The sequence below is a fragment of the Ruegeria sp. BHSC026 genome (assembly GCF_059613065.1).
In genome coordinates, this window is record NZ_JBXWRV010000006.1 from 1 (window position 1) to 54,541 (window position 54,541).

Genomic DNA, 54,541 nt, shown 5'->3' on the forward strand with positions numbered 1-54,541 from the left:
TGATCCAGCACCACATACGCCCCGGCGATCGCCAGTTCGCACACCCGCGGCGCGGCGCACATGTCGCCCAGATCGATCAGGCCCGAAACCTGCCGGCGCTCCGACAGCTCTCCTTCGACCAAGATGTTGTAGTCATTCACGTCATTGTGGAGGGCTTGCCGGGGCAGCGTCGCCAGCATGTTTGAGACGGCATCGAACTGTGTACAAATCTCGCGCAGAAGGGCTGCACGATCCGGGTCGGCAACCGCATCTAATTTGTCAGCGATCCAGCCAGCCTGGGTCAGGTCCCATTTGAAATCCGGCCGCTCCAGGCCGGGATGCGAAAACCGCTCCAGCGCCCGATCGGTCGCCCCCAATACCCGGCCCAGTTTCAGGATCAGGTCCTCGGTTTTCGGCGCCGCCTTGGCATAGCACCGGCCCGGCAGCCGCTCCAACAGCCACGCCAGCCGAGGCCGTCCCGCGTCGTCGTCGATCTGCGGCAACAAGCTACCGTCCAGACCGGGGATCACCTTGGGAAACGGTAGCCCGGGGGCCTCGGCCGCGATATGCTCCAACGCCGTGATCTGTAGATCCACCAGCTGCGGGTCGCATTCGGCCCGCATGACCTTCAGAACATAGTCCTGCCCATTGGTGGCCTGAACTAGGAAATTCAGGTCATACTCGCCATCCAGCCGCGAGAGCCGGGCGTCCAGCCCCCAGACCCGCCGCAGCGCGACCGCCCAAAAAGCACTGACATCATTCATTCGAAATTCCGCCCCGCGCTCGCCGGAGCCCTTTTCATCTGGCCAATAATATCGTCGGGGGGAATCGCGCCTTGGCGCGATGGGGGGCAGACAGCCCCCCGCGTTACCCCATGGCCCGCAGGCGCTTGATCAACGACGAGGTGTCCCAGCGGCTACCGCCCATCTTCTGCACATCCTTGTAGAACTGATCGACCAGCGCAGTCACCGGCAGCGATGCCCCGGTCTCGTCCGCCGTGTCCAGGCAGATGCCAAGGTCCTTGCGCATCCAGTCCACCGCAAAGCCGTGGTCGAAATGGTCGTCCAGCATGGTCTCGTATCGGTTCGACATCTGCCAGCTTCCGGCGGCACCCTGGCTGATCACCTCAACCACCGCGCGTCCGTCCAGCCCGGCCTTCTCGGCGAAATGCAGCGCTTCGCTCAGGCCCTGCACCAGCCCTGCGATGGCGATCTGGTTGCACATCTTGGTCATCTGGCCCGCGCCGCTGTCCCCGATACGGCGGCAGATCTTCGCATAGACCTGCATCACCGGCTCGGCCCGGTCATAGGCTGCCTGATCGCCGCCGCACATGATCGACAGAACCCCATTCTCGGCCCCGGCCTGGCCGCCCGAGATCGGCGCATCGACAAAGGAGATACCGCGGGCCTTGGCCGCGGCGTACAGCTCGCGTGTGACCTTGGCCGAAACGGTGGTGTGGTCAATGAAAACCGAGCCTTCCGCCATGCCTTCGAACGCGCCGTCCTCGCCGGTGCAGACCATGCGCAGATCGTCGTCGTTGCCGACGCAGGCCATCACGAACTCGGCCCCTTCGGCGGCATCGCGCGGCGTGGTCGCCATCTGGCCACCATGCTGCGACACCCATTGCTCCGCCTTGGCCGCGGTGCGGTTGTAGACGGTCACTTCATGCCCGGCCGCCTGCAGATGCCCGGCCATCGGATAGCCCATGACGCCAAGGCCAAGGAATGCAACTTTTGCCATTTTCGAGATCCTCCCTGTGACCGGTCCGGGGCAGAGAACGCCCGCTGGCCGGATTGTTCGTCAAAGACAAAGCAAAGCCGCGCCCAAAGGGCAACCCCGCACCGGGAAACAGGCCGCAAATAATGGCCGCGCGTCACGCGCCGCTGATATTGCGCTCCATCAGGCGCTGGTACAGGCGTGGGGCCAGCCGGTTCAGCCACCAGGCCAGCCGCGCCACCCGTCCTACCGGGATGACGGGCCGCCCGCGATCCACCCCTTGCAGGATCACGCGAGCGGCCGCCTCGGGGGTCATCTCGTCCATGCCGTCGCTGGCCGATCCGGGGCGTGCGGTGCCGTCCGGCTGTCGCTCGGCCCGGCCCGGGTTGGTCGCCACGAATGAGGGCGCCGCGATATGCACCCGCACGCCATGGGGCCGTTCTTCGGATCGCAGCGATTTGAAGAAACCTTCCAGCGCGTGTTTCGAGGCAGCATAGGCCGTGCGGTGATACAGCGGCGCGAACCCCGCCACCGACGAGATTGCAAGATGCGCCCCGCGCGACTGGCGCAGCGCGGGCAGAAAGGAGCGGGCCATCGAGACGGCTGCGAAATAGTTGATCTCGAACACCTTGCGGTGGCTGGTATCGTCGGACTGATCGAACCCGCAGATCTGAGTGATCCCGGCGTTATAGACGACCAGATCGATGCTGTCGCAGTGCGCAAGCGTATCGTTCACGGCGCGCGCCAACTGGGCCGGATCTGTAAGATCACAGGTAATCGCCATCTGCGTGGCGGTGTCCTGCACCCCATCCACCTTCAGGTCCAACAAGACCACACGCCATCCACGCTCTTGCAGCGCGGCCGAGAGCGCCTGACCCAGGCCGCCGGCCCCGCCCGAGATCACTGCGGTTTTCATAGGCCCACACTCCTTTTCCAAAGGTCGAACACCTCGGCGCTGGTCTTCTGCGGGACATAGCCGAACACGGTTTTCAGCGCCGTATTGTCCAGAACCGGTCGGTATTGCAGGAACCGCACCTGTTCGGGCCCGTATCGCGACAGGCGCAGGGGGCGGGCCACGGCCAGCGCCACCTTCAGCGCCCAGGCCGGCAGGCGCAGCACAGATTTGTCCAGCGCGCGGGCCAGATCGTCGACACTCAGCGCGCCGTCCCCGGCGACGTTGTACACTCCCGGCGGCCCGTCGGTGGTCGCGCGTTTCAGGATGCGGGCCAGATCGTGGGTCCAGATGAACACGAAGGGGCTGTCGCTACCCGCCACCGCCAGCAGGCGGGATTTGCGGAACAGGGCAGTGATCTGGTTGTCGGTGTCGTCGCCCAGCACCGTGCCCACCCGTAGCACTACCTGCTCCAGCTGCGGCGCGGCGGTTCGGGCCTCGGCCAGCAATTCTTCGACCTGCCGCTTGTGGTCGGAATAGGGAAACTCGGGGTTGCCGCGCACCGGATCGGTTTCGCGCAGCGGCACCGGGTTGTCCGCGTGATAGCCATAGGCCGCACCCGAGGAGGTGACGACCAGCCGCCGCACGCCATGGGCCAGCGCGGCATCGATCACCTTACGCGTGCCGCCCACATCCACCGCATGGGCCTCGGCCCGCGACATCCCCGGCGGAGGTGTGACGACCGAGGCCAGATGCACGATCACCTCGGGCTTCACCTTGGCGATCACCCGCGCGGGGTCGCCCGTGGTGACATCCATGCGCAGAAACGGAACCTCGTCCGGCAGCGTGTCGGGGCGGCGCAGGTCGGTGGCAAACACCTCATGGTCGCTCAGCTCGTCCAGCAGGGCGCGGCCAACCAGCCCCGCGGCGCCGGTGATCAGGATGCGGGTCATCGGGCGGCCTCGGTCCGGGCCATCAGTTGCGCCAGCGCCAGCCCCGAGATGGCATGCCAGATTCCCCAGAAGGCGGCCACCACGGCCATGCCGCCCAAGCCGTTGAAAAAGGCGAAGATCAGCACCAGTCCAAGGCCCGAATTCTGGATGCCGGTCTCGATCGTGATTGCACGCCGGTCATAGGGGGACAGCCGGGTCAGAGTGGCCACGACCCAACCGCCCCCCAGTGCCAGTGCGTTGTGAGCGATCACAAGCCCGGCGACCGCCCCCGCGTAGCCCAGGAAGAAACTCCAGTTGGCCGCCAGGGCGAGTACGATGAAGGCCACGAAAATGGCCATGGACAGGATCTGCAGCGGCCCGCGCAGCCGCGCCGTCAGGGCGGGGCGCTTCTGGTTCAGGGTCACGCCCAGAACCAGCGGCAAGATCAGCATCAGCCCGACAATGATGGCGATCTGCACCGGGTCGATCTGGGTCTGCTGCAGAATGGCGCGGGTCGGCGGGTACAGCCCGCCCCACAGCGCGATGTTGAACGGGGTCATCACGATGGCCCCGATGGTGGCGAATGCGGTCATCGACACCGACAGCGCAGCGTTCCCGCCCGCCCGATGGGTGATGAAATTCGAGATATTGCCCCCCGGACAGGCCGCCACCAGGATCAGCCCCAATGCGATCGAGGGGCGCGGCTCGGTCAGCCAGACCAACAGGAAGGTCAGCGCCGGCAGTACCAGGAATTGCGAGGCCAGCCCCACCACCACCGGCTTGGGCGCGCGCCGCAGCCGGTCGAAGTCGCGTGGTGACAGGTCGATGGCGATCGAGAACATCACGATCGCCAAAATCGCGTTCAGCAGGGTCAGCGAGCCGGGGCTGAAATTAAGCGTAATCTCGTCGATGCCGGTCATGCGCGGGCTTTCCGGAACCGCGCGATCCAGTCTGTCACCGCCTTGCGATAGGTCGCCTTGTCCACGTAATAGGCCATTCGGGGCAGGTTCAGGTACTGCATGCCTCCGGTGGCGCGCTTATAGTCTTTTTGTTTTTCCGCCTTCAGCGCCGCGGCCACGGGGCAGCCGGATTGAAGACCCTTGATATAGCGCGCCACCATTTCGGCCTGCTCATGGCGTCCTTGCCAGCCCAGCCCGGTGGCTTCGATCATGCCCAGAACGAACAGATCGTCGCGTTCGGGATGCATGGCGTTCAGATACAAATGTGGCGCGTCGCCCTGCCAGTTCAGCAGGTTCGGGTCGATGAACGGATAGTGCAGCTTGTACCCGGTCGCGGCCAGAATCATGTCATAGTCGCTGGCGCTGCCGTCCTTGAAGTGGACCGTGCGCCCCTCGATCCGGTCGATATCAGGGCGAATGCGCAGGTCGCCGTGGCCTGCGTGGTAAAGGACCAGCGAATTCACCACCGGGTGGCTTTCGTAGAGTTTGTAGTCAGGCTTGGGAAAGCCGTATTTCTGCGGGTCGCCCACGAACCAGCGCAGGATCATCCCGTCGATCCGGCGCTTCAGCCACATGGGCAGGCGGATCATCCCGCCCAGCGTGTCGGCGGGTTTGCCAAAGACGTATTTCGGCACGAAATAATATCCCCGCCGCATCGACAAATCGCACAGCGTGGCGTGATGGATGGCGTCCACCGCAATGTCGCACCCGGAATTGCCCGCACCCACGACCAGCACCCGCTTGCCGTGAAACTGGCTAGGATAGCGGTACTGCGCGGCGTGGATCAACTCGCCGTCAAACCTGCCGGGAAAATCGGGCATGTTGGGCTCGGACAGGGTGCCATTGGCGATCAGCACCCCGGCAAATTCGGCTCTATGAGTCCCTTGGCTGTCCCGCCAGGTTAGCCGCCAGCCATCGCCCGGCGCACCCAGGGGCGATGCTTCGATCACCTCGGCATTGAACCTGTAGTGATCACGCAGGCCGAAATAATCGGCAAAGGCCCGGAAATAATCGCGCATCTGCCGGTGCGACGGGTATTCGGCCACGTCGTCGCCCATCGGAAAATCGGCAAATTCGGTCATCGACTTGGACGAGATCAGATGCGCGGATTCGTACATGGTCGACCGTGGCGCATCGATATCCCACAGCCCGCCCACATCGGAATGCAACTCGAATCCCTGGAACGGGATGCCCTGTTCCTTCAGCACCTTGGCCGCCGCCAGCCCCATCGGACCTGCGCCGATCAAGGCATAAGCCTTGCGCGCCTCTATCATGAACCCTCCCCTGCTCGTGGCGCTTAACTTGAACGATCGTCCAAAATAAGGCAAGATGAAAAACATGAGCGCGAAATACATTGAAAAACAAAGGCAAAGGGCGCCGTCGGCCCGGTCGCTGGAAACCAAGGCGCGGATTTTGGACGCGGCTGAGGCGCTGTTTGCCGAGCGGGGATTCGAGGGCGCCTCGATCCGCGACATCGCCACGCGCGCCGGAGTACAGGTGGGTCTGGTCCACCACCATGGCGGCGGCAAGGAAGAGCTGTTCTTCCAGACCGTCGCGCGCCGCGCTGACGAGCTTGCGCAGATCCGGATGCAGGCGCTGGAGGATCGGCGCGCACAAGGCCCGCTGACCCTGCGGGGTATTCTGGACTGTTTCATCCGCCCCTATGTCAGCCTTGCGGAAACGGGCGGCCCGGGCTGGATGGCCTATGGGCGGCTAGTGGCGCATGTGTCGGTCGATCCGCGCTGGCGCCATATCGCGGCCGAGTGTTTCGACCCCACCGCTGAGCTATTCATCCGCGAAATCGCCGCGCTGTATCCGCAGGCCGACCGGGCGCTGTTGGCTACGGGCCAAGTCTATACGGTTTCAGCGATGCTGGCGCATCTCAACAGCGCCTGGCGGGTGCAGGCGCTGTCACAGGGGGGCGATCTGTCCGGGATCGACCAACTGGTCGAGTTCTGCGCTGCGGGGATCGAGGCAATGGTACACTCGGGCCGCGCACGGCCCTGACCCGGCTCAGTCGATGGCGCGGGTGGTTCCCGAGACGCGCACGCCGTCGCCCTTCGCGGCGCCGATCTGAACGCGCAGAAGGGATCGCGCGCCCATATCCTCGCCTTGCACGATGTTGATTTCGCCGCCATGCGGCCAATCCGGGTCGCGCAGATACCCGGCCAGTGCGGCAGCCGCGGCGCCGGTGGCGGGGTCTTCCAGCACCCCGCCACTGGCAAAGGCGTTGCGGCTGTGAAACAGCCGGGGCGTTTCGGCCCAGATCAGGTTGATCGTGGTGAACCCTTGGGCCTGCATGAACTCGGCCCCGGTTTGCAGGTCATAAGTCATCTGAGCCAGACGATCGCGGGACGTCAGCGCCAGGATAAGGTGGTCGTTGCCTGCATTGGCGATGGCGGGCGCCGGATCGGTGCTCAGGTCACTGGGCGCAAGCCCGAATAGGGTCAGTGCCTGCGCCAGAACATCGTCAGTCACCGCGCGGCTGTGGGGCGGCGGCGACACCAGCGTGGCCGCGACCCTGTCGCCGTCACGCCGACATTCGACCGTGATCTGCGCGTCGTTCAGCTGCAGCGCGTATTCTCCATCGCCGAACCGCTGCGCCAGCTGCGCCCCCAGCGCGATGGTGGCATGGCCGCAAAAGGCGATCTCGCCCACCGGTGCGAAATAGCGCACCCGCCAGCCCGCGCCCTGCGGCGCGGCAAAGGCGGTTTCGGAATAGCCGACAACGGCGGCGATCTTCTGCATTTCGGCATCCGAGGGCAGGGTATCCGCGATCAGAACCCCGGCCGGGTTGCCCCCGGCGGGGCCATTGGAAAAGGCGGCGATACGGTCAACATGCGAGGTCATGGGTCAGTCCTCCGGTATAGGGGGCCCCCGGACAGCCCCGGGGGGCAGGGGGGTCAGTTGATGCGGGCCAGGAAGTCCTGCATCTCGGCGGCGATCTCGGGGCCGAATTCCTCGAGCGCGAAATGCCCGGTGTCGCGGATGTGGAACTCCAGATCGGTCAGGTCGTTTTTGTAGGGATGCGCGCCCGCTTCGGGGAAGATCACGTCATTCTTGCCCCACATCAGCAGCGCGGGTGGCTGGTATTCGCGGAACAGCGCCTGCCATTTGGGGTATTCGCCCACATTGGTGCCCTAATCCAGAAACATCTCCAACTGCACTTCCTGATTGCCGGGACGGTCCAGCAGGTACTGGACGTGCCAGAAATTGTCCGGGCTGATCGCGTCGGGGTTCTGGGTGCCGTGGGTGAACTGCCACTGGGTGGCATCCATGGTCAAGAAGGCGCGCAGGGCATCGCCGTTTTCCTTGGACGGATCGGCCCAATAGGCCTTGATCGGGTCCCAGAACTCGCGCAGGCCCTCGTCATAGGCATTGCCGTTCTGGATGATGAAGCCGGTCACGCGGTCGGGAGCCTCTGCGAACATCCGGAAACCCACCGGCGCGCCGTAGTCCATCAGGGAGACGGCACAGCGATCGACGCCCTTCGCATCCAGCAGCTCGGCCATCATATGCGCGGTTCCGGCAAAGCTTTAGTCATATGTATCCGCCGGGGGCATATCGGACGCGCTAAAACCGGGATAGTCGGGCGCGATCACGAGGTCATCCTGCGCGAGCAGCGGGATCAGGTTGCGGAACAGGCGCGACGAGGGCGGAAAGCCGTACAACAGCAGAACCGTCGGGTTGGCCGGGTCGCCGGCCTTGCGATGGGCGATCTTCATGCCGTCGATGGTCTGCGCGCGGAACTGGGTCTGGAACGGGTCGGGCTCGGCGGCGCGCACGGCTTCGGGCGAGAGGTAGAACCCGACGGTCACGACCGAGACGGCAAAGACCGATCCGGCGATCAGGGTGGCAAGTGTGTTAGTAATCGCGCGTAGCATGGCATTGATACTCCTGTTGCTGGCTTATTCGGGGTCTTGGGGTTTGACTCAGGCCTTTCGGGCCAGGGCCTGCTTCAGTTGGTCGTTTTCGGCCTGCAGCTGGGCCATCTGGCGGCCAAGCTCGTTCAGATGCGGGCGCAGCTCGGCCTCGGTGAAGCGGGGGGTGATGTGGCGCGGGCAGTTCCAGTCCAGCGCCGCGACATGGATGATCGCTGCACGTTCGGCTTCGGCCTCGGCCCAGTCGGGAAACAGATCGCGCGCGGCCTCGGCACCTTCGCGGAAGTCCACACGGCCCAGGATCTTGAGCCTGCGCTGGTTGGCATAATCCATTAGGATCAGCGCGATCCGGTCATTGCCGTCTAGGTTCCCGCGCGAGACATACTGCTTGTTGCCCGAGAAATCGGCATAGCCGATGGTCCGATCGTCCAGCACCTTCAGAAACCCCGCCGGGCCGCCGCGATACTGCACATAGGGCCATCCGGTCTCGGACACGGTGGATTGATAGAACCCGTCGCGCGCCTCGATGAAGGCCTGCTCGGCCGGGCCAATCAGGTGGCCCTGCTGCGGGCCGCCGTCGATGAACCTGGCGTATGAGGCGGCGGACCCCATCCGCTCTTGATGCGCGCGGACGGCGGGGGTGAAGGTCAGTTCGGAAAAGGCGCGGGGCATGGTGGGGGCTTTCAGGCGAGGGTGGCGGCTAGAAGGGCTACGGTCAGAAGGAAGGGAACATAGCTTGCGGGAAATAGGCTGGCGCGGCGTCGCATCGGTCAAATCCTTTGGGTGTACAGATCAGTAAACTGTGCTGATAAGGTGTACAGTTCGGTTAACTTTTTCAACCATTTTTGCGGAATTTATTTTCCTGCGGTGGCCGGAAGAAAAATTTATTGATTAAAAACAGAGAATTCAGATTGGTGATTTGCAGCCGTTCGGCAGAAGGATTATGTACTGATCTGTACACGAAGGAGCCGAATCATGCGTCCGAACAAACGGGATGAGCTGGTCCGCAAGGCACTGCAGGTGTTTTATCGCGACGGGTTTCACGCCACCGGAATGGACCGGCTGGTGGTCGAAACCGGCGTGTCCAAGACCTCAATGTACAAGCACTTCCGCACCAAGGAAGAGCTGATCCTGGCAGTGCTGCGCCTACGGGACGAGAATTTCCGCAACTGGTTCGTGCGCCGGATCGAGGAACTGGCCGACACCCCCGCCGATCAACTCCTGGCCGCGTTCGATGCGCTGGGCGAATGGTTCCGCGAAGACAATTTCCGCGGCTGCATGTTCATCAAGGCCGGGGCCGAATATCAGGCCCCCGACCACCCGATCCATGTGCAGGCGGGCGAGCACAAGCGCCTGCTGCTGGAATATTTCACTGACCTGTGTCGCAAGGCCGGCGCGCAGGACCCGGACAAGCTGGCCTGCCAGCTGCTGCTGCTGAAAGAGGGCGCGATCGTCACCGCCGTTCTGCTGCACAGTTGTGATCCGGCGCGCGATGCGAAAGCGGCCGCGCAGGTCCTTTTGCAGAACGCGCTGGCCTGACCGGCCGAAACCCGCTTTAGTGGCCCAATGGGCAGAGAGCGGGAGTGCCATGGATCAAGCTGCGGATTTCTTTGAGGAATGCCAGGTTCTCGACCATGCCCTTGAGCGTCTTGGTGCCAGCGACTGGCGCACCGTGACCCAATTCAAGGGTTGGACGATCGACGATGTGTTGGTGCACCTGCATTTCTGGAACCAGATGGCCGACCTGTCACAGCGCGATCCGGATGCGTTCGATGCAAGGGTGCAGCGGGTGATGCCGCGCATCCAGGCCGAGGGCTTTCGCGCCACGGAAAACGCCGCGATCTCCCAGCGGGGCCATGACCTGCGGCTGGCCTGGCGCGATCTGTACACCCGCATGGCCTATGACTGGGCCCTTCTGGACCCCAAGGCGCGGGTCAAATGGGTGGGGCCGGACATGTCGGTGCGGTCCTCGATGACCGCGCGTCAGATGGAGACCTGGGCGCATGGGCAGGAGGTGTTCGACATCCTTGGCCTGACCCGACCCGAGACCGACCGGATCCGCAACATCGTCGTGCTGGGGGTGAACACCTTTGGCTGGACCTTCACGGTGCATGGCCGCCCGGTGCCACCGGTGCCTCCCCATCTGCGCCTGACCGCGCCCTCGGGGGAGCTGTGGGAGTTCGGCGCGCCCGGTGCCGACCTGATCGAAGGGCTGGCCGTCGATTTCGCCCGCGTGGTGACCCAGACCCGAAACGTGGCGGACACCGGCCTGTCGGTGCGGGGGGCGGTCGCGCGGGAGTGGATGGACATCGCCCAGTGTTTCGCCGGCGCCCCGGAAACGCCGCCGCCGCCCGGCGCCCGGCACCGCGTAGGGCATTGACGCCAAAGGACGTTGCGTAGCAGCGCAAACCGACGCGGCGTCACCCGGATTGGCGGAATCGGTGGTAAAAGCTACCCTTTTCGCCAACAGAATTCCGGAGAACCAATCATGTCGCTTTTTACCTCGACCGCTTCCTGGGTCACTGACGAACACCGCATGTTTGCCGAAATGGCCGGGCGGTTCATGGATGATGAACTGGTGCCCAACATCGAGGCCTGGGCCGAGCAGGGCGTCGTCGATCGCGACTTCTGGCGGAAGGCCGGGGAAACTGGGCTGATGGCCGGGGCCATCCCCGAGGAATTCGGCGGTGTCGGTGGCGGTATGGGTTTTGATGCGGTCACGATCTATGAACAGACCTCGCGGGGGGATGCGGGCTGGGGCTATGGCATCCAGTCGATCGTGACCCATTACATCACCGCCTATGGCAGCGAGGATCAAAAGCGCAAATGGCTGCCCAAGCTGGCCTCGGGCGAGATGGTCGGTGCGCTGGCCATGACCGAACCGGGCACCGGCTCGGACGTGCAGGCGATCCGCACCACAGCCGAGAAGGATGGCAATTCCTACCGGATGAACGGGTCCAAGATCTTCATCACCAACGGCCAGACCGCGGACCTGATCATCGTGGCTGCCAAGACTGACAAGTCGTTGGGCGCCAAGGGCGTGTCGCTGATCGCGGTCGAGACCGAGGGGGCCGAGGGCTTCCGCCGGGGGCGCAACCTCAAGAAACTTGGCATGAAGGCCAATGACACCGCCGAGCTGTTCTTCGAGGACGTGAAGGTGCCGATGACCAACCTTCTGGGCTCCGAGGAGGGGCAGGGTTTCTATCAGCTGATGAAGCAACTGCCGTGGGAACGTTTGACCATCGGCATCATGGCGCTGGGCGCGATCGACTTTGCCATCGCCGAGACGGTGAAATACGTGCAGGAGCGCAAGGCGTTCGGCCAGCGCGTGATGGACTTCCAGAACACCCGCTTCAAGCTGGCGGAATGCAAGACCAAGGCCGAGGTGCTGCGCAGCTTCGTCAATGACTGCATCGCCAAGCTGGAGGCCGGCCAACTGGATGCGGCCACCGCCTCGATGGTGAAATACTGGGGGTCAGAGGTGCAAAACGAGATCATGCATGAATGCCTGCAGCTGTTCGGCGGCTATGGCTTCATGATGGAATACCCGATCGCGCGGCTTTATGCGGATGCGCGGGTGCAGATGATCTATGGTGGCACCAACGAGGTGATGAAAGAACTCATCGCCCGCTCGATCGACGTCTGACCGGGCGCTCCCTCCCGTCGTCAACGGCCCTTGCGGGCCGCCTTCTCCGGTTGGGCCCGGCCGCGCCCGAGCGATGCTCGGACGCGGCCGAGGCGGATCGGCTAAGTCAGCTGCTCCTGCAGCCATGCGCGGAACGAGACAAGCGGGGCCGGTTCGGTGTGATTTTGCGGCCAGACAAGATAGTAGTCGCCCAGGCTGACCGGCGGAGCTGCGCAGGCCGGAACCAACCGGCCGGCTTCCAGCTCGGCTGAAATCAGGTAGCTGGGCAGCAGTGCTACGCCCAGCCCATGGATCGTGGCCTGGATCATCGTCGAGAACTGGTCGAACAGCATGCCTCGGACGCCCTCGACAGGGGTGCCTTGCGCGGCGAACCAGCGTTCCCACGCATCGGGCCGGGTATCCAGATGCAGCAGTGGTGCGTCGACCAGCCATTCAACCTTCGGGGTTTCGGCTGGCAGCAGGGCTGGCGCGCAGACCGGCAGAACCGCTTCGCGCATGATCGGCAGATAGTTCACCCCGGTCCAGTCGCGCTGGCCGAAATGGATGGCCGCGTCGAAGGGTTCGGTGCCGAAGTCGAATGGCTTTAGCCGCGTGCTGAGGTTCATCGTCACTTCGGGGTGGCGCTGCGCGAAATCCTGAAGCCGTGGCGCTAGCCAGTGCATACCGAAGGCGGGCAGGATCGACAGTTGCAAAGAACCGCCGGAAGGGTTGGCCTTCAGCTTCAGTGAGGCCTGCGCCAGTTGCTGCAGCGCTGTTCTGGCGGTTTCCACGTATTCCTTGCCAGCGGGCGTGAGTTGCAGGCGCATTTGGTCGCGCTGGATCAGCGCGACGCCCAGCTGTTCTTCGACGGCCTTCAACTGCCGACTGACCGCGCTTTGGGTCAGCGAGAGTTCATCGGCAGCTGCTGAGGCGCTGCCCAAGCGGTCGACGGCTTCGAGTGCCAACAGGGAAGAAATAGACGGCAGAAATCGACGCGGCGCCAGCATATGACTTTTCCTCATGGCTTGTGGAGGGAATATCACTGGTGGATCCCCAAATCCAATAGCAAAAAGGCGCAACCTTAGAAAAGTGCAGCGGGAATACCATGACTATTCAGAACAGTTTGAGCGGATTTCGCCGGGCGGGGCGACTCGACGGGATCGAATTGTCCGAGATCGTCCAGATCTCGGAACGGGCCGCGCAGTTGCGGGCGCAGGGCGTGGACGTGATCGCGCTCAGCACCGGCGAGCCCGACTTTCCCACGCCGCCGCACGTGGTCGAGGCCGCCCACAAGGCGGCGCTGGACGGTCAGACCCGATATCCCGCCACCGCCGGAACGCCGGCTCTGCGTGCCGCCATCGCGGAACAGGCCGGGGTCGAGCCGGCGCAGGTCATCGTCTCGACCGGGGCCAAGCAGGTTCTGGCGGGCGCGTTCCTGGCGACACTCGATCCGGGCGATGAAGTCATCACAACCGCCCCTTTCTGGACCAGCTACGCCGACATGGTGAAACTGGCGGGCGGCGTGCCGGTCGTGCTGGACTGCCCGCGCGAACAGGGCTTCAAGCTGACGCCCGAACAGCTCGACGCCGCGATCACTCCGCGCACGCGCTGGCTGCTGCTGAACACTCCGTCGAACCCGACCGGGGCGGTTTACACCGAATCCGAACTTCAGGCGCTGGGCGACGTGCTGGAGCAGCACCCGCAGGTCTGGGTGATCTCGGATGAGATCTATCAGCACCTTGCCTACGTTCCCTTCATGCCTTTCGTTCAGGCGGTTCCGGCGCTGGCAGACCGCACACTGACGGTAAACGGTGTGTCCAAGGCCTATTCGATGACCGGCTGGCGCATCGGCTGGGGGATCGGCCCCGCGCCGCTGATCAAGGCGATGGCTGCGGTGCAGGGGCAGATCACCTCAGGCGCCTGTTCCATCGCGCAGGCGGCAGCTCTGGCCGCGCTGACCCGCCCGCAGGACCTGCTGGCCGAACGCCGCGAGGCCCTGCGCACGCGCCGCGATCTGATCGTGGCGGGCCTGAACGCCGCCGGATTGGACTGCCCGGTGCCCGACGGCGCCTTCTTCGTCTTTCCGCAGACGCCCGCTGCGATGCCCTCGGACCCCGAGTTCTGCCGTAACCTGCTGGATCACGCGGGCGTCGCGGTGGTACCGGGGCGGGCCTTTGGCATGCCGGGGCATTTTCGGCTTTCCTTTGCCTATGACACCGATAGCCTGACCCAAGGCCTGCGCCGGATCTCGGACGCCACGGCCCAACTTTGACCTTACCGGGGAACCCAGATGGATCGCGCCCAGATCGTTCACGAAAACTTCATGACCCGCGTCGCCAATCGCGACCTGCCCGCGGGTGCGCCGCCGCGCCCGGGTCTCAGCGCGCCCGAGGCTGTGTCGCTGTTCCGCGCGCAAGTGCTCAGCCGCGCGCTGGACCGCACCAGCCGGGCGATGCAGAAGGCGGGGCAGGGGTTCTACACCATCGGATCCTCCGGGCACGAGGGCATGGCCGCCGTGGCCCATGCCCTGCGCCCGACCGACATCGCCTTTCTGCACTATCGCGACGCCGCCTTTCAGATCGCCCGGGCCGAGCAGGTGCCCGGCCAGCAGATCGCCTGGGACATGCTGTTGAGTTTCGCGTGTTCCAGAGAGGACCCGACCTCGGGCGGGCGGCACAAAGTGCTGGGCTCCAAGGCGCTGATGATCCCGCCGCAGACCTCGACCATCGCCAGCCACCTGCCCAAGGCGGTGGGCGCGGCTTATAGCTTGGGCGCGGCGCGGCGTCACGACCCCGAACACCGGCAACTGCCCGAGGACGGCATCGCCATGTGTTCCTTCGGGGATGCGTCCGCGAACCATTCCACTGCACAGGGGGCGATCAACACCGCCGGTTGGACCAGTGTCCAGTCGATCCCGCTGCCGCTGCTCTTTGTCTGCGAGGACAACGGCATCGGCATCTCGGTCAAGACGCCGAAGGGCTGGATTCAGGCCTCGATGGAGCATCGACCGGGCATCAAGTATTTTCAGGCCAACGGGCTGGACATCTATGAAACCTTCGCGGTGGCGCAGCAGGCGGCCGACTATGTCCGCACCCGGCGCAAACCGGCCTTCCTGCACCTGAAAACCGTGCGCCTGTATGGTCATGCGGGGGCGGATGTGCCCACCACCTATCTCAGCCGTGCCGAGGTCGAGGCCGACGAGGCCAATGATCCGCTGCTGCATTCGGTGCGCCTGTTGGATCAGGCCGGGGCGCTGTCGCCCGAACAGGCGCTGAAGATCTATGAGCAGACCTGCGCCCGCACCGATCGCATCGCGGCCGAGGCCGCCACCCGCCCGCATCTGGCTACCGCCGCCGAGGTCGCGGCCAGCCTGATCCCACCCAAGCGCCTCTGCAAGCCCACCAACGGCCCCAGCGCCGAGGCCCGCGCCGCCGCCTTCGGCAGCGACCTGCGCGCGATGGACGACCCGCAGCCGATGGCGCGCCTGATCAACTGGGCGCTGACCGACCTGATGCTGGAACATGGCGAGATCGTCTGCATGGGCGAGGACGTGGGACGCAAGGGCGGCGTCTATGGCGTGACGCAGAAGCTGCAGCAGCGCTTTGGCCCCGACCGGGTGATCGACACGCTGCTGGATGAACAGTCCATCCTCGGCCTCGCCATCGGCATGGCCCACAACGGCTTTGTCCCGATCCCCGAGATCCAGTTCCTCGCCTATCTGCACAATGCCGAGGACCAGATCCGGGGCGAGGCCGCCACGCTGCCCTTCTTCTCGAAGGGGCAGTTCACCAACCCGATGGTCGTGCGGATCGCCGGGCTGGGATACCAGAAGGGCTTTGGCGGGCATTTCCACAACGACAACTCGCTGGCGGTTCTGCGCGACATTCCGGGCGTCATCATCGCCTGCCCCTCGACCGGGGCCGATGCGGCGCGGATGCTGCGCGAATGCGTGCGGCTTGCGCGTGAGGAGCAGCGCGTGGTGGTGTTCCTGGAACCCATCGCGCTCTACCCGATGCGCGACCTGCACGAGGGGCAGGACGGCGCGTGGATGACCCGCTATCCCGCGCCCGGCGAACGGATCGCGCTGGGCGAGGTGGGCGTGCATGGCGACGGCACCGATCTGGCCATCGTGACCTACGGCAACGGCCATTATCTGTCGAAACAGGCGCTGCCCGAGCTGCAGGGTGCCGGGCTGAACACCCGCATCATCGACATGCGCTGGCTGGCGCCGCTGCCCGAACAGGCGCTGCTGGAGGCGACCAAAGGCTGCAGGCACGTCCTGATCGTCGATGAATGCCGCCGCACCGGCAGCCAGTCCGAGGCGCTGATGACGCTCTTTGCCGAACAGACCGACCTGCCCGCCGCCCGCGTGGTGGCCGAGGATTGTTTCATCGCCACCGGCCCCGCCTATGCCGCGCCGCTGCCCTCGCGCGAGGGGATCGTGGCCGCCGCCCTGACCCTGACCGGAGCCCAGAAATGACCCGTACCGCCGTCGTGATCTGCCCCGGCCGGGGCACCTACAACAAGCCCGAGCTGGGCTATCTGCACCGCCACCACGCGGGCCGGATGGAGCTGTTCCGCGAATTCGACGCGATCCGCGCCGAAACGGGCCAAGAGGCGGTGACCGCACTGGACGGCGCGTCGCGCTTCTCGGTCAGCAAATATTCGCGCGGCGACGTGGCCTCGCCCCTGATCTACGCCGCATCGCTGGCCGACGCGCAGGCGCTGGCCGAGGATATCGAGGTGGTGGCCGTCACAGGCAACTCGATGGGCTGGTATATCGCGCTGGCCGCCGCTGGTGCGCTGTCGCCCGAAAACGGGTTCCGGGTGGTCAACACCATGGGAACGCTGATGCAGACCCACCTGATCGGCGGGCAGCTGGTCTATCCCTTCACCAGCGACGACTGGCGTGACGACCCCGCCCGGAAGGCCGAGCTTTTCGCCGGGGTGGCGCGCATCAATGCCTTGCCGGAGCATGACCTTGCCCTGTCGATCGACTTGGGCGGGATGCTAGTGCTGGCCGGCAACGAGGCCGGACTCAAGGCCTTCGAGGCCGCGCAGCCCGTGGTGCAGGAGCGGTTCCCGATGCGGCTGGCCAATCACGCGGCCTTTCACACGCGCCTGCAGGCCCCGGTGGCGCAGGAGGGTCGCCGCCAACTGCCCGCCACGCTGTTCGCCCAACCCGATTTGCCAATGATCGACGGGCGCGGCAAGATCTGGTGGCCCGGGGCCACCGACGTGGGCGAACTGTGGGATTACACGCTGGGCCATCAGGTGACCGAGCCCTACGACTTCACCCGTGCGGTGCAGACCGCCGCCCGTGAATTCGCGCCTGATCTGTTCATCGTCACCGGCCCCGGCGCCACGCTGGGCGGCGCGGTGGCGCAGTCGCTGGTGCTGGCCAACTGGCGCGGTATGTCCGACAAGCAGAGCTTTCAGGCCCTGCAGGCGCAGGACCCGTTCCTGATCGCGCTGGGGCGCGAGGATCAAAGACCCCTTGCCATCGGCTGAGCCCTCGGGAAATCTGCGTGCGCATTCAAGGACATCCCGCCATGACCACCGACCCGGAAACCAGCCTGTGGACCAAAACCAGCCGCGAGCGGGTGGACGCCCCGCCCCTGACCGGGTCTGCCACGGTGGACCTCGCCGTGATCGGCGGCGGCTATACGGGCTGCTCGGCGGCGCTGCAGGCGGCGCAGGCGGGGGCGTCGGTCTGCCTGCTCGAGGCACACCGGATCGGCTATGGCGGGTCGGGCCGCAATGTCGGGCTTGCCAATGCCGGGTTGTGGCTGCCCCCGGCCGAAATCCGCGCCCATCTGGGCCGCGAGGCCGGCGACCGTCTGATCGCCCTGCTGGCGCAGGCCCCGGCCGAAGTGTTCCGCCTGATCCGTGATCACGCCATCGATTGCGAGCCGGTGCAGGCCGGAACCCTGCACTTGGCCCATTCGCCAAAAGGTCTGCGCGACCTGCAGACCCGCCACCAACAACTGTCCGCCGATGGCGCGCCGGTCGAGCTGCTGTCCGCTCAGGACACCGCCCGCCGCACCGGCAGCGCGGCCTTTCACGGCGCCATCTTCGACCCGCGCGCCGGGACGATCCAGCCGCTGGCCTATGTGCAGGGCCTCGCCCGCGCGGCGCAGCAGGCCGGGGCGGCGATTCAAGCCAACAGCCCGGTGCAGGCCCTGCGCCACGATGGTGATACTTGGCACCTGGACACCCCGCAAGGCGCGGTGCGGGCCAAGGCGCTGATCCAGGCCACCAACGCCTATCACGCGGGGCTGCCCGACACCCGGCAGGACTATGTGCCGGTCTACTACTTCCAATACGCCACCGACCCGCTGCCCGAGAATATCCGCGCCACTCTGCTGCCGGGGGGCGAGGGGTGCTGGGATACCGGGCTAATCATGACCTCGTTCCGCATGGATCAGGCCGGGCGGCTGGTGATCGGGGCGATGGGCGATCTGGGCCATGCGGGCAGCTTTGCTCATCGCGGTTGGATCACGCGGAAAATGGCGCAGATATACCCCGCGCTGGCCGACCAACCGCTGGAGGACGGCTGGCACGGGCGTATCGCCATGACCTCGGACCATATCCCGAAGCTGGTGCAGATCGGGCCGAACGCGCTGTCGGCGCATGGCTATTCCGGGCGCGGCATCGGGCCGGGCACGGTGTTCGGCCGCATGATGGCCGACAGCCTGCTGTCGGGCGACCCCGCCCGCCTGCCGCTGCCGCCGGTGCCTGCGCACAGCGAAAGCTGGACAGGCCTACGCCGCGCCTTTTTTGAAACCGGCGCGACGCTGACGCATCTGGTTAAGGCGCGGTTCTGACCGATCAGACCGAGCGGGTGATCCCGCCATCCACCCGGATGTTCTGCCCGGTGATATAGCCGCCGCCTTCGGAGGCCAGGAACGCGATGACCGAGGCGATCTCGTCATAGCTGCGCCCATAGCGGCCCATGGGGATCTTGGCCTTGAACTCCTCCTTTTCCGGCAGGCTGTCGATGAAGCCGGGCAGGACGTTGTTCATGCGGATGTTCTCGGCGGCGTACCTGTCGGCGAAAAGCTTGGTGAACGCCGCCAACCCGGCCCGGAACACGCCCGAGGTCGGAAAGACCGGGTCGGGCTCGAAGGCCGCGAAGGTCGAGATGTTGATGATCGACCCACCGTTCTGCGCCTGCATGATCGGGGTCACCAGCCGGGTGGGGCGCACGGCATTCAGGAAATAGACCTCCATGCCGCGATGCCAGTCCTCGTCGGTCAGCTCCAGCACCGGCGCGCGGGGACCGTGCCCGGCCGAGTTCACCAGCACATCGATCCGCCCCCAATGCGCCATCGCCGCATCCACCAGTTTCTGCAGGTCGTCATTCGACTGGTTCGAGCCGGTCATCCCCACGCCGCCCAGCTCAGCCGCCAGCGCCTCGCCCTTGCCGGACGAGGACAGGATGCCCACCTTGAACCCGTCCGCCGCCAGCCGCCGCGCCGCATCCGCGCCCATTCCGCTGCCGCCGGCGGTGATCAGAGCCACTTTGTCCGTCATCTTCGTTCTCCGTTTCCATCTGTCGCCAAGATGAAGCGTGGCCGACCGTTTGACCAATCAGTTCTTCTTCCCTATGGCTGTAGAAAATCTATTGTGTGGACGCTATGGCTGCCCTTCCCCCGCTGAACGCCCTGCGCGCCTTCGAGGCGTCGGCCCGCCACCTGAACTTCAGGCTGGCGGCGCAGGAACTGGGTGTCACCCAAGGGGCAGTGGCACAGCAGGTCCGGGGCCTCGAGGCGCGGCTGGGCACTCCGTTGTTCGACCGCCTGCCGCGCGGCCTGCGGCTGACCGAGGCCGGACGGCGGTTCCACGCGCCCCTGCGCCGCGCTTTCCGTCTGATCGAAGAGGCGGTCGATGATCTGTCCGGCCAGCGCCAGATCACCCTGTCGGTCACGCCCAGCTTTGCCTCGAAATGGCTGGTGCCGCGGCTGGGTGATTTCACCGCGCGGCATCCGGATGTCTTAGTGCAGGTCGATGCGCGCGAGCGGCTGGCTGATTTTCAGACGGACGGGGTGGATATCGCGGTCCGGCAGGGCCGCGCACCGTTTGGTGATGGCCTGGTGGCCGAGCCGCTGTTCCCTACCGAATTCGTCGTGGTCGGCAGCCCCGACCTGGCCGCGCAGGTGACATCGGCGCAAGACCTGCTGGCGCATGTACTGCTGAGCGATTCTCATGGCCTTTGGCCGCTGTTTCTGGATCGCGCCGGTGTGCAGGGGCGCCCGAGGATGATGAATTTCAGTCAGACCAGTCTGGCCATTGACGCCGCCGTGGCCGGGCAGGGCTTTGCGCTGGCCAATGCGCCACTGGTCGCGGCCGAGCTGACGACGGGGCGGTTGGTGCAACCGCTGGCGCAGGTGTTGCTGGACGGTCTGGGGTTCCATATCGTCACCCCGCGCAAGCCTCGGCAGCCGGATCTTGTGGCGCTGATGCGCGACTGGCTGCGGGCTCAGGCCTGAAGCGTGGCGGCAATCGCCGCGATCCGCCCCCGCAGCCAGCGATGGGCGGGATCGTTGGCGAACCGCTGATGCCAGACCATGTAGATCGACACCGGCTGACAATCGAAGGGCAGGGGCGCACAGTCCAGTGCCGCCAAAGGCCCTTGTTGCATCAGCGCTGTGTCGGTCGAGATCAGATCGGTGCCCTTCACGAAGGCCGAGATCGCGTTGAAATGCGGTAGAGTCACGGTGGGCGGGCGGATCTGGCTCTGGTCCACGCCGCGCATCACAGCCCGCGCGTTGCGCCCATCGAGAAACCGCACCTCGACATGGTCCGAGGCGCAATAATCGGCCCAGTCGGCGGGCGGGTCGCGCCGTTCGGCGTCGTAGAACACCATCAAAGGGCTGCTCACCAGCAGTTTCTGAAAGATGTCGGGACCGTCCGGCGGCAGTGGGGTCAGCATCAGCTGGCACCGGTCGCTGCGCAGCAGTTCCGGGTCAGGCACACCCGAGGGCATGAACCCCAGCCGCAGCCGCACCCCATCAACCCGCGCCCCGCGCAGCAACTGCGGAAAGATCAGCTCGCGCGGCATGTCGTTGGTGGCGATCTGGACGGTGATCTCTTCGGACAGCGGGTCAAAGGGCCGCTCGTCGGTCAGGGCGCGCATCCCGTCCAGCACCCTCTGCACCGGGTCTTTCAGCGCCAGCGCCCGCTCGGTTGCGCGCAGCCCTTGGCCGGACCGCACGAACAGCGGATCGCCAAGCACCTGCCGCAGCTTGGCCAACGTGTGGCTGATGGCCGATTGCGTGACACCCAGCCGGTCAGCGGCCTTCGAGACCGAGTTTTCCTCGAGGATCGTCAGGAAGGTGCGCAGGACCTTGCCGTCTAGGTCCATGAAATCGATTTTCTTCATACCGTTTATTATCTGTCATGAATGGTATTGCTGTTCATGCCGCGCTAGGGGAAGCTTGGCAACAGGAGGCACGCGATGGGGATCCGCTTTTTCTCGGACAAAAACCGACCCGTTCACATGGGTCCTTATCCGCTCGAGCGGCTGCGGCGACAGGATACGCTGCCCGATCTGTCGGCGCTGGCCCCGATGTCGGTGCTGAGTTTTGACCGCCCCGAGCAGCCCCACAGCATCGTCAACGCGATGGGCGAGTTTCAAGCGATGCTGGACACCATCCGAGATGGCTTCGTCAATCCGGCCCGAGCCGAGATGCCCCATGACCCGGTCGAGCGCGCCAACCACCTGAAGGCATTCGGTTATTTCAACGATGCCTCGATGATGGGCTGCGGGCCTCTGCCGCCGCAGGCGCTGCTGGATCGGCCCCGGCGCAACCCCGATATCGAACGGCTGGCCCATGCGCTGCAGACCCGGCAGACGAAGACCCTGGCCTCGGGGATCGACGTGATCATGGCCGACCTGCGCGACAGCGTGGCAGCCCAGCCCGGGCCAATCACCGCCCATCGCCATGCGATCGTGTTCCTGTACGAACATCACCGCGACCCGGACCCGGCCGAGCCCGGTGCCGAATGGATCTTGGATGCGCAGGACCACCGCGCCTGCCTGCTGGCCACCGAAAACGCGGTGGTGATCGCCAATTACATCCGTCTGTTGGGGTATGACGCGCGGGCGCATTCGGTGATGTCCTCGGACGTGGACCTGCCGCGCCTTGCCGCCGCAGCCGGGTTGGTCTGGGCCGAGGGTGGCACCGCCGTGGCCCCTTGGCTGGGGCATCGGTTTGGCTTGGCCGCTGTGACCACCGAGATGGAAATCGCCCATGATCGCCCGCTGGCCCCGCGCGACCGGCAGCCGTGGTTCAGAACCCAAGGCCCCGCGTGGTGGCTGGGCGCGGGCTTCGCCAAAAACGCGCTGAACCGCGACCCTTTCGCCCGCCGCCGCTATGCCGATGGCGCGCACCCGTTCGAGACGCTCATACGCGTGGACAGCCCGACCACCTATATCGACGAGGCAAACGTGGCCCGCGTGCCCAAACGCGCCGATATGTTCGCGCGGGCGCAGTTCGGCGATATGGGCAAACCGCTGCAGGATGCGGCCAAAGGCGGGCATTACGTCCGAAAATCCGCGCCCAGCTTTGCGCAAAGGCGTGCGCTGGGGGCTTTCGTCCTGCTGCAGGACGGCGACAGCGCCGATGGCCCCAAACCCAATGACGCAGATCGCAACGCCGCCAACCTGAAGGCGGCCAGCTATTTCCTTGGCGTCGATGCCGTGGGCCTCAGCCGGTGCCCCGATTGGGCGTGGTATTCCCACGACGCCACCGGCGAGGAAATCGTGCCGCCCCACGATCAGGCCGTCAGCATGATCATCGATCAGGGCTATGAGACGATGGAGGGCGCCTCGGGCGATGACTGGATCAGCGTCGCCCAGTCGATGCGTGCCTATCTGCGGTTCTCGCTGCTGGGCGGGGTATTGGCCCGTCAGATCCGCAATCTGGGCTACAAGGCCAAGGCGCATACGGTGATGGATGGCGAAGTGCTACAGCCGCCGCTGTTGCTGCTGTCGGGGCTGGGCGAGGTCAGCCGCATCGGCGAGGTCATTCTGAACCCGTTCCTCGGCCCGCGCCTGAAATCGGGCGTGGTGACCACCGACATGCCGATGGCGCATGACAAGCCCATCGACTTTGGCCTGCAGCGGTTCTGCGAGAGTTGCAACAAATGTGCCCGCGAATGCCCGTCGGGGGCAATCACCGCCGGGCCCAAGCTGATGTTCAACGGCTACGAGATCTGGAAATCCGACAGCCAGAAATGCGCCACCTACCGGATCACCACGCCCGGCGGCGCGATGTGCGGGCGCTGCATGAAGACCTGCCCGTGGAACCTCGAAGGCATCTTTGCCGAACGCCCCTTCCGCTGGGCCGCGATGAACATCCCCGCTGCAGCGCCCGCGCTGGCACGGCTGGATGACGCGCTGGGCAATGGCGGGCTGAACGACACCAAGAAGTGGTGGTGGGATCTGGAGCTTCAGTCCGACGGCGCTTATCGCCCCACGAAACACCCGTTGAACCGGCGCGGCCTGCAAAAGGATCTGGACCTGAAATACGAGGACCAGACCCTGGCCGTCTATCCCGCCCCGCTTGCGCCGCATCCCTGGCCCTACCCCTTTGCGATGGATCGCGAGGCCGGGATCGCCGCCTATCAGGCCATGGTCACGGCCGAGGAATACAAGGCCCGGCTGGCCGCCGGGGACATCTCGGTGGTGCATCGCTACACGATTGCCGGAGATGCTCCGGTCATGCGGGTCGAGGTGACGAAGGTCGAGAAAATGACACCGGATGTCAGCAAATACGAATTCTCGGCCCTGGATGGCGCGCCCTTGCCGGAATGGACGGCGGGCGCGCATCTGGACGTGCTGGTGGCCCCCGAGTTCCTGCGCCAGTATTCCATGTCGGGCGACCCCGCGGACCGGTCGAAATACCAGATCGGCGTGCTGCGCGAGAATGAAGGCCGCGGCGGATCGGCCCTGCTGCACCGGATCTTCACGCCGGGCCGCAAGGTGTTCGTGTCAAAACCGATCAACCATTTCGAACTGGACGAAACCGCCACCCGCACCCTGCTGATGGGCGGCGGCATCGGGATTACCCCAATGATCGCCTTCGCCCATCGCCTGCACGCGCTGGGGCGCGATTTCGATCTGCACTATTCCGTCCCCTCACGGGAAAAGGCCGGGTATCTGGCCGATCTGGCCGCCGCGCCCTGGGCGGACCACGTGCATCTGCATGTCTCGGACGAAGGCACCCGCGCCGATCTGGACTCGATCCTGGCGGGCTATCGCGACGGCTGGCATGTCTATACCTGCGGCCCCGACCGGTACATGGAGGCGGTGATGCAGGCTGCCGAACGTCAGGGCTGGCCCGAGGTGGCCCGGCATCTGGAGTATTTCTCGGTGCCCGAGCAGCCCGACTATGAAAACCACCCGTTCACCCTGCGGTTGGCACGGTCAGGGCGTGACCTTGAGGTGCCCGCCGACAAGGACGCGGCGCAGGTGCTGAACGAGGCCGGCATCCATGTCGACGTGAAATGCGCCGACGGCATCTGCGGCGTGTGCAAATGCGGGCTGATCGGGGGCGAGGTCGAGCATCGCGATTTCGTCCTGTCGAACAAGCAGCGGGAATCGGCGCTGATTCTGTGCCAGAGCCGCGCGGCCGAGCCGGGCGGGGTGGTCGAGATCGACCTCTGACCCCGGTCGGAAAGCGACATTTGCAGGCAAAAAAATAGGTCGCGCGGGCCATGGACGCCGCCGCGCGGCTGCTCTAACGTCGCCCCAAACCCAGTGAACCCTGACCAACAGGCGCGAGGTACAATCATGCAATATCACCGCCCCGCCAGCTTTGCCGAAGCTTCGGATCTGGCTGCCCATGCAACGGGCATCACGCGGTTTCTGGCCGGCGGCACCGACGTCTTGGTGCAACTGCGGTCCGAGATCGTGACCCCCGACACCCTGATCGACATCAAGACCATCGACGGGGTGCGCGACATCACCCGCCACGCCGACGGAAGTTGGACGCTGGGCGTGGCCGTCACGGGTGCCGAGATGAACGAACACCCCCAACTGGGCCGAGAGTGGCCTGGTGTGGTCGAGGCGATGGACCTGATCGGCTCGACCCAGATTCAGGGCCGTGCCACGCCGGTTGGCAACCTGTGCAATGGCTCGCCCGCCGCCGATTCCGTTCCGGCCATGGTTGCTGGGGGGGCGAGCGTGACGGTGACCGGCCCCGCGGGCGATCGGGTCGTGGCGGTCGAGGACATCCCGACCGGCCCCGGCAAGACCTCGCTGGCGCAGGGCGAACTGATCTCGGCCCTGCACATCCCGGCGCGGGGCGAGAACGGCGGTGACGCCTATCTGCGCTTCATTCCGCGCACCGAGATGGACATCGCCGTGGTCGGAGTGGGCGTGAACCTGCGCATCGATGGCGACACCATCACCGAGGCCCGTGTTGCGCTGGGCGCCGTGGCACCTACCGTCCTGCTTGTCGAAGACTGCGCCCGGGCGCTGATCGGCACCACGCTGGATGATGCCGCGTTGGCGGCGCTGGCCGCCGCCGCCTCGGCCGCCTGCAAACCCATCGACGACAAACGCGGCACGATCGAATTCCGCACCGAAGTGGCCGGCGTTCTGGCAAAACGCGCCGCGAAAATCGCCTATGCCCGCGCCAAGGGAGAGACCGCATGACCAAGCATCACGTCACCACCACCGTCAACGGCGACACGGTCGAATACCTGTGCGACGCGCGCGAAACCCTACTGGACTGTCTGCGCGACAAGTTGAACCTGACCGGCGCCAAGGAAGGCTGCGGCACCGGCGATTGCGGGGCCTGCTCGGTCACGCTGGACGGGCGGCTGGTCTGTTCCTGCCTGGTGCTGGGGGTCGAGGCCGAAGGCAAGCAAATCGAAACCATCGAAGGCATGGCCGAGGGCGAAACCCTGCACCCGCTGCAGCGCAAGTTCATCGAACATGCCGCGCTGCAATGCGGGGTCTGCACGCCGGGCGTTCTGGTCGCCGCCAAGGCGCTGCTGGAAAAGAACCCCGACCCGACCGAGGAAGAGGCCCGCTATTGGCTGGCCGGCAACCTGTGCCGCTGCACGGGTTATGACAAGATCATCCGCGCCGTTCTGGACACGGCCGCCGAGCTGCGGGAGGCTTCGTAATGGCACTCGACGATCGCAAGTCGCACTTCACCTTCGTGGGCACCCGCCCGAACCGCCCCGACGGGCTGGACAAGGTCACGGGCCGCGCCCGGTTCGGGGCCGACGTGACCGCGCCGGGCATGCTGTTCGGCGCCATCCTGCGCTCGCCCCACGCCCATGCGCGGATCGTCCGGATCGACACCTCGAAGGCCGAGGCGCATCGGGACGTGAAGGCCGTGGTCACCCGCGCCGATTTCGCCGATGTCCCGTTCAAGCCGGGGCTTGAGGGCGAATTTTGGAACGTTCTGGAAAACGTCATGGCCGGGGAAAAGGCGCTCTATGACGGGCATGCCGTGGCGGCGGTTGCGGCCAGTTCGGCGCTGGCGGCGCGGGATGCGCTCAAGCTGATCGAGGTCGAATACGAGGTGCTGCCCCATGTCACCGACGTGGACAAGGCTATGGCGCCCGACGCACCGGTGATCCGCGAAGGCGCGGCCGATTATTCGGTGCCCGAGGGCATGCATCCCAACGTGGTGCGCTATCACGAAAGCGGGCACGGCGATGTCGAGGCGGGCTTTGCCGAGGCCGATCTGGTGATCGAGGATCACTTCGTCACCGAGGCCACCCACCAGGGCTATATCGAACCGCACGCCTGCCTTGCCTCGCTGGGCGCTGACGGCAAGGGCGAGCTGTGGTGCTGTACGCAGGGCCACTGGATCGTGCAGAAGACCTGTGCCGCGCTGCTGGGGATCGAAACCGCGCAGCTGCGCGTGACCGCATCGGAAATCGGCGGCGGGTTCGGCGGCAAGACCACCGTATTCATCGAACCGGTGGCGCTGGCGCTGTCGCGCAAGGCCAACCGTCCGGTCAAGATCGTGATGTCCCGGTCCGAGGTTCTGCGGGCCACGGGGCCGACTGCCTCGGCCTCGATGGACGTCAAGATCGGCATGAAAAAGGATGGCACCATTACTGCCGCCCAGGGCGTGTTCCGCCTGCAAGGCGGTGCTTTTCCGGGCGCGCCAGGCGACATGACCGCGATGTGCGCCTTTGCCCCCTACAACCTGACCAACGTGCGCCAGGTGGGGTATGACGTGATGTCCAACCGCCCGAAACAGGCCGCCTATCGCGCGCCGGGCGCGCCGATGGGGGCGTTTGCGGTAGAATCGGTCATCGACGAGCTGTGCAAGAAACTGGGTCTCGACCCGGTCGATGTGCGCCTGAAGAACGCCGCGCGCGAGGGCACCAAGGCCAGCTATGGCCCCACCTATGACCGGATCGGCCTGGTCGAGACGCTCGAAGCCGCCAAAGCTCACCCGCATTATTCCGCGCCGTTGAAGCCGGGGCAGGGGCGGGGCATCGCCTGCGGGTTCTGGTTCAACCACGGGGGCGAGACCTCGGTGTCGCTGGCCCTGTCCGAGGACGGCTCGGCGCAGCTGATGGTCGGTACGCCCGATATCGGCGGCTCGCGCGCGTCGATGGCGCTGATGGCGGCCGAAGTGCTGGGCATTCCGTACGAGAACATCCGCGTGACCATCGCCGACACCGCCACGCTGGGTTACAACGACGTCAGCCACGGCTCGCGCGTGACCTATGCCAGCGGTCTGGCCACGATAAAGGCGGCGCAGCACGCGGTCGAGAAACTGTGCGAACGCGCGGCGGCCAAATGGGGCATCCCCGTGGACGCGGTGAAATGGGAAAACGGCTGCGCGGTGCCATCCGGCCCCAACGCGGGCGACTTCGACCCGCTGCCGCTGGCCGAGATCACCGCTGACATGGGGCGCACCGGCGGCCCGATCTCGGGCCATTTCGAGGCGACCCCCGAAGGCGCAGGCGTGTCCTTTGGCACCCATATCGTCGATGCCGAGGTCGATCCCGAAACCGGCAAGACCACTATCACCCGCTACACTGTCATCCAGGACGCAGGCAAGGCGATCCACCCCGCTTATGTCGAGGGCCAGTACCAGGGCGGCGCGGCGCAGGGCATCGGCTGGGCGCTGAACGAGGAATACATCTATGGAGAGGATGGCCGGCTGCAGAACGCGGTTTTCCTCGACTACCGCATTCCCGTCGCCAGCGACCTGCCGATGATCGACACGGTGATCGTCGAAGTGCCCAACCCCGGCCACCCGTTCGGCGTGCGCGGTGTGGGTGAAACCGGCATCGTGCCGCCGCTGGCGGCCATCGCGAATGCGGTTTCGAACGCGGCGGGCGTGCGGATGCGGCAACTGCCGATGTCGCCGCCGCGCATTCTGGCCGCGCTCAAGGACAATGGTTGAGGTCCATCTCTGGTCCGGCCTCCGGTCTCTGACCGGGGGTCAGGAGGTGGTCGAGGTTGAGGCCGAGACAACCGGCGAGCTGCTGCGCGAACTGGTGCGTCTCCATCCGCAATTGCAGGCGCCGATCGATGCGGGCGTGTCCATTGCCGTCAATGGTAGGATCATTGCAGCGGGTCTGTCCGAACCCATTCCCGACGGGGCCGAGGTCTATCTGATGCAGAGGTTGCGGGGCGGCTAGGCGGGGAAAGACACGGTCATTTCGGCGACAGGGCCTGATGATCGGTCCTTCCCCTGACCCTGCCGAAGTACCCCCTCGTTAAAAAAACACCATAAAACAGATCAGCAGGGGTGAGTTCCACCTGTATCCGAATATGGGCATATGTGGTGCCGAAAGGTGTCATAATTTTGTGATTTTGCCCGTTTGCATCCTGACGTCGCGTCAACATGACGGTTCGGTTCGTCATGGCCAGCGCGCTGCTTGAATCTGGAGGATGCAGAGGCAAACCGTGCGATTTTGGCGCGGAAATTGGTCAGTCTGCGGCCCGTTTTCCAAAGATCCGTGTAAACCAGCCTCTATTTTTCTGCGGAGGTGCAGCAATCGGTTCGGGGCTGGTTGCCGGCTGGTAGTCCTTGAAGATTTCAAAACCCTGCTGGGCAGTGTTCAAGGCGCTTTCCAGAAGCCTTTCTTCTTCGGGGTCAAATATACCTCGGGCGGCATTCTGGAATGCCTGGGCAAAAGGCTGGTCAATATTCAGATGGTCAGGTGCAGGTTTCTGTTTCGTGGTCGCCTGCAGCGAGACGTTGAACCTTGCCTCGATCAGGGGGCGTTCTTCGTCCCATTTTGCAAGCACATCGTCGAAAACCTTGGCGGGAAGAAAGGTCTTCTTCGAATCGTCGACTTCGTCCCCGACGCTGAAGAACCGGGACTGGCTTTCATCGTTGCGCTTCTTGTTGAACACGCCCAGTTCTTTTCGGCAGCCCATCAGCACAAGTCCGGTCTTGTAGCCGAATGATTTGGTGTTGGCGTATTGTTCCGGCCCGTCTTCCAGGTGCGGGATGTTCAGAGCCTGACAGAAGTCGCGCACGACTCCGGTCCGGGCCGCCTGTTCGTAGGAGCGAACCAGCGTCGTTCCGTGCCGAGCATATTCTGTGAGCGAGTCTATATATCCATACTGAACATATCGTCTGGCAAATCCCGGCAGAGACTTCAAAAAAACCGGGAATACGGGTCATCGCTTCCGGTGATGCTTTGCAATACTCTGGAGTTGATGAAGTCAACGGGGTGGCGCAGGTAGGCCAGAAAAATGACTTCGATGTTTTTGGGCAGGCCGGAAAATACTTCGGTACGAAGGCCTTGCACAGAATTGAAGAGGGTCTCATCCGAGATCAGAAAAGAGTGCAAGTGTTCGGACACGGCAAACTCGCGAAGTTCCCGTGCCCAATCGATCGATGTGGCCGGGACGTCCCGCCTGGGCGTTTTGAAAAAATACTCTGACCCGTCAATTTGGGGGACGCCAATCGGGTTTCCATTTGCACCTTTCGGGCGCCTGGACAGATCGAACGGAAAGGCGATGCCTGCCTCCCGCAGCCGCGGAGCATGTCTGACAAGGTACTTTTGAATGGATGTCGTGCCCGTTTTGGGCAGCCCCACATGAAAAACAAGACGTTTCGGAGTCATGGAAATACCTCTGCTGCGGGCTGGGTACAGCACCACACCGAGCCGCGCAAGCTACGCCGCAACACGTCTAAATCCTGCAATTTCAAGAGAGATGGTGCTGCTGGAGAGAATTGAACTCTCGACCTCTCCCTTACCAAGGGAGTGCTCTACCTCTGAGCTACAGCAGCGCTGTGGGCGGGTGATTAGACTCAAACGAAACGGGGCGCAAGGGTCTCTGGACGGTTTTTTTCACCTCCTGTAGAGAAAGATCATGTCAGACAAAAATTCACCCAAAAAACACGGCAAATCCGGCGATACGCGCGAGGATCGGCTCAAGGCCGCTCTCAAGGCGAATCTCGCGCGGCGCAAGGCGCAGGCCAAGGCGCGGGCGGGCTCGGACGGCAAGGCCGGTCAGGACAAGGGCTAGAGCAGATGGATTCGATTCTTGTAACGGGCAACGGGCCGCTTCATGGCCGAATCCCGATCGCGGGGGCAAAGAATGCCTGCCTCACACTGATGCCGGCCACGCTGCTCAGCGAAGAACCGCTCACGCTGACCAACGCGCCGCGTCTGAGCGACATCAAGACCATGACCGCGCTGCTGCAGTCGCTGGGGGCCGAGGTGTCGGCCCTGCAGGACGGGCAGGTTCTGGCGATGTCCAGCCACGACCTGACCAGCCACACCGCCGATTACGAGATCGTGCGCAAGATGCGTGCCTCGAACCTCGTTCTGGGGCCGCTCTTGGCGCGATTCGGTCAGGCAGTGGTTTCGCTGCCGGGCGGCTGCGCCATCGGGGCGCGGCCGATGGACCTGCATGTCGAAGGGCTGGAAGCCCTGGGCGCTGAGATTGAGCTGAAGGACGGCTACTTGCACGCCAAGGCGCCGAACGGGCTGAAGGGCGCGGTGCATGAAATGCGCTTTGCGTCGGTGGGGGCCACCGAAAACATCGTGATGGCCGCGACGCTGGCCAAGGGCACGACGGTTCTGAAAAACGCCGCGCGCGAACCCGAGATCGTCGATCTGGTGCAATGCCTGCGCAAGATGGGCGCGCAGATTCAGGGCGAGGGGACCTCGACCATCGAGATTCAGGGCGTCGACCGGCTGCATGGCGCGACGCACCAGGTGGTGACCGACCGGATCGAACTGGGCACCTACATGCTGGCCCCCGCCATCTGCGGCGGCGAAGTCGAGCTGCTGGGTGGCCGCCTGTCGCTGGTCGAATCCTTCGTGGAAAAGCTGACTGCCGCCGGGGTCGATGTCGAGGAAACCGAACAGGGCCTGAAGGTCTCGCGCAGGAATGGCCGGGTGCGTGCGGTCGACGTGGTGACCGAGCCGTTCCCCGGCTTTCCCACCGATCTGCAGGCGCAGATGATGGCGCTGATGTGCACGGCCGATGGGGTTTCGGTGCTGGAGGAGCGGATTTTCGAGAACCGCTTCATGCACGCCCCCGAACTGGTGCGGATGGGCGCGCAGATCGAGGTGCATGGCGGCACCGCGACGGTGACCGGGGTCGAGCGCCTGAAGGGCGCGCCGGTGATGGCCACCGATCTGCGGGCCTCGGTCTCGCTGATCCTGGCCGGTCTGGCGGCCGAGGGCGAAACACTTGTCAGCCGGGTCTATCATCTTGACCGCGGATATGAGCATGTGGTCCGCAAGCTGGAAGGCGTGGGCGCCAAAATCGAACGGATCAAGGGCTGATGGCAGACGCAACATTCGAAGACGGGCGCGAGGCGCCGCTGAACCTGGGCGCGTTGGACGCCGACGACCTGCGGGTGATCGCGGCGCTGGGGCAGGATGCCGTCTTTCCGGCCAGCGAGATGACCTGGCAACCGGCCCGCCGCCGCTTCGCCCTGCTGCTCAACCGGTTCCGGTGGGAAGACAAGGAGGCCGCCGAGCGCCGCGACCGCCCCTACGAGCGGGTGCAGTCGGTGCTGGTGTTCGATTCGGTCCTGGCGGTGGCCAGCCAGGGCATCGACCGGTCCGACAAGGACCTGATCCTGTCGCTGCTGGATATCGAGTTCCACCCGGCCGAAGACGGTGCTGGCGAGGTGCTGCTGACGCTGGCCGGAGATGGCGCGATTCGTCTGACTGTCGAGGCGCTGGAGTGCACGCTCAAGGACGTCACGCGGCCCTATCAGGCGCCGTCCAGACACGCGCCGAACCACCCGGTCTAGGTGAAGAACAAGCGCGGGATATCACAGGTATTCTCCGCCGCGCCGAAGGGCGAAGAGATTCGCCGCGCCACCCTGTTCGAGATGAGCCGGGTTCTGACCCGCTCGATCGAGAGGCTCTGCGTGGACGACCACGGCAACGATGCGGACGTGATCGCCCGCTGGACGGCGAACAAGACACCGAAGGCTCTGCGGAACTACCTGTCGAACTCGGATGACGAGGTCTGGTTGTTGCTGAGGGAAGGCAGGCTTGCCTCGGTCGGGGCGCTGGGCGAGGTCGAGCAGGGGCAGGGCACCGGGCGCATCACCCTCAACTACGTGGACCCGGATTACCGGGGGCAGGGCGCAAGCTCCACCATGCTTTCCCATCTCGAATCGCGCCTCTCGGCCCTCGGCGTGACCGAGGCGCGTGTCACCAGCACCGCCACCGCGCGCCGGTTCTACTTGTCGCGCGGGCGGGTGGACGCAGGACCGCCGGGCGCTGGATCGTCGGATACCCGATGCGCAAATCGCTGCACCCCTGATCTAAGCCCTTGAGGCGCGGGCCGCCCCCGGATATTCCCCGCAGGACTGCCGGAGACACCATCATGCCCGTTTTCCTTGATACCACTGCGCCCGACTTCGAAACCGCCTTCGCCGACCTGCTCTCGGCCAAGCGCGAGGACAGCCCGGACGTGGACGCGGTCGTCGCGCAGATCATAGCGGACGTTCGGTCGCGCGGTGATGCCGCCGTGATCGAGCTGACCGCGAAATTCGACCGGCTGGAGCTGACGCCGGACACGCTGGCCTTCACGGCCGGGGAAATCGATGCCGCGATCGAAGGCGTCTCGGCCGAGGACCGCGCGGCGCTGGAACTGGCCGCCGAGCGTGTCCGCGCGTATCACGAGCGCCAGATGCCGCAGGATCTGGAATGGACCGACGAGGCGGGTGCGACCCTTGGCTGGCGCTGGTCGGCGGTGTCCGCCGCGGGGCTTTACGTGCCGGGCGGGCTGGCCTCTTACCCCTCGTCGGTGCTGATGAACGCGATCCCGGCCAAGGTTGCGGGGGTCGAACGTCTGGCCATCGTGGTGCCCACGCCGGACGGACAGGTCAATCCGCTGGTCCTGCTGGCCGCGCGCCTGTCGGGCGTTGACGAGATCTACCGCATCGGCGGCGCGCAAGCGATTGCGGCGCTGGCCTATGGCACCAAAACCATCGCGCCGGTGGACAAGATCACCGGGCCGGGCAACGCTTTTGTCGCGGCGGCCAAGCGGCGGGTGTTCGGCAAGGTCGGCATCGACATGATCGCGGGCCCCTCCGAGATCTTGGTGATCGCAGACAAGGACAACGATCCCGACTGGATCGCGCTGGACCTGCTCAGCCAGGCCGAGCATGACGAAAGCGCCCAGTCCATCCTGATCACCGACGACGCCGCTTTCGGCCGCGCGGTGGCCGAGGCGGTGGACAAGCGGCTGGAAACGCTCGAGCGCCGCGCGATCGCCGGGGCCAGCTGGCGCGACTATGGCGCCATCATCACCGTGCGCGATCTGGACGAGGCCGCGGCCCTGTCGAACCGCATCGCGCCGGAACACCTGGAACTGTGCGTGGCTGATCCGGTGGCGCTCAGCCAAAAGACGATCCACGCCGGCGCCATTTTCCTGGGCCAGTACACGCCCGAGGCCATCGGCGACTATGTCGGCGGCCCGAACCATGTGCTGCCCACCGCGCGTTCGGCGCGGTTCTCGTCGGGCCTTTCGGTTATGGATTTCCTCAAGCGAACCACGCTCAGCCGCATGACGCCCGAGGCTCTGCGTGCCATTGGCCCGGCGGCCGAGCAGCTTGCGCAGTCGGAAAGCCTTGAGGCGCACGGGCTATCGGTGGGGGCGCGGCTCAAGCGGCTGAACGGCTGATCTAGGGACAATTGCGGTGGGGTCACATCCGGCCCGGGACTGCCGCGGCCGGCGCAAAACCACTTGCGGTGGTCGTCCGACCCGTGCGTTTTTTACCGGTGATGTCTTAGGACAAACCCGGAGCCGAAATTGGAACGTGTCGCAACCCTCTGGATCGGAGAGCGCTTCAGCTTTATGGAGCATCTGTGCCTGAAGTCCTTTGCCGATCTCGGCCAGACTCCGATCGTCTATCATTATGGCGAGTTGCAGGACATTCCGAGTTACGTCGAGGCCCGCGACGCACGCGAGATTTTCGATACGCCCGAGATCTATCGCGATCCGATCACGCGGTCGGTCGCCGTGCACGCGGACCTGTTCCGCCTGAAACTGCTGCAGCAGACCGACCAGATATGGGTCGATGCCGACGCCTATGCGGTCAAACCTTTCCAGACCGATCAGGGCTATTTGTTTCCAGCGGCCAACCGCAGGCGGCAACGCATCATGAATGGCGTTCTTGCCCTGCCGATCGACAGCCCGGCCCTGGCCGAAATGTGCGCCTTTGCCTTTGACGGCGATCTGGTGCCGCCCTGGTGGCCCGAGGAACAGCAGCGCGCCTATCTTCAGATCTTCGGGCGCTCGACCTACTGGAGCCTGCCGATCTTCAGCTTTGGCCCGCCGATGTTGTTTCACTACCTTTTCCCGACGCCGGAACATGCCAAGGCCGTCTCGCGGAAATCGCTGTATGCGATTCCGCTGCGCCACCGGGCACTGTGGAACGAGCCGGATCAGGACAACCTTGAGTTCCTGGACTGGCAGAACCAAACTTCGATCCATTTCTACGGGTCCTGGTTCCGCAAGATATTCAAGGACCGCGACATCAATCCCGGCTCGCTGGTTGACACCTTGCTGCGCAAGCACGGCATCGACCCCAACGATCACCCCATCTAACCTTGCGTCCGGCCGGTTTCGCGCGTTGTCCCGCGGGCATAGGTGCGCTAGGTCTGGCCTGACCTGAACGGAAGTCGATGACCATGACCCGCATTTCGCATATCGAACTGGACGATCGAAACCTGCCGCCGCCCACACCGGAAATCGAGCAGGAGCGCAAGGTCGCCATCTATGATCTGCTCGAGGAAAACTCGTTCACGCTGCCCAAGCGCGACGACCGAGTGGTGCCCGATGGCCCCTATCACCTGCAGCTGTCGATCCGCGACAAGCGGCTGGTGTTCGACGTCAGCACCGAAGATAGCCAGAAAGCCGCCGAGTTCCACCTGTCGCTGGGCCCGTTCCGGCAGGTGGTCAAGGACTACTTCCAGATCTGCGAAAGCTACTTCGATGCGGTAAAGACCCTGCCGCCCAGCCAGATCGAAACCATCGACATGGCCCGGCGCGGCATCCACAACGAAGGCAGTCGGGTCCTGCAGGAACGGCTGGAGGGCAAGGCCGAGATCGACGCCGATACCGCCCGCCGCCTGTTCACGCTGATCTGCGTGCTGCATTTCGGAGGTTGACGGGTGAAGCCTCTGCCGCATTCGGTCCTCTTCTGCTGCGACCACAACGCGGTGCGCTCGCCCATGGCCGAAGGTATCATGAAGAAATTCTATGGCACGGGCACCTACGTGCAGTCGGCCGGTGTGCGCAACGACTTGGAAATCGACGGGTTCAGCATCGCCGTCTGCCAAGAGATCGACGTGGAACTGTCACGCCACCGGTCGCGGTCGTTCGACGAGATGCAGGAATGGGGCGACGATCTCAGCTCCTTCGATCTGATCGTGGCCCTGTCGCCAGCCAGCCAGCGCAAGGCGCTGGAACTGACGCGGGTTTTTCACCTGGATGTCGAATACTGGCCAATAATGGACCCTACCGGACTGGGCGAGACGCGCGAAGAAAAGCTACACCACTACCGTCAGACCCGCGATCAGATCATCAAGCACCTGAAGGATCGCTGGGGGGAACCTACGGAGATCGCATGACCCAGACTGTCCAAGCCTATTTCGATGCCTTCAACGCCGGGGATGTGGCCGGCATGCTGGCCTGCCTGTCCGACGACGTGGCCCATCACGTGAACGAAGGCCAGATCCGCGTCGGCAAAGACAAATTCGCCGAATTCTGCGCGCATATGAACCGCTGCTATCGCGAGACCCTGACCGACATTGTGATCTTCGAGGCCGAGGGCGGCACCCGCGCCGCCGCCGAATACATCGTTAACGGCACCTATCTAGAAACCGATGCCGGCCTGCCTGCGGCCTCGGGTCAGACCTATCGCCTGCCCGCCGGGTCGTTCTTTGACCTCGAGGACGGCAAGATCACCCGCGTGACCACCTATTACAACCTGGCTGACTGGGTGAAGCAGGTGTCGGGTGGCTGAGGTCACTGCCGTCCGCCCCCTGACCGGCGAGGCGTTGTCGGCGGCATTGGACGACGTGGCGCGGCTGCGCATCTCGGTGTTCCGCGATTGGCCCTATCTCTATGACGGCGATCTGGACTATGAGCGCAGATACCTGCAATCCTACCGCGACAGCGACCGGGCGATCGTCGTCGGCGCCTTTGACGGCGACCGGCTTGTGGGGGCCGCGACCGGCGCGCCGCTTGCCGACCATGCCGAGGATTTCGCAGCTGCTTTCGACGGCACCGGGCTGGAGTTGTCGCAGATCTTCTACTGCGCCGAATCCGTACTGCTACCCGAGTATAGGGGGCAGGGCGTCGGACATGCGTTCTTTGATATGCGCGAGGGTCACGCGCGGGGCTTGGGCTTCGCCAAGTCTGCCTTCTGCGGCGTGCAGCGTCCGGACGACCACCCGATGCGGCCCGCAACCTACCGCCCGCTGGACGATTTCTGGCGCGCGCGGGGGTATGAGCCTCTGCCCGGCGTGATCGCCCAGTTCTCGTGGAAGGATCTGGGCGAGGCATCGGAAACCCAAAAGCCTTTGCAGTTCTGGATCAGGGATTTGTGAGGCGGCTCTGCACAAGCTTTCAGGTGTTTCGATCAAGCATGGATCTTGGAGTTCGGATGAACGACCGCTGTGCAGGCGTTTCGTTCATTCGGCGATGACCACATTCGGCCTGCGCAACGTCAAATTCACCGTTTCCATTCCAGCCTATGAAGCAAATGCCTTCCTTCAAAACCTTTGAAAAACACAGATACGGGCTCTGAAAACTTCATGTCCGGAGCGTTCTCAGCCATGGTGCATGTGGCGTTGGATACCAAGATCTGACCAGCAGAGGCCATGGTTGTTATCCTGGCAGCCTTGTTTACCACAGCACCAAAGAAGTCACCGCGATTCTGAACGACTTCTCCGGTGTGGATGCCGATGCGCAAACCAAGTTGCGGGTCCTGATTTTGGGAAACAACGGCCTTCTGCATTTCAACGGCAGCTTTCAAGGCTTGCTGTGCCGAAGGGAAGCTCGACAACGTGCCATCTCCAAGGGATTTCACGAACTGACCGCCCTGCGCCTCCACGATGTCTGCAATATCGCGAAAGTGGTCATTGATCAGGCTCGACCAGCGTGCATCGCCCAACGCAGCCGCCAATTCCGTGCTGGCTTCCAGATCGGTGAACAGGATCGAAGCCAATCCCTCAGATTGTTCCAGCTTCGGACCTTCGTCTCTCGCCGCATCGACCAGCCGCTGTATGGCTGTTTGTTCCGTGCCCATATGAACAGCGTTCGGTACTGGTGCAGAACCATGTCGCTGAACTATTTTCCACCGGGCCCCATCCAAAACAAACACGTATGTTTCGCGTTGAAGGCTGGGTTCGGGCAAACCTGAAAAGTGGACCCGATAAACGAAAGACGCCCAGCCGGTTTCGCCGTTCTCGAACGCCTCGGCCTCGATTTCTTCCACGGCAAGTATGTCAGGCACTTCGCTGAAAAAGTCGGCAACCCCTTCGCTTACAACCGAACCGTTCCAATATTCGTTCTCGGCCGTGCCAATGAAGCGCATTTCTTCGGCGGTAGAGAAAAAGCCCGGCAGAATTTCGGTGTTGCGGGTGAGGATGGCCTGATGCATCCGGCGCGAAATCGCAAGCAACTCTGGAGACGGCCGTATCATCTTGCTGTGTACGGCGGTCTGAGCAGATTTGTGGCTTCGCGTTCTGGCACAATCAACTCCGATGGGGTTACCCAGACTATGCTGATGGTCGGCGTTTCACCAATCAAGGTTTATTTGTTCCGGAGAATCGATGGTGTCGGCTTCGATCTCACATCAGCATTGGCGCTTTCTTCGTATCGATCAGGGCAATTCATCTATACACTTCTCGCCTGTAGCCCATAGCTTTGCCGGACCTGTTTCTGCGGTGGGGCCGGCAGGGTCCAGTCGAAATCTGCGATCGAGAACGCCCTTTAAGGGTTCGAGGAAGGGCCCCTAAATGACAAAACAAAGCGTCTTGGCAAAGCCGATCCTGGCATGGGGCGGATCCAGACGCTGGCTCAAGCGAGCGTTGTGAAGCCGATCGTCGACTACATAACATGTGACCCTGAGGCGGAGCGCAACAAACGCGACAAAGTTATCTTCGGTATCCGAATCCGAAAGCACGTGACGCCGTGCGCAGTTTTATCTCGGAGATCGTTGTCTCTCCGGCCGACGAAGACGGCGTGCCGGTCGAGGTCAAGGGCTGCCTCGGCGCCTTGGTTTCTAACCGTTCGGAAAAGGTGGGGGTTTGGTGGTAGCGGAGGAGGGACTTGAACCCCCGACACGCGGATTATGATTCCGCTGCTCTAACCAACTGAGCTACTCCGCCAAGGTGAGTGGCGATTTACGGGAGGTGCCCGAGAGGGTCAAGAGGGAAAAATACTCAATCCACCAGATTTCTTTCTGGTCAGGCCTGTCTTGGTTTGGAAGGCGTCGGGTCGGTTCGCGGAGCATTGTTTGCGACGCGACGGACGAAATCTGCGCAGTCATCGGGCGCCGTCATCGGAATCATGTGGCCCCGCCTTGCAAGCCGCTCGTACACGAGACCGAAGTCAGCCATGGATGCGCCTTGGCATTCCGGCGACAGGATCGGGTCGTCGGCGCCGAACAGGATCCCGCCGGGAACCCGCAAGTCGCCATAGCGCGCGACCTGCGAGTCAATGCTCGCGTCCACACCGGCCAAATCTTGCGATCCGGTCACATAGGCCGACGGCCGCAAGCCCAGGGCGCCCCCGGCGCGGTCCAGAAAGTCATCCGGCGCCGGCTCGGGGGCGAAGGCCTGGTCGATGACATGCGGCGCCGTGAGTCTGGCCAGCGGCACCGCGATCGTGTTGGCGATCAGATGGCGCACCCTTTCGCTGCGGATCTCCAGAGCCTTGAAGATGGCAGGGGTCTCGGGCACCCGATGCGTCAACGGCGCCAGCAAGGCCAGACCGCGGACGTGGTTGGGGTAGTCCAGCGCCATGGCCAACGAAACCGCTCCGCCAAGGGAGTGTCCGACCAGAAGCGGGTCTTTGACGTGGATCGCCTGCAGGAACTCGTGGATCATGCGGGCTTGTTCGGGCAGGGTCGCCAGCCGCGCGCAATCTCGGGTCGAATACCCGCAGCCGGGACGGTCCAGCGCGATCACGTAAAACCTGTCGGTCAGCCGGTCGGCCATTTCATAGGTGAAGTGCTGCAACTGCCCGGTCAGCCCGTGGATCATCACAAGGGTCGGTCTGGACGGGTCGCCCGCGGCGACATAGTGGATACTGCCACCGTCAACCGGCACGATCCGCCCCGCCTGCGGCACGCGTCTGGTGCCTGTCTTCGTCAGGTAGCGTGTCCACAGGTGCAGCCCGATGAGCAGCAGGCAGACTGCGGTCACGGCGATCGGCAGCAGGGTCATCGGCAGGGCCTCGTGTCAGGGCGTGTCGCCCATGAGGATAGGCCAAGAGCGGCACCAAGAGGAACCCGCCGCCGGATCAGTCGTCATTCAGGTCGTCGGGCCGGGGGCGCGGCAGTTGGTCCAGCAGGCGGAACACCTGCGCCCGACAGGCCGGGCCGGTCCAGTCCGGCGGGCAGAAACCGTCGGGCAGGTCGGGCAGACGCAGAACGACGCGCCGCCACCGGTGCACGATCAACGTGCGCAGGGTGCCGATCTGACAGGGCGTGGGCTCCCAACTGGCCGGGCGGTCCTGAGACACGTGGCGCACGGTCTCGTGCAAGGATCGGCAAGCCGCGCGCAGATCCGACGGGAACAGCTTTTCATGCACCCATTGCGGAACCGAGCGGGCAGTAACCTCAAGGATCAGTAGCTCGTCCTGGTCCTCGGGCGGTGCCCCCGATCCCAACGCGGCGTTGCGCGCGATCGGCGTGTAATCGTGGCTGAGCAGAATGTCCTCGAGCAGCCGGGTGCCGGTGCCATCCTCGGCGATCAGCAGGTGCAACGGCGCATCTGGCGCAGGATCGCGGGCATAGATGCGCGGGGTGACCCGGGCCGACTGCGTGCGGCCATATTCGGTCAGGAAATGCATCGAGACGCGCCCGATCCGGTCGCTTTCGATCCAGCCATCCTTTCGCAGACGGTGCAGGGCGACGCGGATCGCCTCGGGCTTGATGCCCATCGGTTCGATGATGCGGCCCAGCGCCCCACCCGATATCTTGGCGCCGCGCTCCTGCGCCATGTCGCCGAACAGCGACACGATGATCGACCAGACCCGCTGATTCTGCGGGTCGGCCAATTCGGCCACGGCCTTGGTGAACCACGGATGCGCGTTGGTCATACACTCAGTCTATCCGGCCTGGCGGTGCAAGAAAAACACTTTGCCCTGCGCTCAGTAGGCGTTCATGGTCAGCAGTTCGTATTCGGCGACCTTCTCGTCATCCTGATTGGTCAGGGTCACGTGCCAGCGCACCTCGCCATAGTCGTCGGTGCGGCGGGTCTTTTGCTTGACCGTCAGGCGGACGTTGATGCTGTCGCCGGCCACGACCGGCTTCATGAAGCGCAGGCCGTCCAGCCCTGTATTGGCCAGCACCGGCCCCTCGTTCGGTTCGACGAACAGGCCGGCGGCAAAACTCAGCAGCAGATAGCCATGCGCCACCCGGCCCGGAAAGAACGGGTTTCTGGCCGCCGCGTCCTCGTCCATGTGGGCATAGAAGGTGTCGCCTGTGAAATGGGCGAAATGTTCGATGTCGTCCAGCGTGATGGTCCGAGGCGCCGTGTGCAGCGTCTCACCGATCTGCAGTTCCCCGAACTTGCGGGTGAAGGGATGCGCCGGGCCTTGGATCTCGGGCGCGCCGGGGATCCATTTCGCGCCGATCGTCGCCAGCATCCGGGGCGAGCCCTGCAAGGCCGTGCGCTGCATGTAGTGTTTCACGCCGCGCACGCCGCCCATCTCTTCACCGCCGCCGGCGCGACCGGGGCCGCCATGGACCATGTGCGGCAGGGGCGAGCCATGGCCGGTGGATTCCTGCATCGAGTCGCGGTCATTGATGTAGATTCGCCCGTTGAAGGCAGCCGCGCCCATCACCACCTCGCGGGCGACCTCGGGGTCATGAGTGATCAGCGAGGTGACCAGCGACCCCTGGCCGCGATTGGCCAGCGCGATGGCGTGGTCCAGATCGCGGTAGCCCATGATGGTCGAGACCGGGCCGAACGCCTCGGTGTCATGCACATGCTTGGCGGCGTCGGGATCGGCGCAGTGAAACAGCATCGGCGGTACGAAGGCGCCTTTTGTGGCGTCGGCGCCGATCACCTCGAAGGCATCCGGGTCGCCGAATACGCGTTCGGCTTCTTGCCCGATGAGGCTGGCCTTGGCCAGAACGTCGGCCTTCTGCCCGTTCGACACCAGCGCGCCCATGCGCGTGCCGTCCAGCCGCGGATCGCCGATCGTGGTCTGCTCCAGCTTGGCTGAGATCGCGGCGATCAGCGGCTCGACCTGCGCCTTGGGTGCGATGATGCGGCGGATGGCGGTGCATTTCTGCCCGGCTTTCGTCGTCATCTCGCGTACGACTTCCTTGACGAACAGGTCGAATTCGGGCGTGCTGGGTGCCGCGTCGGGGCCAAGGATCGAGGCGTTCAGGCTGTCCTGCTCAGCCACGAACCGCACCGAGTTGGTCAAGATCACCGGGTTCTGCCGCAGCTTCATCGCGGTGTCGGCCGAGCCGGTAAAGCTGACCACGTCCTGACAGGTCAAATGATCCAGCATGTCGCCCAGCCCGCCCGAGACCAGCTGCAGTGCGCCGTCGGGCAGGATGCCGCTGTCGAGCATGATCCGCACGGCCAGTTCGGTGACGTAGCAGCTGTTGGTGGCCGGCTTGACGATCGCCGGAACCCCGGCCAGCAGGGTGGGGGCCAGTTTCTCAAGCATCCCCCAGACCGGGAAGTTGAAGGCGTTGATATGCACCGCGACCCCTTGCAACGGGGTGCAGACGTGCTGGCCCAAGAAGGTGCCGTTCCGCGACAGCTGCTCGACATCGCCATCCAGATAGACATGGCCGTCGGGCATCTCGCGCCGCCCTTTCGAGGCAAAGACGAACATGGTGCCGATGCCGCCGTCGATGTCGATCAGATGATCCTTCTGCGTGGCGCCGGTTTCAAAGCTGAGGTCATAGAGCGCCTGTTTCTGTTCCGACAGCGCCTGCGCCAGCGCCTTGAGCATCTTGGCGCGTTCATGGAAAGTCAGCCGGCGCAGAGCAGGCCCGCCCACGTCGCGGGCATGTGCCAGCATCGCCTGCACGTCCAGCGCGTCGTTTCCGGCGGTGGCAAAGGGCTCTCCGGTGATCGCCGAGGCGATGGTGCGGGCCCCGGCTCCGGGCGCAACCCACTGGCCCGCGGCGAAACTGGAAATCTGTTTCAGAGACATGAAATGCTCCTGTATTGGGGCCGCTTTGCGCGGCGAAATGTGCTCAGTGACCCAGCGCGCCCATCTGTTGCGGCAGGTACAGAACCACGATCGGAACCAGAACGATCAGCGCCAGGCGGAAGATGTCGGCCACCCAGAACGGGGTCACGCCGCGAAAGATCGTGCCGGTCGAGACATCCCCCACCACGCCTTTCAGGATGAACACGTTAAGGCCCACCGGCGGGGTGATCAGCGAAATCTCGGTTACCACCACCACGACGATGCCGAACCAGATCGGGTCATAGCCCAGCGAGGTCACCAGCGGGAAAAATATCGGAACAGTCAGCAGCAGCATCGACAAGGATTCGAATACGCAGCCCAAGATGATGTAGATGCCGAGGATCATGAGGATCACCACGAACGGCGCCACGTCATAAGCGGTGACCATGGCGATCAGCGCCTCGGGCAGACCGGCCAGGTTGATGAAGTTCGAAAAGATCTGCGCACCGATCAGCACCGCGAACAGCGCGGCTGCGGTAAAGCAGGTTTCCTTCAGCACCTCAAAGGTCGATCCCACGGTCAGCCCACCGCGGAACAGTGCGATCAGAAAGGCGCCGGCGGCGCCCATGCCAGCGGCCTCGGTCGGCGAAAAGGTCAGGTTCAGCGGTTCGAAATCGAACACGCCATACAGCCCGCCGATCACCAGGAAGAACAGCAGAAGCACCGCCCAGACGGACCCCAGCGCGCTGATGCGCTCGCCCCAGCTGGCGCGTGCACCGGCCGGGCCGGCCTCCGGGTTGCGCCAGACGGTCCAGCGCACGGCGAACAGATAGAACAGGATGCCCAGAGCGCCGGGAATGATGCCGGCCATGAACAGCTTGCCGATCGAGGTTTCGGTCAGCAGCCCATAGATGACCAGGATGACCGAGGGCGGGATCAGGATGCCCAGCGTTCCGCCGGCTGCGATCGAGGCGGTCGAGAGCTCGTCGGAATAACCGTAACGGCGCATCTGCGGCATGGCGACTTTGGACATGGTCGCAGCGGTGGCCAGCGACGATCCGCAGATCGCCGAGAACCCGCCGCAGGCCGCCACGGTCGCCATGGCGATACCGCCGCGCATGTGGCCCAGAAAAGCGTTGGAAACCGCATAAAGTTCGCGCGCCATGCCACCCTTGTTGACGAACAGGCCCATCAGGATGAACAGCGGCACGACCGACAGGCCGTAATCCTGCGCGGTATCGGTGATCTGGCGGCCAACCATCGACATCGCGGCCTTCAGCCCGCGCTCGTCAAAGATCGAGCCGCCGCGTTCATACGCGAAGCCCAGCGTACCGACCAGCCCCATGGCAAAGACAATGGGCAGGCGCATTAGCACCAGGATCAGGACAAGGGCAAATCCAATCAGTGCAGCGGTCATTGGGAGGTTTCCGTCAGGGTTTTGGGTGCGAAAAGGTGCAGCAGGCCGGTGATGATCATCACCACGGCGGTGATCGCCACCGATGCAGTGATGAACCAGCCAACGAGGTAGGTCGGGATGCTGAGATATTCGGTAACATCGCCGTAATCGCGGGCGCGCTCGGCCAAGACCCAGACGCGCTGGACCGGCCAGTACAGCATGACGCCGCTGAGAATATAGATCACCGCGTCGCGAAGGCGGCTGAGCCGCAGGCGGTGGAAGATACCGTCGGTCAGGTCCACGGCGATATGCCCGTTGGTGACCGAGATGATGGGCAGCACCGAGAACACCAGAATCGCCATCAGGATGCGCGTCAGTTCGGTGGCGGCCTCGATCGGCGCGTTGAAGACCGACCGCAAGATCACGTCGCAGAAGGTCATCACCATCAGGATGAACAGGGCCGTGCAGGCGACAATCACCGGCAGGACGCTGGCGCGCCGTACAAGCTGGATGAGAGGGGTCATCGGGTGGCTCCGGAAGGGGCTGGATGGGGGCGGCCAGTGCCGCCCCGCATCAAAGATCAGTTCGAGGACATTTCTGACTTGATCATGTCATAGGCGGCTTGCGCATCGACGCCGGCTTCGTTGACCTCGGCAATGACCTTGGCGCGGACGCCCTCGGCGATCGTCGCGAACTTCTCCATGTCCTCGGCGCTGGCCTCTTGGATGGCGTTGCCTTCGGTGGCTTGGGTCTCATCCCGGCCGATGGCGTCGATCTCGTCCCAGATCTTGCCGATTTCGCGGCTCAGCGGCTCGCCGAACACGTTTTCCTCCAGTGCTTGCTGGATGTCTTCCGGCAGGTCGGCAAACGTGTCTTCGTTCATGATAAAGGCAAACGACCCGCGATACAGGCCGCCCGGCATTTCATAGACGTTCGGGGCAACCTCGGTCAGCTTGAAGCCCTTGCGCGATTCGAACGGCATGACCACGCCATCGGCGGCCTTTGAGGCCAGCGTTTCATAGACTTTGGGGGCCGGAACCTGGATGCCGGTCGCACCCAGTGCGGTGCCTACGTCGCCACCGACACCACCGGGGATACGAACCTTGAGGCCCGAAATCTGGTCCATCGAGGTCACCGGGCTGCTGGTGTGCAGCTGGGCCGGGCCGTGGGTGTGCAGTGCGATGACCTTGACGCCGCGATGTTCGTCGGCCGCCTTCAGATACTTGTCATAGGCCCGCCAGTACGCGACCGAGGCGGCCTCGGCCGAACCCTCATAACCCGGCAGTTCGATCAGCTTGGTCGTCACGAAACGGCCCGGCTGATAACCGTGGAAGATGATCGACGCATCCGCCGCACCATCCATGATCAGGTCCATCTGGGCCGGGGGCGGGGCGATGCCCAGCTTCAGCTCGGCGGTCACCTTGCCGTCGGTGGCCTCTTCAACCATCTCGACGAATTTGGGCCACATCTTGGCGTTGATTCCGTGGGTGGGCGGCGCCCAGCTGGAAATCGTCAGGGTGTAGTCCGCTGCAAATGCCACGCTGCCCGATACTGCCAGGGCAGCAGTCGCCAACAGCGTTTTGATCCCGTTGAGTTTCATGACTGGTTTCCTCCTCCAAAACATGAGTCATTAATGCGTTAATGGTCACTTTTGTAACCATCAACCGGCCGAAAGCCGGATTCGGCACTTCGTCGGAGAAATTTATTGACCAACCGTTCGGTTAATGCAAGAAGAATATCGAAACGAATGCAAAGCGAGCGGCCCATGAGCGATACGATTCTTGCGCAGTGGCATGGAAATTATGTGGAAATCACTCTCAACCGCCCTGATCGCCTGAACAGTTTCACCGAAGAAATGCATCATGCCCTGCGCCGCGCCATCGAAAGCGCGCGCGATGAGGGCGCGCGGGCGATCCTGCTGACCGGGGCCGGGCGTGGGTTCTGCGCCGGGCAGGATCTGGCCGATCGCGACCCGTCGAAAATGGACGGTCCGCCGGATCTGGGCCACACGGTTCGCACTTTTTATGCGCCGCTGGTGCGGTTGATCCGGTCGCTGAACTTTCCGGTGATCTGCGCGGTCAATGGCGTGGCCGCGGGCGCGGGCGCCAATCTTGCGCTGGCCTGCGATATCGTGCTGGCCGCCGAGTCCGCGAAATTCATCCAATCCTTCGCCAAGGTCGGGCTGATCCCCGATACCGGAGGCAGCTGGCACCTGCCGCATCTGCTGGGCGAGGCGCGTGCCAAGGGGCTGGCTCTGACCGGCGAGCCTTTGGCGGCGAAAACGGCCGAGGACTGGGGCCTGATCTGGAAAGCCCTGCCTGATGCCGATCTGATGAGCGAGGCGCGCGCGCTGGCCGAACGCTTGTCGAACGGTCCGACGCTCGGCCTGGGCCTGACCAAGCAGACCATCCAGGCCGCCGCGACCAACAGTCTGACCGATCATCTTGAGATCGAGGCCGACGCCATGAAGACCTGCGGTGAATCCGCCGACTATGCCGAAGGCGTCGCGGCCTTTCTGGAAAAGCGCAGCCCGGAGTTTCGGGGCAAATGAGCATGACACCGAAAGAACGCGCCGAAAAAGCCGCCGCCGCGATGTGGGCGCAGGACCATGCCTCGAAATGGGCGGGGATGGAACTGGTCGAGGTCGACGAGGGCACCGCGACGCTGGCGCTGACCGTGCAGCAGCACCATTGCAACGGGCACGGAATCTGCCATGGCGGCGTGACCTTCATGCTGGCCGACAGCGCCTTTGCCTTTGCCTGCAACAGCCGCAACCAGTCGACCGTGGCACAGCACAACGTGATCAGCTATGTCGCGCCGGGCCGGCTGGGCGACCGTCTGACCGCCCGCGCGACCGAGCAGAGCCTGACCGGCCGCAGCGGCATCTATGACGTGACAGTGACCAACCAGGATGGCCACAAGATCGCCGAGTTCCGGGGCTTTTCCCGGGCGATCAAAGGGACCCTGTTTCCAGAATCTTGAGGTGAGGAGGACATCATGAAGGATCTGACCCCGAACAAAGCGGATCTTGACCCGATCGAGATCGCGTCGATCGATGAAATCCGCAGCTTGCAGCTGGACCGCCTGAAATGGTCGCTGCGTCATGCCTATGACAATGTGCCGATGTACAAACAGCGGTTCGACGAGGCAGGGGTGCATCCCGACGATCTGAAAACCCTGGACGATCTGGCCAAGTTCCCCTTCACCTACAAGAATGACCTGCGCGGCCACTATCCGTTCGGCCTGTTTGCCGTGCCGCGCGAACAGATCATCCGCCTGCATGCGTCGTCCGGCACCACGGGCAAGCCGACCGTGGTGGGCTATACAAAGAACGACATCGACAACTGGGCCGATCTGGTGGCCCGCAGCCTACGCGCCAGCGGTCTGCGCAAGGGCGACATGATACACAACGCCTACGGCTACGGCCTGTTTACTGGCGGTCTGGGCGCGCATTACGGAATCGAGCGACTGGGCGCTACGGTCGTTCCCATGTCCGGCGGTCAGACCGAGAAACAGGTAGCCCTGATCACCGATTTCAAACCCGACGGCATCATGGTCACGCCGTCCTACATGCTCAACATCCTCGAGCAGTATCACAAGATCGGGATGGACCCGCGCGAAAGCTCGCTGTCGGTGGGCGTGTTCGGGGCTGAACCCTGGACCGACGCGATGCGGAGAGAGGTCGAGCAGGCCTTTGACATGCATGCCGTCGACATTTACGGCCTGTCCGAGATCATGGGGCCGGGCGTCGCCAACGAATGCGTGGAAACCAAGGACGGCCCGGTCATCTGGGAGGATCATTTCTATCCCGAGATCATCGACCCTCAGACCGGCGAGGTTCTGCCCGACGGCGAAATGGGTGAGCTGGTCTTTACCACGCTGACCAAAGAAGGCCTGCCGATGATCCGCTACCGCACCCGCGACCTGACGCGGTTGCTGCCGGGCACCGCGCGCTCGATGCGACGGATGGAGAAGATCACCGGCCGCAGCGACGACATGATCATCCTGCGCGGGGTCAACGTCTTCCCCAGCCAGATCGAGGAACAGGTCATGGCCACCGGCGGCCTTGCCGCGCATTACCAGATCGAGCTGTACAAATCCGGCCGCATGGACGCGATGCGCGTCTATGTCGAGGCGATGCCCGACGCGGCCGATGAACTCAGCAAGACCGCCGCCGCCCGCATGCTGACCAAGCGGATCAAGGACATCGTTGGCGTTTCCACCGAGATCGTTGTAGGGGACCCCGGCGATGTCGAGCGTAGCCAGGGCAAGGCCAAGCGCGTCGTCGACAACCGAGACAAGGAGTGAGGTTTGGCCCGTACGATTGCAAAAGATCACGACCAGAAACGCGCGCAGATCCTTAAATCGGCGGCGCGGGTCTTTGCCCGCGAAGGCTTCGACCGCGCCTCGATGACCCAGCTTGCGCGCGAATGCGGGATCTCGAAGGCCAACATCTATCACTATTATGACAGCAAGGACGCGATCCTGTTCGACATTCTCGAGACCTATCTGCGGGAATTGCGCGACCTGATATGCGGGCTCGAGATTGAAGGCCTCAGCCCGCCCGACAAGCTTCACCGCGTGGTGGCTGAAATCCTGTTGGCCTACCAGGGCGTGGATGACGAACACCGGGTTCAGACCAGCGGCATGTCGGCCCTGCCCGAGGAGCAGCAGCGCCTGCTGCGCGGGTATCAGCGCGACATGGTGAATTTCCTCAGTTCCATCATTGCCGAAGTCGCTCCTGACGTGTTTCGCGGCAACAGGTCCAAGCTGCGCTCGGCCACTATGTCGGTCTTCGGCATGCTGAACTGGTACTACATGTGGAATTCCGGTGCCGATGCACAGGCGCGCCGGGACTATGCCGCGCTGGTCAGCAACCTGACCCTGTCGGGCGTCAAGGCGCTGTAGCACCGGCCCTGCCGGCATTGTGATTTGGCTTTTGAGCCAAACCGGCGTCTACTTGCGGTCGGAGGGCGCCATGCAAAAACCCGAACGGTTCGACGAATTCTATTTCGCCAAGGTCGGGATGGGCGAGGCCTGCGGCTGCGCCGAGCGCATCATCGACGTCTATGAGTTCAACCGCAAGGCCGGTGCGGTTGACGCGGGCACGGGCAAGGTGGCTCGGCCACGGCGTCGCGGCCTGCGATCGCTTGCCCTTAAATACGGCCTGATCAGCCGCCCCAGCGGGCGGTGATCACGGGGTGCGCAAGCCAAGCCGCGTTACGACCTCGGCGGCCTCGGCCAGCCAGCGGTTTTTCAGTTCGACCCCCGAGGCGCGGCGCAGGCCCATCTGGCGCAGCTTTTCCATCCGCTCGGGGTCGCCCGCGCCGAAACTTGCGGCCACGCGGGGCCACCAGTAATCGACCGAGTCCTGCATGGCCGGCGCCGCGCCCTGTTCCAACAGCTTGACCGCGCCTTCCAGGGCCAATTCACCGTGATGTGCCTCGATCGGGGCAATGGCGCGGAACGCCTCGGCCAGCGGCTGATAGGACACCAGCGCGAACTCGGCCAGTTGCACGCCCACGGCGCGGCTCATCAGCAGGTTCATCACCACCGCATCGGTCCAGCCTTCGATCGGATAGTTGAAGACCGCAAGGCGCATGTCATGTTCGCTGCGCGTGGCCCCGATATCGGCGGAACGGTCCAGCCGTGCGGTCCACGGGTGATGCGTGGCGTATCGGTCGGTATCCGCGCCGAACTCGCCCATGATCTTCAGGACGCGGTCGGCATTGTCGGTTTTTTCCAGAACGATCTTCGCCGCCGCGATGCGTTCCTTGATGCCCGGTCCCTGGTTGATGATGTCGGCAAACCCAGCCGCACCGGCCAGTTCGCTGTCGACGAAGGTCGCCATCAGCTTCATCAACTCCGCGCGGTATCGGGGCGGCACGTTGGTCGGGTTGGTCAGAACGCCGCCCGCGGCCAGGTACCTTTCGATGCTCATGTCTTCGGCCATGGTCCCTCTCCCTTTATTGGTCGTAATCGACGACGACATTGTCGGTCAGCGGGTAGGCCTGGCAGCTGAGCACATAGCCTTTCTCGACCTCGTAATCCTCGAGCGCGTGGTTGGCGACCATCTCGACCTCGCCTTCGATCACCTTGCAGCGGCAGGTCGAACAGACCCCGGCCTTGCAGGCATAGGGGGCGTCCATCGCGTTTTCCAGCGCCGCGTCCAGAATGGTCTGGTCCTTGGGCATGGTGATGGTCTGGGTGGCGCCGTCCAGCGTGACCCGCGCCTGGGTCTGGTTGGCCTGCGCGGCGCTGGCGGCATCGCCCTGCTTGCGTTTGGCGCGGCCCGGTTGGGCGCTGGCAAACAGCTCGAACTTGATCTGGCTGTCATCCAGCCCGTGTTCGCGCAAAGCCTCGGCAATGCCCAGCATCATCGGCTCGGGGCCGCAGATGAAGGCGGTGTCGGTGTTTTCGACGTCGATCCAATGCTGGAACAGTTCGGCGCATTTCTCTTTGGTCACCAACCCGGTGAACAGGTCGATCTCCTGCGCGTCGGTTTCCAGGATATGGATCACGTTCAGGCGGCCCATGTACTGGTTCTTCAGGTCTTCCAGCTCTTCGCGGAACATGATCGTGTTCACGCCCTTGTTGGCATAGACCAGCGTGAAGCGCGAATGCGGTTCGCGTGCCAGCGTGGTCTTTAGGATCGACAGAACCGGCGTGATGCCCGACCCGCCGGCAAAGCCCAGGTGCTGCCGGTGCGCGGACGGGTCCAGCGGCGTGTGGAAGGCCCCCATCGGCGGCATCGCCTGCAACCTGTCGCCCACTTTCAGCTCGGTGTTGGCCCAGGTCGAAAAAGCGCCGCCCTCGACCCGTTTGATGCCCACCTGCAACACCCCGTCATCCTTGCCGGCGCAGATCGAGTAGGATCGGCGCAGCTCTTCCCCGTCAAATTCGCGGCGGAAGGTCAGGTACTGGCCCTGGACAAAGTCGAACGCCTCGGGCGCGCCGTTCACCGGCTTCAGAGTGACCACGACCGCGTCGCGGATGGTCTTGTGGATGTCGGTGACTTCCAGATCGTGAAAACGTGCCATCCGGTCCTCCTCAGATGCACTTGAAATAGTCGAAAGGTTCCAGGCATTCGGTGCAGCGCCAGTGCGCCTTGCACGGGGTCGAGCCGAACTGGCTGACCTTTTCCACTGCCGTGCTGCCGCAATGCGGGCAGCGGTCGGGTCCGCCTGCGGGCTGGGGCGGTGCGATGCCGTATTCTTCGAGCTTCGCGCGGCCCTTGTCGCTGAGCCAATCGGTCGTCCAGGCCGGAGAGATTCGGGTCTCCAGCTTGATCTTGTCGATGCCGTGGTCGCGCAGGGCGGTTTCGATGTCCATAGCAATGACCGAGGTCGCCGGGCAGCCGGAATAGGTGGGCGTCACGGCAACCTTCAGCGTGTCGCCCTCCCATGTCACATCGCGCACGATGCCCAGATCGACGACCGAGATCACGGGGATCTCGGGGTCGGGCACGGCGTCGAGCCATTCCCAGACCTGCTCTACGGTGGCGCGATCCATCGGCCTTTACCAGGTTGCGCCCGGATAGGCCCGCTGCAGCCATTGCATCTGGGTCAACAGGTGGCCCAGATGTTCGGTATGCATGCGCCCGTCGCGGCCGCCCTTGTGGGAAAAGCGGCTGTCGGGAATGGTCAGGGTGGCTTCGGTCAGTACGCGCTGAACCAGCGCGTCGTATTCCTCGCGTAGGCCGGCCGGGTCGGGTGCGATACCCGCGGCGGCCATCTCGGCATCAACCTCGTCGCTGGCGAACATCTCGCCGACATAGGGCCAGAGGTAATCCAGCGCCTCTTGCATGCGCCTGTGGCTTTCCTCGGTCCCGTCGCCCAGTCCGACCACCGTGTCGCTTGACCTTTCCAGGTGATAGGCGACCTCTTTGCTGGCCTTCTCGGCAATCGCCGCGACCCGGTCGTCAGACGATTTCATCAGCCGGCCCAGCATGATCGAGTGCCACGCATCAAACAGGAACTGGCGCATCAGGGTGCGGCCGAAATCGCCGTTGGGCACCTCGACCAGCAGCAAGTTGCGGAAATCCCAGGCGTCGCGCAGAAAGGCCAGATCGTCGGCAGACTTGCCTTCGCCCTGAACCTCTCCGGCCAGGCCCAGCCACATCTGCGTCTGGCCGATCAGGTCCAGTGCGGTGTTGGCCAGCGCGATGTCTTCCTCCAGCACCGGCGCGTGGCCGCACCATTCGCTGACGCGATGGCCCAGGATCAGCGTGTTGTCGCCCATCCGCAGCAGGAATTGCAGGAATGCCTCGTCGCGTGTCATCACATCGCCCCCACTTCTTCGGGGATGTCGAAAAAGGTCGGGTGACGATAGACCTTGCTTTCGCTGGGCTCGTACAGCGGACCCTTATCGCTGGGCGAACTGGCGGTGATGTTGTTGGCCTCGACCACCCAGATCGAGACGCCCTCGTTGCGGCGGGTATAGACGTCGCGGGCGTTCTTGATCGCCATTTCGGCGTCGGGCGCGTGCAGCGAGCCGACATGGCGATGGCTCATGCCGTGCTGGCCGCGGATGAAGATTTCCCACAGGGGCCATTCGTTTTTCATCAGGTGTCCTCCTATCGGGTGGGTTATTCGGCTGCGAACTTGCGGGCGCGTTTCTTGCGGGAATGTTCCAGCAGACCGTCACGCACCCATTTGCCGTCGTCCCAGGCCTTGTTGCGGGCGGCCAGGCGGTCGGTGTTGCAGGGGCCGTTGCCCTTGATCACGTCGAAGAATTCCGACCAGTCGGGCTGAGTGAAATCGTAATGCCCGCGCTCTTCGTTCCATTTCAGGTTCGGGTCGGGGATGGTCAGGCCCAGATACTCGGCCTGCGGCACGGTTTGATCGACGAATTTCTGGCGCAGTTCGTCATTGGTGTTGATCTTGATCTTCCACGCCATCGACTGGGCCGAATGCACCGAGTCCTTGTCGGACGGGCCGAACATCATCAGCGACGGGTACCAGAACCGGTTCAGCGCGTCCTGCGCCATCTTGCGCTGTTCGGGCGTGCCCTCGGCCATCTTGCGGATCGCGTCATAGCCCTGGCGCTGGTGAAAGCTTTCTTCCTTGCAGATGCGGATCATCGCGCGCGAATAAGGCCCGTACGAGGTGCGCTGCAGCGGCACCTGGTTCATGATAGCCGCCCCGTCGACCAGCCAGCCCACCGCGCCGATATCGGCCCAGTTCAGCGTGGGATAGTTGAAGATCGAGCTGTATTTCATCCGCCCGTCCAGCAGCATTTCGGTCAGTTCGTCGCGGCTGACGCCCAAAGTTTCGGCGGCGCAGTACAGGTACAGGCCGTGCCCGGCCTCGTCCTGCACCTTGGCCAGCAGGATCGCCTTGCGTTCCAGCGTGGGCGCGCGGGTGATCCAGTTGCCTTCGGGCAGCTGGCCGACGATCTCGGAATGGGCGTGTTGCCCGATCTGGCGGATCAGCGTCGCGCGATAGTCGTCGGGCATCCAGTCCTTGGGTTCGATCTTGATGTCGGCGTCGATCTTGTCCTGAAAGGCGCGTTCCTGCTCGGTCATTTCCTCGCGGGATTTGACGCCTGTTCCTGCCGTCTTGATCATCTGAGCATACATGTCGGGTCTCCTCCCTTACACGCGTTCGAGAATTAGCGCGGCGCCCTGGCCTACGCCCACGCACATGGTGCACAAGGCATAGCGTCCGCCGGTGCGGCGCAGTTGAAAGGCCGCCGTCATGACCAGCCGAGCGCCGGACATGCCCAGCGGATGGCCGATGGCGATGGCGCCGCCACTGGGATTCACATGGGGTGCGTCATCGGCCACGCCAAGTTCACGCAGGGTGGCCAGACCCTGAGCTGCGAAGGCCTCGTTCAATTCTATCACATCCATCTGTTCGATGCTGAGCCCTGTGCGGGCCAGCACTTTGCGGGTGGCCGGGACCGGACCGATTCCCATGACCCGAGGCTCGACCCCCGCGACCGCCATGCCCACGACACGCGCCATCGGGGTCAGGCCGTTCTTCTGCGCGGCGGCCTCGTTGGCCAGCAGAATGGCCGCGGCGCCGTCATTGACGCCCGAGGCATTGCCCGCGGTCACGGTCTTGTGCGGGCCGTTGACGCCGTGCAGGCTGGCCAGCTTCTCGACGGTCGTGCCGGGGCGTGGGTGTTCGTCCGTATCGACGACGATGGCGTCGCCCTTGCGCTGCGGGATGGTGACCGGGGTGATCTCCTCCGCAAACACCCCGGCCTGGTGCGCCGCGGCCCAGCGGGCCTGGCTGCGTGCCGCGAATGCGTCCTGATCAGCGCGGCTGATGTTGTATTCCTCGGCCACGTTGTCGGCCGTCTGCGGCATCGAGTCGGTGCCGTACA

The 54,541-nt window shown here is 64.2% G+C and carries 59 protein-coding genes and 2 tRNA genes (1 of these 61 cut by a window edge); 29 read left to right on the forward strand and 32 right to left on the reverse strand.

The features are described 5' to 3' along the window. The 6 genes from AC2FME_RS09285 to AC2FME_RS09310 form a co-directional block, all read right to left on the reverse strand. Nucleotides 1-743, reverse strand: a 743-nt coding sequence (locus AC2FME_RS09285) for a phosphotransferase (RefSeq protein ID WP_496800266.1), incomplete at its 3' end; no start/stop codon positions are given. A gap of 103 nt (nt 744-846) precedes the next feature. Further along, nucleotides 847-1,719, reverse strand: a complete 873-nt coding sequence (locus AC2FME_RS09290) for an NAD(P)-dependent oxidoreductase (protein WP_496686737.1) — start codon at nt 1,717-1,719, stop codon at nt 847-849. Between the two features lie 133 nt (nt 1,720-1,852). Next, on the reverse strand, nt 1,853-2,611 hold the full coding sequence (locus tag AC2FME_RS09295; RefSeq protein ID WP_496800267.1) for an SDR family NAD(P)-dependent oxidoreductase: 759 nt from the start codon (nt 2,609-2,611) through the stop codon (nt 1,853-1,855). Next, nucleotides 2,608-3,540, reverse strand: a complete 933-nt coding sequence (locus AC2FME_RS09300; protein WP_496800268.1) for an SDR family oxidoreductase — start codon at nt 3,538-3,540, stop codon at nt 2,608-2,610. Before AC2FME_RS09300 ends, AC2FME_RS09295 begins: the two co-directional genes overlap by 4 nt. Beyond that, complete coding sequence (locus AC2FME_RS09305) at nt 3,537-4,439, reverse strand: bile acid:sodium symporter family protein (protein ID WP_496679096.1); 903 nt, start codon at nt 4,437-4,439, stop codon at nt 3,537-3,539. The genes AC2FME_RS09300 and AC2FME_RS09305 overlap by 4 nt, the downstream gene beginning before the upstream one ends. Further along, a complete protein-coding gene (locus tag AC2FME_RS09310; protein ID WP_496800269.1) occupies nt 4,436-5,752 on the reverse strand; it encodes a flavin-containing monooxygenase in 1,317 nt (438 codons plus the stop codon). Before AC2FME_RS09310 ends, AC2FME_RS09305 begins: the two co-directional genes overlap by 4 nt. A 64-nt stretch (nt 5,753-5,816) precedes the next feature. On the opposite strand from AC2FME_RS09310, the gene AC2FME_RS09315 reads away from it, so the two are divergent. After that, nucleotides 5,817-6,485 carry a TetR/AcrR family transcriptional regulator gene (locus AC2FME_RS09315; RefSeq protein WP_496800270.1) on the forward strand — a complete coding sequence of 223 codons (669 nt, stop codon included), beginning with the start codon at nt 5,817-5,819 and terminating at the stop codon, nt 6,483-6,485. A gap of 6 nt (nt 6,486-6,491) precedes the next feature. Here the strand turns inward: AC2FME_RS09315 and AC2FME_RS09320 are convergent, their stop codons facing one another. Genes AC2FME_RS09320 through AC2FME_RS09340 form a run of 5 tightly spaced genes read right to left on the reverse strand, consistent with a single transcriptional unit; the run spans nt 6,492 to nt 9,031 of the window. Next, nucleotides 6,492-7,328, reverse strand: coding sequence for a PhzF family phenazine biosynthesis protein (locus AC2FME_RS09320; protein ID WP_496800271.1), 837 nt, complete (start codon nt 7,326-7,328; stop codon nt 6,492-6,494). A gap of 53 nt (nt 7,329-7,381) precedes the next feature. Next, complete coding sequence (locus AC2FME_RS09325) at nt 7,382-7,609, reverse strand: alpha/beta fold hydrolase (RefSeq protein WP_496679092.1); 228 nt, start codon at nt 7,607-7,609, stop codon at nt 7,382-7,384. A gap of 9 nt (nt 7,610-7,618) precedes the next feature. After that, nucleotides 7,619-7,990 (reverse strand): alpha/beta hydrolase family protein, encoded by a 372-nt coding sequence (locus tag AC2FME_RS09330; protein ID WP_496800272.1) that lies wholly within the window; start codon nt 7,988-7,990, stop codon nt 7,619-7,621. Between the two features lie 24 nt (nt 7,991-8,014). Further along, complete coding sequence (locus tag AC2FME_RS09335) at nt 8,015-8,362, reverse strand: alpha/beta fold hydrolase (protein WP_496800273.1); 348 nt, start codon at nt 8,360-8,362, stop codon at nt 8,015-8,017. A gap of 48 nt (nt 8,363-8,410) precedes the next feature. Next, nucleotides 8,411-9,031: a pyridoxamine 5'-phosphate oxidase family protein gene (locus AC2FME_RS09340; RefSeq protein WP_496800274.1), complete on the reverse strand. Its 621-nt coding sequence runs from the start codon at nt 9,029-9,031 to the stop codon at nt 8,411-8,413. 303 nt (nt 9,032-9,334) lie between these two features. Between AC2FME_RS09340 and AC2FME_RS09345 the strand changes: the two genes are divergently transcribed. From AC2FME_RS09345 to AC2FME_RS09355, 3 genes are all read left to right on the forward strand, one after another. Beyond that, nucleotides 9,335-9,898, forward strand: coding sequence for a TetR/AcrR family transcriptional regulator (locus AC2FME_RS09345; RefSeq protein ID WP_496800275.1), 564 nt, complete (start codon nt 9,335-9,337; stop codon nt 9,896-9,898). A gap of 49 nt (nt 9,899-9,947) precedes the next feature. After that, a complete protein-coding gene (locus AC2FME_RS09350) occupies nt 9,948-10,739 on the forward strand; it encodes a TIGR03084 family metal-binding protein (protein ID WP_496794637.1) in 792 nt (263 codons plus the stop codon). 108 nt (nt 10,740-10,847) lie between these two features. After that, on the forward strand, nt 10,848-12,005 hold the full coding sequence (locus AC2FME_RS09355; protein ID WP_496711537.1) for an acyl-CoA dehydrogenase family protein: 1,158 nt from the start codon (nt 10,848-10,850) through the stop codon (nt 12,003-12,005). Between the two features lie 101 nt (nt 12,006-12,106). Here AC2FME_RS09355 and AC2FME_RS09360 read toward each other — a convergent pair whose 3' ends face one another. Beyond that, entirely contained in the window at nt 12,107-12,991 is an 885-nt protein-coding gene (locus tag AC2FME_RS09360; protein ID WP_496711566.1) for a LysR substrate-binding domain-containing protein, read from the reverse strand. 98 nt (nt 12,992-13,089) lie between these two features. On the opposite strand from AC2FME_RS09360, the gene AC2FME_RS09365 reads away from it, so the two are divergent. The 4 genes from AC2FME_RS09365 to AC2FME_RS09380 are packed head-to-tail and all read left to right on the forward strand — an operon-like array spanning nt 13,090 to nt 18,811. Next, a complete protein-coding gene (locus AC2FME_RS09365) occupies nt 13,090-14,256 on the forward strand; it encodes a pyridoxal phosphate-dependent aminotransferase (protein ID WP_496800276.1) in 1,167 nt (388 codons plus the stop codon). 18 nt (nt 14,257-14,274) lie between these two features. Then, the gene (locus tag AC2FME_RS09370) at nt 14,275-16,464 is read left to right on the forward strand and encodes a dehydrogenase E1 component subunit alpha/beta (protein ID WP_496800277.1); all 2,190 of its coding nucleotides are present in this window, start codon (nt 14,275-14,277) and stop codon (nt 16,462-16,464) included. Next, on the forward strand, nt 16,461-17,495 hold the full coding sequence (locus AC2FME_RS09375) for an ACP S-malonyltransferase (protein WP_496800278.1): 1,035 nt from the start codon (nt 16,461-16,463) through the stop codon (nt 17,493-17,495). Before AC2FME_RS09370 ends, AC2FME_RS09375 begins: the two co-directional genes overlap by 4 nt. Nucleotides 17,496-17,536: 41 nt before the next feature. Next, nucleotides 17,537-18,811, forward strand: coding sequence for an NAD(P)/FAD-dependent oxidoreductase (locus AC2FME_RS09380; RefSeq protein WP_496800279.1), 1,275 nt, complete (start codon nt 17,537-17,539; stop codon nt 18,809-18,811). A 4-nt stretch (nt 18,812-18,815) separates the two neighbouring features. Here the strand turns inward: AC2FME_RS09380 and AC2FME_RS09385 are convergent, their stop codons facing one another. Beyond that, on the reverse strand, nt 18,816-19,520 hold the full coding sequence (locus AC2FME_RS09385; protein WP_496800280.1) for an SDR family oxidoreductase: 705 nt from the start codon (nt 19,518-19,520) through the stop codon (nt 18,816-18,818). 104 nt (nt 19,521-19,624) lie between these two features. Here AC2FME_RS09385 and AC2FME_RS09390 point away from each other — a divergent pair, with 104 nt between their 5' ends. Continuing rightward, nucleotides 19,625-20,476 (forward strand): LysR substrate-binding domain-containing protein, encoded by an 852-nt coding sequence (locus tag AC2FME_RS09390; protein ID WP_496800281.1) that lies wholly within the window; start codon nt 19,625-19,627, stop codon nt 20,474-20,476. Here AC2FME_RS09390 and AC2FME_RS09395 read toward each other — a convergent pair. Further along, a complete protein-coding gene (locus tag AC2FME_RS09395) occupies nt 20,467-21,369 on the reverse strand; it encodes a LysR family transcriptional regulator (protein ID WP_496800282.1) in 903 nt (300 codons plus the stop codon). The genes AC2FME_RS09390 and AC2FME_RS09395 overlap by 10 nt on opposite strands. 75 nt (nt 21,370-21,444) lie before the next feature. Between AC2FME_RS09395 and AC2FME_RS09400 the strand changes: the two genes are divergently transcribed. The 5 genes from AC2FME_RS09400 (at nt 21,445) to AC2FME_RS09420 (ending at nt 28,619) form a co-directional block, all read left to right on the forward strand. Next, entirely contained in the window at nt 21,445-24,657 is a 3,213-nt protein-coding gene (locus AC2FME_RS09400) for a reductive dehalogenase (protein WP_496800283.1), read from the forward strand. 126 nt (nt 24,658-24,783) lie between these two features. Continuing rightward, complete coding sequence (locus AC2FME_RS09405; protein ID WP_496711528.1) at nt 24,784-25,650, forward strand: FAD binding domain-containing protein; 867 nt, start codon at nt 24,784-24,786, stop codon at nt 25,648-25,650. After that, a complete protein-coding gene (locus tag AC2FME_RS09410; RefSeq protein ID WP_170435415.1) occupies nt 25,647-26,126 on the forward strand; it encodes a (2Fe-2S)-binding protein in 480 nt (159 codons plus the stop codon). Before AC2FME_RS09405 ends, AC2FME_RS09410 begins: the two co-directional genes overlap by 4 nt. After that, entirely contained in the window at nt 26,126-28,381 is a 2,256-nt protein-coding gene (locus AC2FME_RS09415; protein ID WP_496800284.1) for a xanthine dehydrogenase family protein molybdopterin-binding subunit, read from the forward strand. The genes AC2FME_RS09410 and AC2FME_RS09415 overlap by 1 nt, the downstream gene beginning before the upstream one ends. Continuing rightward, on the forward strand, nt 28,374-28,619 hold the full coding sequence (locus AC2FME_RS09420; protein WP_496679068.1) for a MoaD/ThiS family protein: 246 nt from the start codon (nt 28,374-28,376) through the stop codon (nt 28,617-28,619). Before AC2FME_RS09415 ends, AC2FME_RS09420 begins: the two co-directional genes overlap by 8 nt. 292 nt (nt 28,620-28,911) lie before the next feature. On the opposite strand, the gene AC2FME_RS09425 is transcribed toward AC2FME_RS09420, so the two are convergent. From AC2FME_RS09425 to AC2FME_RS09435, 3 genes are all read right to left on the reverse strand, one after another. Continuing rightward, the gene (locus AC2FME_RS09425; RefSeq protein WP_496800285.1) at nt 28,912-29,592 is read right to left on the reverse strand and encodes a hypothetical protein; all 681 of its coding nucleotides are present in this window, start codon (nt 29,590-29,592) and stop codon (nt 28,912-28,914) included. Beyond that, on the reverse strand, nt 29,589-30,059 hold the full coding sequence (locus tag AC2FME_RS09430) for a hypothetical protein (protein ID WP_496800286.1): 471 nt from the start codon (nt 30,057-30,059) through the stop codon (nt 29,589-29,591). The genes AC2FME_RS09425 and AC2FME_RS09430 overlap by 4 nt, the downstream gene beginning before the upstream one ends. Before the next feature lie 92 nt (nt 30,060-30,151). Further along, nucleotides 30,152-30,226 (reverse strand) — tRNA-Thr (locus tag AC2FME_RS09435). A gap of 83 nt (nt 30,227-30,309) precedes the next feature. Here AC2FME_RS09435 and AC2FME_RS09440 point away from each other — a divergent pair. From AC2FME_RS09440 to AC2FME_RS09485, 10 genes are all read left to right on the forward strand, one after another. Beyond that, nucleotides 30,310-30,465: a hypothetical protein gene (locus tag AC2FME_RS09440; protein WP_496711525.1), complete on the forward strand. Its 156-nt coding sequence runs from the start codon at nt 30,310-30,312 to the stop codon at nt 30,463-30,465. A gap of 5 nt (nt 30,466-30,470) precedes the next feature. Beyond that, nucleotides 30,471-31,736, forward strand: a complete 1,266-nt coding sequence (gene murA / locus AC2FME_RS09445) for a UDP-N-acetylglucosamine 1-carboxyvinyltransferase (RefSeq protein WP_496679064.1) — start codon at nt 30,471-30,473, stop codon at nt 31,734-31,736. Beyond that, complete coding sequence (locus tag AC2FME_RS09450; RefSeq protein ID WP_496800287.1) at nt 31,736-32,212, forward strand: DUF2948 family protein; 477 nt, start codon at nt 31,736-31,738, stop codon at nt 32,210-32,212. The genes murA and AC2FME_RS09450 overlap by 1 nt, the downstream gene beginning before the upstream one ends. Further along, a complete protein-coding gene (locus AC2FME_RS09455; RefSeq protein ID WP_496800288.1) occupies nt 32,213-32,746 on the forward strand; it encodes a GNAT family N-acetyltransferase in 534 nt (177 codons plus the stop codon). 50 nt (nt 32,747-32,796) lie between these two features. Beyond that, the gene (hisD, locus tag AC2FME_RS09460) at nt 32,797-34,098 is read left to right on the forward strand and encodes a histidinol dehydrogenase (protein ID WP_496800289.1); all 1,302 of its coding nucleotides are present in this window, start codon (nt 32,797-32,799) and stop codon (nt 34,096-34,098) included. Between the two features lie 129 nt (nt 34,099-34,227). Beyond that, a complete protein-coding gene (locus AC2FME_RS09465; RefSeq protein WP_496800290.1) occupies nt 34,228-35,025 on the forward strand; it encodes a hypothetical protein in 798 nt (265 codons plus the stop codon). Nucleotides 35,026-35,108: 83 nt separating this feature from the next. Continuing rightward, on the forward strand, nt 35,109-35,588 hold the full coding sequence (locus AC2FME_RS09470; RefSeq protein WP_496679056.1) for a UPF0262 family protein: 480 nt from the start codon (nt 35,109-35,111) through the stop codon (nt 35,586-35,588). A 3-nt stretch (nt 35,589-35,591) separates the two neighbouring features. Continuing rightward, nucleotides 35,592-36,050, forward strand: coding sequence for an arsenate-mycothiol transferase ArsC (locus tag AC2FME_RS09475; RefSeq protein WP_496686785.1), 459 nt, complete (start codon nt 35,592-35,594; stop codon nt 36,048-36,050). After that, the gene (locus AC2FME_RS09480; protein WP_496800291.1) at nt 36,047-36,445 is read left to right on the forward strand and encodes a ketosteroid isomerase-related protein; all 399 of its coding nucleotides are present in this window, start codon (nt 36,047-36,049) and stop codon (nt 36,443-36,445) included. The genes AC2FME_RS09475 and AC2FME_RS09480 overlap by 4 nt, the downstream gene beginning before the upstream one ends. After that, entirely contained in the window at nt 36,438-37,031 is a 594-nt protein-coding gene (locus tag AC2FME_RS09485) for a GNAT family N-acetyltransferase (protein ID WP_496800292.1), read from the forward strand. The genes AC2FME_RS09480 and AC2FME_RS09485 overlap by 8 nt, the downstream gene beginning before the upstream one ends. A 125-nt stretch (nt 37,032-37,156) precedes the next feature. On the opposite strand, the gene AC2FME_RS09490 is transcribed toward AC2FME_RS09485, so the two are convergent. The 8 genes from AC2FME_RS09490 to AC2FME_RS09525 all read right to left on the reverse strand — a co-directional run bounded on the left by AC2FME_RS09490 (nt 37,157) and on the right by AC2FME_RS09525 (nt 45,809). Next, a complete protein-coding gene (locus tag AC2FME_RS09490; protein ID WP_496686788.1) occupies nt 37,157-38,128 on the reverse strand; it encodes an adenylate/guanylate cyclase domain-containing protein in 972 nt (323 codons plus the stop codon). 611 nt (nt 38,129-38,739) lie between these two features. Next, nucleotides 38,740-38,816, reverse strand: a tRNA-Met gene (locus AC2FME_RS09495). 78 nt (nt 38,817-38,894) lie between these two features. Beyond that, nucleotides 38,895-39,875, reverse strand: a complete 981-nt coding sequence (locus tag AC2FME_RS09500; protein WP_496800293.1) for an alpha/beta fold hydrolase — start codon at nt 39,873-39,875, stop codon at nt 38,895-38,897. 76 nt (nt 39,876-39,951) lie between these two features. Further along, complete coding sequence (locus AC2FME_RS09505; protein ID WP_496800294.1) at nt 39,952-40,752, reverse strand: PaaX family transcriptional regulator C-terminal domain-containing protein; 801 nt, start codon at nt 40,750-40,752, stop codon at nt 39,952-39,954. A gap of 51 nt (nt 40,753-40,803) precedes the next feature. After that, a complete protein-coding gene (paaZ, locus tag AC2FME_RS09510) occupies nt 40,804-42,834 on the reverse strand; it encodes a phenylacetic acid degradation bifunctional protein PaaZ (protein WP_496800295.1) in 2,031 nt (676 codons plus the stop codon). Between the two features lie 43 nt (nt 42,835-42,877). Next, the gene (locus AC2FME_RS09515) at nt 42,878-44,230 is read right to left on the reverse strand and encodes a TRAP transporter large permease (RefSeq protein WP_496679045.1); all 1,353 of its coding nucleotides are present in this window, start codon (nt 44,228-44,230) and stop codon (nt 42,878-42,880) included. Then, nucleotides 44,227-44,733, reverse strand: a complete 507-nt coding sequence (locus tag AC2FME_RS09520) for a TRAP transporter small permease (RefSeq protein ID WP_170434228.1) — start codon at nt 44,731-44,733, stop codon at nt 44,227-44,229. The genes AC2FME_RS09515 and AC2FME_RS09520 overlap by 4 nt, the downstream gene beginning before the upstream one ends. Before the next feature lie 56 nt (nt 44,734-44,789). Next, on the reverse strand, nt 44,790-45,809 hold the full coding sequence (locus tag AC2FME_RS09525; RefSeq protein WP_496679043.1) for a TRAP transporter substrate-binding protein: 1,020 nt from the start codon (nt 45,807-45,809) through the stop codon (nt 44,790-44,792). 165 nt (nt 45,810-45,974) lie between these two features. On the opposite strand from AC2FME_RS09525, the gene paaG reads away from it, so the two are divergent. From paaG to AC2FME_RS09550, 5 genes are all read left to right on the forward strand, one after another. After that, nucleotides 45,975-46,760 (forward strand): 2-(1,2-epoxy-1,2-dihydrophenyl)acetyl-CoA isomerase PaaG, encoded by a 786-nt coding sequence (paaG, locus tag AC2FME_RS09530; protein ID WP_496679042.1) that lies wholly within the window; start codon nt 45,975-45,977, stop codon nt 46,758-46,760. Nucleotides 46,761-46,762: 2 nt separating this feature from the next. After that, nucleotides 46,763-47,191, forward strand: a complete 429-nt coding sequence (paaI, locus tag AC2FME_RS09535; protein WP_496679040.1) for a hydroxyphenylacetyl-CoA thioesterase PaaI — start codon at nt 46,763-46,765, stop codon at nt 47,189-47,191. 15 nt (nt 47,192-47,206) lie between these two features. Next, nucleotides 47,207-48,517: a phenylacetate--CoA ligase PaaK gene (gene paaK, locus AC2FME_RS09540; RefSeq protein ID WP_496800296.1), complete on the forward strand. Its 1,311-nt coding sequence runs from the start codon at nt 47,207-47,209 to the stop codon at nt 48,515-48,517. Nucleotides 48,518-48,520: 3 nt separating this feature from the next. Then, a complete protein-coding gene (locus AC2FME_RS09545) occupies nt 48,521-49,117 on the forward strand; it encodes a TetR/AcrR family transcriptional regulator (protein WP_496679037.1) in 597 nt (198 codons plus the stop codon). 70 nt (nt 49,118-49,187) lie between these two features. After that, nucleotides 49,188-49,403 (forward strand): hypothetical protein, encoded by a 216-nt coding sequence (locus AC2FME_RS09550; protein ID WP_496679035.1) that lies wholly within the window; start codon nt 49,188-49,190, stop codon nt 49,401-49,403. Here AC2FME_RS09550 and AC2FME_RS09555 read toward each other — a convergent pair whose 3' ends face one another. The 7 genes in view from AC2FME_RS09555 to pcaF are tightly spaced (at most 23 nt apart) and all read right to left on the reverse strand, a layout consistent with a single transcriptional unit that may run on beyond the window. Beyond that, on the reverse strand, nt 49,404-50,162 hold the full coding sequence (locus AC2FME_RS09555; RefSeq protein WP_496800297.1) for a Phenylacetic acid catabolic protein: 759 nt from the start codon (nt 50,160-50,162) through the stop codon (nt 49,404-49,406). A gap of 13 nt (nt 50,163-50,175) precedes the next feature. Further along, entirely contained in the window at nt 50,176-51,249 is a 1,074-nt protein-coding gene (locus tag AC2FME_RS09560) for a 2Fe-2S iron-sulfur cluster-binding protein (protein WP_496800298.1), read from the reverse strand. Nucleotides 51,250-51,259: 10 nt separating this feature from the next. Then, on the reverse strand, nt 51,260-51,721 hold the full coding sequence (paaD, locus tag AC2FME_RS09565; RefSeq protein ID WP_496679032.1) for a 1,2-phenylacetyl-CoA epoxidase subunit PaaD: 462 nt from the start codon (nt 51,719-51,721) through the stop codon (nt 51,260-51,262). Nucleotides 51,722-51,727: 6 nt separating this feature from the next. Continuing rightward, on the reverse strand, nt 51,728-52,489 hold the full coding sequence (gene paaC, locus AC2FME_RS09570; RefSeq protein ID WP_496800299.1) for a 1,2-phenylacetyl-CoA epoxidase subunit PaaC: 762 nt from the start codon (nt 52,487-52,489) through the stop codon (nt 51,728-51,730). Continuing rightward, complete coding sequence (gene paaB / locus AC2FME_RS09575; RefSeq protein WP_005978248.1) at nt 52,489-52,773, reverse strand: 1,2-phenylacetyl-CoA epoxidase subunit PaaB; 285 nt, start codon at nt 52,771-52,773, stop codon at nt 52,489-52,491. The genes paaC and paaB overlap by 1 nt, the downstream gene beginning before the upstream one ends. Nucleotides 52,774-52,796: 23 nt before the next feature. After that, nucleotides 52,797-53,789, reverse strand: coding sequence for a 1,2-phenylacetyl-CoA epoxidase subunit PaaA (gene paaA, locus AC2FME_RS09580; protein WP_496800300.1), 993 nt, complete (start codon nt 53,787-53,789; stop codon nt 52,797-52,799). Nucleotides 53,790-53,804: 15 nt separating this feature from the next. Next, on the reverse strand, nt 53,805-54,541 hold the 3' portion of the coding sequence (pcaF, locus tag AC2FME_RS09585; RefSeq protein WP_496800301.1) for a 3-oxoadipyl-CoA thiolase. It continues 466 nt past the right edge of the window; the window shows 737 of its 1,203 coding nt (coding positions 467-1,203); the start codon falls outside the window, past its right edge; its stop codon occupies nt 53,805-53,807.

What these genes read in the sequence shown, in the direction of transcription:
- AC2FME_RS09290 (WP_496686737.1), bottom strand. Translation starts at nt 1,719, where the DNA reads ATGGCAAAAGTTGCATTCCTTGGCCTTGGCGTCATGGGCTATCCGATG.
- AC2FME_RS09295 (WP_496800267.1), bottom strand. Translation starts at nt 2,611, where the DNA reads ATGAAAACCGCAGTGATCTCGGGCGGGGCCGGCGGCCTGGGTCAGGCG.
- AC2FME_RS09300 (WP_496800268.1), bottom strand. Translation starts at nt 3,540, where the DNA reads ATGACCCGCATCCTGATCACCGGCGCCGCGGGGCTGGTTGGCCGCGCC.
- AC2FME_RS09305 (WP_496679096.1), bottom strand. Translation starts at nt 4,439, where the DNA reads ATGACCGGCATCGACGAGATTACGCTTAATTTCAGCCCCGGCTCGCTG.
- AC2FME_RS09310 (WP_496800269.1), bottom strand. Translation starts at nt 5,752, where the DNA reads ATGATAGAGGCGCGCAAGGCTTATGCCTTGATCGGCGCAGGTCCGATG.
- AC2FME_RS09315 (WP_496800270.1), top strand. Translation starts at nt 5,817, where the DNA reads ATGAGCGCGAAATACATTGAAAAACAAAGGCAAAGGGCGCCGTCGGCC.
- AC2FME_RS09320 (WP_496800271.1), bottom strand. Translation starts at nt 7,328, where the DNA reads ATGACCTCGCATGTTGACCGTATCGCCGCCTTTTCCAATGGCCCCGCC.
- AC2FME_RS09330 (WP_496800272.1), bottom strand. Translation starts at nt 7,990, where the DNA reads ATGGCCGAGCTGCTGGATGCGAAGGGCGTCGATCGCTGTGCCGTCTCC.
- AC2FME_RS09335 (WP_496800273.1), bottom strand. Translation starts at nt 8,362, where the DNA reads ATGCTACGCGCGATTACTAACACACTTGCCACCCTGATCGCCGGATCG.
- AC2FME_RS09340 (WP_496800274.1), bottom strand. Translation starts at nt 9,031, where the DNA reads ATGCCCCGCGCCTTTTCCGAACTGACCTTCACCCCCGCCGTCCGCGCG.
- AC2FME_RS09345 (WP_496800275.1), top strand. Translation starts at nt 9,335, where the DNA reads ATGCGTCCGAACAAACGGGATGAGCTGGTCCGCAAGGCACTGCAGGTG.
- AC2FME_RS09350 (WP_496794637.1), top strand. Translation starts at nt 9,948, where the DNA reads ATGGATCAAGCTGCGGATTTCTTTGAGGAATGCCAGGTTCTCGACCAT.
- AC2FME_RS09355 (WP_496711537.1), top strand. Translation starts at nt 10,848, where the DNA reads ATGTCGCTTTTTACCTCGACCGCTTCCTGGGTCACTGACGAACACCGC.
- AC2FME_RS09360 (WP_496711566.1), bottom strand. Translation starts at nt 12,991, where the DNA reads ATGCTGGCGCCGCGTCGATTTCTGCCGTCTATTTCTTCCCTGTTGGCA.
- AC2FME_RS09365 (WP_496800276.1), top strand. Translation starts at nt 13,090, where the DNA reads ATGACTATTCAGAACAGTTTGAGCGGATTTCGCCGGGCGGGGCGACTC.
- AC2FME_RS09370 (WP_496800277.1), top strand. Translation starts at nt 14,275, where the DNA reads ATGGATCGCGCCCAGATCGTTCACGAAAACTTCATGACCCGCGTCGCC.
- AC2FME_RS09375 (WP_496800278.1), top strand. Translation starts at nt 16,461, where the DNA reads ATGACCCGTACCGCCGTCGTGATCTGCCCCGGCCGGGGCACCTACAAC.
- AC2FME_RS09380 (WP_496800279.1), top strand. Translation starts at nt 17,537, where the DNA reads ATGACCACCGACCCGGAAACCAGCCTGTGGACCAAAACCAGCCGCGAG.
- AC2FME_RS09385 (WP_496800280.1), bottom strand. Translation starts at nt 19,520, where the DNA reads ATGACGGACAAAGTGGCTCTGATCACCGCCGGCGGCAGCGGAATGGGC.
- AC2FME_RS09390 (WP_496800281.1), top strand. Translation starts at nt 19,625, where the DNA reads ATGGCTGCCCTTCCCCCGCTGAACGCCCTGCGCGCCTTCGAGGCGTCG.
- AC2FME_RS09395 (WP_496800282.1), bottom strand. Translation starts at nt 21,369, where the DNA reads ATGAAGAAAATCGATTTCATGGACCTAGACGGCAAGGTCCTGCGCACC.
- AC2FME_RS09400 (WP_496800283.1), top strand. Translation starts at nt 21,445, where the DNA reads ATGGGGATCCGCTTTTTCTCGGACAAAAACCGACCCGTTCACATGGGT.
- AC2FME_RS09405 (WP_496711528.1), top strand. Translation starts at nt 24,784, where the DNA reads ATGCAATATCACCGCCCCGCCAGCTTTGCCGAAGCTTCGGATCTGGCT.
- AC2FME_RS09410 (WP_170435415.1), top strand. Translation starts at nt 25,647, where the DNA reads ATGACCAAGCATCACGTCACCACCACCGTCAACGGCGACACGGTCGAA.
- AC2FME_RS09415 (WP_496800284.1), top strand. Translation starts at nt 26,126, where the DNA reads ATGGCACTCGACGATCGCAAGTCGCACTTCACCTTCGTGGGCACCCGC.
- AC2FME_RS09420 (WP_496679068.1), top strand. Translation starts at nt 28,374, where the DNA reads ATGGTTGAGGTCCATCTCTGGTCCGGCCTCCGGTCTCTGACCGGGGGT.
- AC2FME_RS09430 (WP_496800286.1), bottom strand. Translation starts at nt 30,059, where the DNA reads ATGACTCCGAAACGTCTTGTTTTTCATGTGGGGCTGCCCAAAACGGGC.
- AC2FME_RS09440 (WP_496711525.1), top strand. Translation starts at nt 30,310, where the DNA reads ATGTCAGACAAAAATTCACCCAAAAAACACGGCAAATCCGGCGATACG.
- murA (WP_496679064.1), top strand. Translation starts at nt 30,471, where the DNA reads ATGGATTCGATTCTTGTAACGGGCAACGGGCCGCTTCATGGCCGAATC.
- AC2FME_RS09450 (WP_496800287.1), top strand. Translation starts at nt 31,736, where the DNA reads ATGGCAGACGCAACATTCGAAGACGGGCGCGAGGCGCCGCTGAACCTG.
- hisD (WP_496800289.1), top strand. Translation starts at nt 32,797, where the DNA reads ATGCCCGTTTTCCTTGATACCACTGCGCCCGACTTCGAAACCGCCTTC.
- AC2FME_RS09470 (WP_496679056.1), top strand. Translation starts at nt 35,109, where the DNA reads ATGACCCGCATTTCGCATATCGAACTGGACGATCGAAACCTGCCGCCG.
- AC2FME_RS09480 (WP_496800291.1), top strand. Translation starts at nt 36,047, where the DNA reads ATGACCCAGACTGTCCAAGCCTATTTCGATGCCTTCAACGCCGGGGAT.
- AC2FME_RS09490 (WP_496686788.1), bottom strand. Translation starts at nt 38,128, where the DNA reads ATGATACGGCCGTCTCCAGAGTTGCTTGCGATTTCGCGCCGGATGCAT.
- AC2FME_RS09500 (WP_496800293.1), bottom strand. Translation starts at nt 39,875, where the DNA reads ATGACCCTGCTGCCGATCGCCGTGACCGCAGTCTGCCTGCTGCTCATC.
- AC2FME_RS09505 (WP_496800294.1), bottom strand. Translation starts at nt 40,752, where the DNA reads ATGACCAACGCGCATCCGTGGTTCACCAAGGCCGTGGCCGAATTGGCC.
- paaZ (WP_496800295.1), bottom strand. Translation starts at nt 42,834, where the DNA reads ATGTCTCTGAAACAGATTTCCAGTTTCGCCGCGGGCCAGTGGGTTGCG.
- AC2FME_RS09515 (WP_496679045.1), bottom strand. Translation starts at nt 44,230, where the DNA reads ATGACCGCTGCACTGATTGGATTTGCCCTTGTCCTGATCCTGGTGCTA.
- AC2FME_RS09520 (WP_170434228.1), bottom strand. Translation starts at nt 44,733, where the DNA reads ATGACCCCTCTCATCCAGCTTGTACGGCGCGCCAGCGTCCTGCCGGTG.
- AC2FME_RS09525 (WP_496679043.1), bottom strand. Translation starts at nt 45,809, where the DNA reads ATGAAACTCAACGGGATCAAAACGCTGTTGGCGACTGCTGCCCTGGCA.
- paaG (WP_496679042.1), top strand. Translation starts at nt 45,975, where the DNA reads ATGAGCGATACGATTCTTGCGCAGTGGCATGGAAATTATGTGGAAATC.
- paaI (WP_496679040.1), top strand. Translation starts at nt 46,763, where the DNA reads ATGACACCGAAAGAACGCGCCGAAAAAGCCGCCGCCGCGATGTGGGCG.
- paaK (WP_496800296.1), top strand. Translation starts at nt 47,207, where the DNA reads ATGAAGGATCTGACCCCGAACAAAGCGGATCTTGACCCGATCGAGATC.
- AC2FME_RS09550 (WP_496679035.1), top strand. Translation starts at nt 49,188, where the DNA reads ATGCAAAAACCCGAACGGTTCGACGAATTCTATTTCGCCAAGGTCGGG.
- AC2FME_RS09555 (WP_496800297.1), bottom strand. Translation starts at nt 50,162, where the DNA reads ATGGCCGAAGACATGAGCATCGAAAGGTACCTGGCCGCGGGCGGCGTT.
- AC2FME_RS09560 (WP_496800298.1), bottom strand. Translation starts at nt 51,249, where the DNA reads ATGGCACGTTTTCACGATCTGGAAGTCACCGACATCCACAAGACCATC.
- paaD (WP_496679032.1), bottom strand. Translation starts at nt 51,721, where the DNA reads ATGGATCGCGCCACCGTAGAGCAGGTCTGGGAATGGCTCGACGCCGTG.
- paaC (WP_496800299.1), bottom strand. Translation starts at nt 52,489, where the DNA reads ATGACACGCGACGAGGCATTCCTGCAATTCCTGCTGCGGATGGGCGAC.
- paaB (WP_005978248.1), bottom strand. Translation starts at nt 52,773, where the DNA reads ATGAAAAACGAATGGCCCCTGTGGGAAATCTTCATCCGCGGCCAGCAC.
- paaA (WP_496800300.1), bottom strand. Translation starts at nt 53,789, where the DNA reads ATGTATGCTCAGATGATCAAGACGGCAGGAACAGGCGTCAAATCCCGC.